Below are 57671 nucleotides of genomic sequence, written 5' to 3'. Positions count from 1 at the left end.
GCAATCTCGGAGAGGTAAACGGAAACACCACCAACCTCAACGCCGGCAGAAAAGCCCTGCAACAGCCGTCCGAACAGCACGATCGCAGGTGCGGCAATGCCGATCGTCGCATAGCCCGGACAAAAGGCGATGATGATGGTGCCAATGGCCATGATCGAAAGCGTGATGATCAGGCCTTGCCGACGGCCAATCTGGTCAATATAGGCTCCAAGCACGATCGCACCAACAGGTCGCATCAAGGCACCCAGCCAGAACACACCGAAGGTGTTAAGCAGTGAAGCGGTTTCGCTTCCTGATGGAAAGAACGCGTTTCCGATGGCACTGGCGTAGAACCCGAACAAGAAGAAGTCGAACTGCTCGAGGAAGTTGCCGCTCGTGGCACGTAAGATGGCGCCAAGGCGCGATTTGGCATTTGAGGCGTGCGCAATGGGCGCTGGTGACATGGCGAGTTTCCTCTCGATTTTGAAATGGCCGCTTCCGGAGAAAATCTCACCGCAGCCGCGTGCAGTTTCATGGCCGCGAATCGGCCATCAGGGCACTACCGACCAAGCCGTAAGCGCCTGACGTTTCCGGCATATTTTCGGCAATTGCCGCAAACCCTCACAATTTTCGCTCGTTATTCCGCTCGTGCAGCAGGAGTGGCTCTCAAGCTACTGAACCCTCGGGCAATTCTCGGCGCCAAGGTCGGCGACAAGGTTGTTGTCTGTGGCGTGCCCGAAGTTCTCATCAAACGTACCGATATGCAGTGAAAGGGGAAGGGCGAAACCGGTGGCATACGAGCCGCAGCGAGGAGCTCCGTGAGATGTCGTGCTAGAACAGCTCGCGAGCCTGCGATTGGGGCCGAACTGCGCTATTATCTCGCCCGATCTCCAGCGATGTCGATATGCTCAAAGTTAACCGGAGGTTCGCCGGATAGGATTTTGTGAGCGCGCTGGCGATCAAGCGCGGCGCCGATGGCCATGCTTGGAAACAGCCACGTTGTCTTCGAGCGAGGCGCGCCTCGTACTTCGAGTGGCGCTCCGGTTCGTATGCGGTCCAAACCCGGCGTCTCCGTAAACAGGGCAAGAACAGGCACAAGCCTCGCGGTGGCATCGGGGCCTGGAACTGGGCGGCACATAGGGAGTCGATCTGACCGCGGCTTGCGCATTCGGAATCTGACCACGACAACCGAGGTCGCATCGCTTTGCCTTATTCGACGGTAACCGATTTCGCGAGATTTCGGGGTTGGTCGACGTCCGTGCCCATGAGGATGGCCGTGTGGTAGGCTAGGAGCTGCACCGGAATCGCATAGACAATCGAGGTGAATGTCGCACCCATCTCCGGCAGCACAATGGTCGCGAGTGAATCCATGGACACGTCTGCGGCTCCCCTAGCGTCCGTTATCAAGATAATCTTGCCACCGCGTGCAGCGACCTCCTGCATGTTCGAGATCGTCTTTTCGAACACCCGGTCGGAAGGAGCGATGACAATTACGGGAACACTCTCGTCGACCAAGGCGATCGGGCCGTGCTTGAGCTCCCCGGCCGCATAGCCCTCGGCGTGAATATAGGATATCTCCTTCAGCTTCAGTGCCCCTTCCATGGCCAGTGGAAACGACGTGCCGCGACCAAGATATAGCACGTCACGCGATTTGGTGATGTCGCGTGCGAGCTTCTCGATCTGCGGCTCGTTGGCCAGCGCCGCTGAAACGAGCCGAGGAATTTCGATCAGCTCGCGTACCAGATCGATGCTGTCGCCCTCCGACAATTCACCGCGGGCCTTGCCGGCAGCGACCGCAAGCGCCGCCAGGACGACGAGCTGGCATGTGAACGCCTTGGTCGAGGCAACGCCGATTTCGGGCCCCGCGAATGTCGGCAACACTGTCCCGCTTTCGCGCGCAATGGTCGAACTCAGTACGTTCACGATCGAGAGGGTATGCAGACCTTGCGATTTGGCGTAGCGGAGCGCGGCCAGCGTATCGGCGGTCTCGCCGGACTGCGAGATGAAGATAGCAAGATCTCCTTGGCGCATCGGTGCCTCACGATACCGAAATTCGGAGGCGACATCGAGCTCGACCGGAATACGAGCCAGCCGCTCGAACCAGTATTTGGCGATGTGGCCGGCGTAGCCTGCCGTACCGCAAGCCGTGACCGAGATATGTCCGATCTCATTGAAGTCGAACGGAAGCTCCTGCGGCAGTGCCACGCTCTCGCGGGCAATATCGACGTAATGCGCCAGCGTCTGCCCGATCGCCTCTGGCTGTTCGTGGATTTCCTTCGCCATGAAGTGGCGGTAGTGTGCTTTGCCGACGAGAACCGACGATGCGCCAGAGGTCACCGCCTCCCGGCGGACGACTGTGCCTTGTGCGTCGTAGACCACGCTGAAGTTCCGGTTGAGCACAGCCCAATCGCCATCCTCAAGATAGGTAATCAAGCCGGTAAGGGGAGCGAGCGCGATAGCATCCGATCCGAGATACATTTCGCCTTCGCCATGCCCGATCGCGAGTGGTGAGCCCTTGCGCGCACCGATCATGAGGTCGTGTCGGCCCTTGAACAGAATTGCAAGCGCAAACGCGCCCACTAGCCGCGGCAGCGACGCTTTTACTGCCTCCTGCGGCGAGCTGCCATTCTTCAGATAAGACTCGATGAGATGCGCCACCACCTCCGTGTCTGTTTCAGAGGCGAAACAGGCGCCATGCTGCTTCAGCTCCGCGCGCAGCTCCCGGAAATTCTCGATTATGCCGTTATGGACGACTGCAACATTGTCCGTTGCATGCGGATGAGCGTTGTGTTCGGTTGGCTTGCCATGAGTAGCCCAGCGCGTGTGCCCAATCCCGACATGGCCTGAAAGCGGATGGCAGCGAACACGTGTTTCAAGGTTTTTCAGCTTTCCCTCGGCGCGTCGAAGCTCGATATGATTTCCTTTGAGCGTTCCGATGCCAGCTGAGTCGTAGCCGCGATATTCCAGTCGTTTAAGTGAATCGATGAGGCGATCCGCGACCGGACCGCGCCCCAAGATGCCTACAATTCCGCACATGGCAACCAGTTTACCTCAACTTCAAAACAGAGCGTCTCGCAAGACGCGCCTGACCAATTCGCTCGCTATTTATCGACCGGTGTAGTTGCGCCGGCCTTCCATCGCGCACGCGTCACTCGGCGTGCGCGAGCTCAAAGCAACACCGGAAGCCCAATCGAAGTCGCCAGACGATCTGAAGCAACTTTCTGGGAATCGGACAATGAGCGCCGTCAGCAACTAACAGCTGCATGATTCTCTCCTTTTGTCCGATTTGGCCGATACCGCTAAGAAGTCCTGGTAGGTCTGCCGCATTCCATCTGTAAGCCATGTCCTCGCGCGCCAGCCGAGCTTTGCGAGGCGGCTGACGTCGAGCAGCTTGCGCGGCGTGCCGTCGGGGCGCGAGGTGTCGAAGGCGATCTCGCCGCTGTAGCCGACGATCTCTGCGACGACGCGCGCGAACTCGGCGATGGTGATGTCCTCGCCGGTGCCGATGTTGATCAGCTCTGCTCCCGAATAGGTCTTCATCAGGTACACGCAGGCGTCGGCCATGTCGTCGACATAGAGGAATTCGCGCCGTGGCGTGCCGGTGCCCCACACGGCAACGCTCTTGGCACCCGCGACCTTCGCCTCGTGGAAGCGCCGGATCAGCGCCGCGACGACATGGCTCAGTTCGGGATGATAATTGTCGCCGGGGCCGTAGAGATTGGTCGGCATCACGCTGATGAAGTCGCTGCCGAACTGGCTGCGATAGGCCTCCACCATCTTGATGCCGGCGATCTTGGCGATCGCATAGGGCTCGTTGGTCGGCTCCAGCGGACCTGATAGCACCGTGTCCTCGCGCAAGGGCTGCGGCGCCAGCTTCGGATAGATGCAGGAGGAGCCCAAAAACATCAGCTTCTCGGCGCCATTGAGATACGCGGCATGGATCACGTTCGCCGCGATCGCGATGTTGTCATAGATGAATTCGGCACGCAGCGTGTCGTTGGCGACAATGCCGCCGACTTTGGCGGCAGCAACGAAGATCACCTCTGGCCGCGTCTTGGCGAACCAGTCGAACACGGCGGCCTGGTTGCAGAGATCGACGTCGCGCCGGTCCACCGTGACGAGATTCACGTCCTCCCGCCCCAGCCGGCGCACCAGCGCACTGCCAACCATGCCGCGGTGGCCGGCGACGTAGACGCTTCTGCCCTTCAGCTCAAATGGTGCGTTTGCCACTGGCCACATCCCGTTTGGCATCCGCCAGGTCGCTCGCCATCATTTCCGCGACGAGTTGGGCAAACGTCCGCTTGGGCGTCCAGCCGAGTACCTTGCGCGCCTTGCTGGCATCGCCGACCAGGAGATCGACCTCGGTGGGGCGGAAATAGGTGCGATCGATCCGGAGTACGGTGTTGCCGCTCTTGGTATCGACGCCGGTCTCGTCGATGCCCTTGCCGCGCCATTCGATACGGCGGCCGACTTCGGCAAAGGCAAGCTCGACCATCTCTCGCACCGAGCGCATCTCACCGGTGGCGAGCACGAAATCGTCCGGCTTGTCGGCCTGGAGGATCTTGTGCATGCCTTCGACATAATCCTTGGCATGACCCCAGTCCCGCTTGGCCTCGAGGTTACCAAGATAGAGCGTCTGCTCCAGCCCGAGCTCGATGCGGGCGACGCCGCGGGTGATCTTGCGGGTGACGAAAGTCTCGCCGCGGATTGGGCTCTCATGATTAAACAGGATGCCGTTGCTGGCGAACATGCCGTAGGCTTCGCGGTAGTTCACCGTGATCCAGTAGCCGTAGAGCTTGGCCACGCCGTAAGGCGAGCGCGGATAGAACGGCGTGGTCTCCTTCTGTGGGACCTCCTGCACGAGGCCATAGAGCTCCGACGTCGAGGCCTGGTAGAACCGCGTCTCGTTCTCCATCCCGAGGATGCGGATCGCTTCCAACAGGCGCAACACGCCGATCGCGTCGGCATTGGCGGTGTATTCCGGGCTCTCGAAGCTGACGGCGACGTGGCTCTGGGCGGCGAGGTTGTAGATCTCGGTCGGCCGGATCTGCTGCACGAGACGGATCAGGTTGGTCGAATCCGTCATGTCGCCGTAATGCATCAGGAACGGCACATTGCCGAGATGCGGGTCCTGGTAGAGATGATCGATCCGTGCGGTGTTGAACGAGGACGAGCGCCGTTTTACGCCGTGCACGATGTAGCCGAGCGACAACAGGTATTCAGCAAGATAGGCGCCGTCCTGGCCGGTCACGCCGGTGATTAGAGCGACCCGCCGTTTGCTCTCTTGGTTTAACAAATGATTCCTCTGCGCAGGCTAATGTCATTCTCCAATCGACGAGGTCAATCGCGTCTGGCTCTTCAGATGTGGAAGCGTCACGCTCTCGAACTGCCGAAGTGTGGACCCTCTACAGGCATTGCGTCGATTGCTCAACTGTATGGAGGTAAATCCTCCGCGTCGAAAAGGTTTTGGAGGACTATACGAAAGTTTGTAGTTCGGCAGAGTTTGTTCGGCCTTCGTCAGGCGCTTCTCTATTGCTTGGGTGCGCCCAATGAATTGCGGGGCAGCTAAGAGGTGGCAGACCATTTGGCCGAGAAGCGTTCTACAGTCTCTCCGTGCTCAGCTTGGGCGTCGAGCCAGGGAGTGTCCCTCATTCCTTGTCCTTGCCTAGAAGTTTTCTAGTCTTGCTGTTCATCCAGTGCGACTGCGAGCAAGCCGGGCAAGCAAAGCCTTGAAAGTTGTTCTCTGTCGCGCAGTCCGTATCATCGATCAATTCCTGGACGATCGTGTTGGTGGTCGGACAAGCAAAGGTGAAGGCGCGCATATTGCAGCCCCACGGCAGAAACACGCGGGATGAGCTGATCGTGGAGGGAGCCGACTCGGGCTGTTCAAGCACGCGCCGCCTGCTCGAATGCGCCAAAAGGGGCGTGAGCTTAGAGGCGCGCCATCGAAATGGATCGCTGGCTTATCGGGTTTGAACGCCGCGTAGCGCTCAATCAAGGTGCCGAGATCAATCTTCGATCGCTCGCGTGTCTAAAGTTCCACATCATTTCCGTTCCAAGGCGATCACATGAGGTTTCCAATGCTCGTTCGTCGGGGTGTTAAAGGGCTCGTTGCCTGCATCGGCGTCGGCCCTGGGGCAATCGTCAGGCCTGCATCCCGAGCAGGCCAGCTCGCGGAGCTAGCGGCAGCTCTCTTGCTGCCGCAATCAGTGTCATCTAGTCTGCTTTCATTCAAGGACGGGCGCGTCCGTCCGACCATGGCATGACGTGCATTCGGACATGGTGATAAGCGCACCATGATGACGGCTTTTGGCGCAGTCCCGTCACAATTGGTTCCCCGCACATATACGCTCTTCCAGGATCGCCATTCTTGAAGCCAACAATTGCCCGACATTGGCCCTCACAATGGTCGACGAGCAACACCGTGTTGGATCCGTCGGGTCTTCTCACATCACCGCTCCAGGATAGCGCATCAATCTCGCAGCGGCTCGTTGGCACTTGGCGCTCGCAACCGTATTTCGAAGTCTCCAATGCTGGATTGGTCCTTCTTACATCTGGGGAATCGTGACCTCATGCGACTTGGCGATTTGCGTAGACAGAACAGGACCAGCGTCCCTTCGTACTCAGCGCGATTCCTCAGCCGCTTTGGCAGAACACCCCTCATCACACGCGATCGGCTTGCTCCGCTTTTGTCCACAGGAATTCGAGGGCGACTGAAGATTGGAGCCACTTAGCAGGGGCACTCTACAATCTGACGCTACGTACGTTTCAATCCCCTGCGCGGTTATTGCGGGAATATCTCACGCCAGGAGCCAGCCGCGACGGGAGGAGGGCGGGAGGCGCTGCGCCAAAGCGGCTGGCTTTCGCTATTCGTCCTCCGCGGAATTGCGCAGCCGGGTCTGCCCAACCCGGCATAGCCACGCCGCGGCGGTGAGGCTGCTGCTCGTGGCAACGAGCGAGCACGCGTGTCAATGAAGTTCTTGTGAGGTCCATGGAATAGGAGCGCGCTCGCCGGCCGAATCAAGCGTCCATGGCGAGGATGCTCTGTGGCATCTGTGCGAATTGGCGCCTCGTCTATCCGGCCGAGCTCTCCCGCTACACGGTCTGGGGTGGGGCTGTTTCCCGGGATTTCTCGGGGCTGGCGCGGCTGGGCAGAATGGGAAACGAGATCCATTGGCAGCGGTTATTCTGGTCAATGAGTGCAGTTCCCGTGAAGGCACTAAGCAGTGACTTTGCCGTTCCAGACAAACTTTGGACGATGGACCTCGAAAGGCGCCGTCAGGTGCAGGCCGCGTCAGGTCAACGATCATTGCGGTTTCGATCCATGTGGGGGTCGTCATGCGTCGGAAGACGGCGCCGATCGGCGCTCCTCCCCATTCATTTTGAGGCGCGAGCGACTGTTAGGCCGGCATTCTCCAGTGCATCCAAGATCCTATCAGCAACCACCCGGGGATCGCGCCGGTCCTCTATGCTCACGCTACAGGCCAAGGTAGCTGCCATGATCGCGTGAGCCGCTTTGCGCTGGAGGCTGTTGTACTCGGCATACTCGCCGCAAGTGTTGCAGGTGATCACTGGTCGGCCGGTCCAGGGATCGTGCATTGCGATCTCGCACCAGTTATCTCTGTGACATTTCTGGCAGAGCATAAATAGAGAGTTCCCTGTGGTTTGAGCTCGCGCTACATGGTCGTCAGTTGAGCGACTGCTTGGCATCCAAAGCTGCAGAAGCCACTGCACTCTGGAGGCGCTGTTGCCGTTCCGAAAAACACGATGGACGCGGGCTCGGAAGCAATCCGACAGAAAGGGCTGCGGCGTGAGCGAACACTCGATGCATCTCTGCCGAGAGCGGCGGCGATGACGCCGCCTCCGTGCTTTTCTAGAAACGCCGTTGAACGCAGAGCGCCGAGCATCTGCAGAGATCTGCCGCGGCCGTTCAATGTACCATTCGACATAGTGCCGCCCGTCAAAACCTCGCTACTCACTACGCGTGGATCATTGCCTCGATGGCTGAAAGTACGACAAGAAATCCGCCCCGCTGAACGAGGTTGCGAGCCCATCTCGTCGCCTATCACGATCGCCTCGCGCCTAAAAGTGTGGTGCCGTTGGTCGCGCCGCTTGCTCGCGTGATCCTGCATTCAGTTATCGTCCTTTGGAGCAGCGCAGCCCTTCGTGTCTTACGAGCGGTGTGCAGCCGTGTTCCGTTCGCTTCAAACCGCCGCATGACATGGTGTTCGTCGTCGGTCACCTAGCGCTGTCCAATTGCCGATAGCCGCAGCGGCTCGATGACAGATCGCCACTTCGGGCCACTTGGCTAACCCATTCGCCAAGTATGCGAACTCCTGCTCGGTGAAACGCGCAGTCCCGGTGAGGCGGCGCAGGACTTCCTCGGAGATCACGACTGCGACTTCGCGAGAGGTGACCTCTTTCGGCCAGTGACTGAACGCACGCATGAGCTGAGCAAGCTCCTGCTCGCTAAAATCACAAACCTGGAAAGTGCGGCGAAGAATCTCCTGCGCGATGGCTACCGTCGCATGGCGAGAGATCTCCTCTTGTCGCCATTTGCTGAAGCCGTTGGCGAGGATCGCCAGTGCTCGACGCGTAAAATGAGAAAGCCGGTCGGAACGGCAGGCCCGAGAAAGGACCTCGTGCGCGATCGCAGTCTTAGCTTCGCGCAGCGGAATTTCCGTTGGCCATTTGCTGAAGCCGTTCAACAGAATAGCCAGTCCTTGCTGCGTAAAATCACAGAGCTGACCGGCCCGTCGGGCACGGTAAACGACCTCCCGGGCGAGCGCAGCCGTCGCGTCGCGAAGAGACAGCTGTTGTGGCCACTTGCTGAACCCATTTACGAGGTTCGCCAGTGCCTGTTCAGTAATGCAGGAGACGCCGTCGGCGCGGTCACAGCGGGCGAGCACTTCACCGGCAATTTCAATTGTGGCTTGGCGGCAGCTCGGGTCCTGCCGCCATTTGCTGAAACCGTTTACCAGCACCCCGAGTTCCTGGTAACGAAAATAAGAGAGGCGCTCGGCACCGCGAGCGTGACGGATGACTTGATCCGCGATCGCGACGCTCGCCGCGAGACAGGCAACCTCCGCCGTCCATTTGCTGAAGCCGTTTACCAGACTCGCCAACTCATGGTGATCGACGGAAAGCCCGCGACGAAGGAGTTCTCCTGCAATCTTGGCGGTGGCTTGCCGAGGCGCGAGCTCGCCCGGCCACCTGCTGAACCCGTTTACGAGCTTAGCCAGACGCTGCTGACTGAAATCGGAGAGCTGATCGGAGCGGCGGAGAAGTTCGTTGCTGATCGCGATCGCTGCCTTGCGACAACTCGAATCTTCCGGCCGCTTGCTAAAGACGCTGATCAGATTCGCCAGCTGTTCCTGGGTAAAATCGGAGAGTCGATCGCTTCGGCGCACAAGCTCATCTGCGATGATCACAACTGCCGTGTGAAAGCGTTCCTCTCCTAGCCATTTTCCGACGCCGTTCACGAGCATTAATAGATGCCGCGGGGTGAGCGCTGAGAGGCGATCATCCGAACGCGTACGGCAAGAAATCTCAGTCGCGATCCTGAGAGCGGCTTCACGAACCGCCGGTTGATCCGGCCACTTGCTAAAGCCGCTTATCAGCAATGATAGGTGCTCGCCGGTTAGGTCCTGGAGCGGCTCGCTCTTGTCGCGGCAAACTTCAGCAATTCTGATCATGCCATCGCGGCAGTCGGAAGACGCAGGATGGCGGCCAAATGAACACGCAAAGAGCGAAAGTGATGTGAAGTCGACTTGCTCCATCTGTGCGTCATTGAGGCGGGAGAGCTGAGCCGCCAGAGCTTTGGAAAGATCGGTACCTGCCTGACCGCCAGACTGCCGGCTGAGCGCATCACATATTGTGGCGTATTTCGATGCTAGCTTGAGGCGGATGTCTTCCTCAAATCGTGGAACAAATGCGATCTTGAACGCAGTCGCGGCCTTTCGCAGGAAGCGTGCGCGATTTGATCTCGTGAGTTGCTTGGAATCGTCGAATAGTGAACCTGAGAATGCGCGCACGTCCTGACAACGGCAAGCGTGGCTGATCGTTGCGAGAAGCTCATCGAGTGTGGCCATCGTTCGATTTGGTGGCTCTGAGTGCTCCGCGCGAACGTGCTGCTCCAAGCGGAGCCGGTCGAGTGAGACTGCTTGTCCAGGGCGCGTCATCTGTCGACCCTTCCCTGGCCAGGATCTCGAACTGAAATCGGATCGCGACATTGCTCACGCAAGCTGACTGGAGTTCGGACAGGTAGCGCTGGCGCCCTCACGCCGTAATGTCTGCTGCACAAGCCAAGTGCGTCCCGTCTGCAAGCCGTCGCTCCCAAGCCATCGGCAGGCGATCGTGGACGCTCGCCCGCAAGAAGACCCTACAATCTGACGCTGCGTCCGATTCAAGCCATTTATGTCGAGAGCCGCGCATTTCGCGCAGAATTCTGCGTGAACGGCCGGTGAAGCCAAATCTCGTCCATCATGCTCCGGTCGCGTGGCCTTTCCAATCGGCCTTCTCAACCGAGGGATTGCAGTGAAGCTTACTCGCCGCGCTTACGTCTCTTGCCAGCGGCTTGTCGCATGTCGGACATTAACAAAGCGAGTGGCTGCGCTAACGGCAAATGAGGTGCTTTTGCGAAAGCCAGCCTACGGGATCTTACGTAGGGCCCGTGTCGCATTTTCTTGATCTAAACATTGCATCCTCTTTTGCATGAAGCAGAAAAATCTATTCTCAGACGCCAAACATTGGCGAGGCCGTGCGGAAGCGACCCGACTAAAAGCGGAGTCGATCGAGGACGACACATCTAGATGCAGGCTCCTCAAGGTCGCTGAGGAATATGACAAGCTGGCTCGCCTCGCGGAGGGGCGGCAAAGAAGCGAGCTTGACGGGCAGTTCTGATCGCTACCGGAGCGAACTGTGACTGCGGCCACCGAAGTCTCGCCGTGTTGGAGCTCGAGGCCCTCTAGGGCTGAACTGCGAAACTTCGTCACGCGTTCCCTGGCCGTGGATCCATTGTGACCGGCCACATAGATGACGCATTGACGGTGTCTCAGGCGGTAAGCCGGCTACCGCTCGACATGAAAAGGACTGAGATGAAAGCCCACCGTCAGATCGTCGCAAGAGCAAAGCCTCTCGTTGACGAGCTGTCGATACATTGGCATCGCTTTGCATTCTGAAGCCGATGACGTTTGTTTGGCGCCAAACTAGCCGGTTCGCCGGATCATGCCGCGCCAAATGGCCTCCGCCGCCATTGTTGCTCTGAGGCATTTTAGTCGGTTCTGGCATCAAGCACGGTTAGCCCAACGCCATACCTTGCGGACTTGTTTAGGCGAAGGGGCGGCAGCAGCTCCTGCAGGCCCGGCTTGCCGCGACAACCATCGTAGATGTCTGTGCCGATTGTCTGCATGAGGCAAGTTCGCAACGAAGGCACGAATCACGAGAAAATCCAAGGAAAGATCAGATGTCGAAAGATAAACTGCAGGAGAAACTCTCCGCTGGACGATCCGGACAAAGCCGATGTTCGTCTTCCAACTAAGTTCGGTGCAGATGGTCCGCAGTAGTTGGGATTGCCCATGCTGGCGCGGCGGCCGGTCGATGTATGAGTCGGACAACACGAGTGGTGCCGGATTTGGCCCTATCGGTCAAAAGAGGGAGGAGGTGTGAGGAAGCAAATTGTAGAAAGGCTCGAAGCGGGACGCGTGCGCGATGGCCAGTTCGCCACCGCACCCGGATCTGGTCCTTCGGGTCTCTTCTTCGTGCAGGGGCCTTGTGGCTGCCAGCTCAAGATCATCGGCTTCGTTCGTCCGGGCTGGGAGCATGTCTCTGTGTCGACGCCACGGCGATCTCCAAATTGGGAGGAGATGTGTCTCGCCAAAGATCTGTTTTGGCATCAGGAGGAATGCGTGATGCAGCTGCATCCTCCTCAGTCACAGTATGTGAACAACAGTCGCTATTGCCTGCATCTCTGGAGGCCGACCCGTCAGGTCATTCCGATGCCTCCGTCAGCCTTCGTGGGCATCGTCGGGCTGGGGCCGTCTGAAGCGGCAATTCTGTTTGCGCAGATGAGTGCCATGTCTTAACGGATCCGGCCGCATCGATGCCAAGTCGCGCGGCGGCACGTAATCGAGAGCGCAGTGGCGCTGGAGCCTAGGCGGCCACAGACCCGCCAAGGGCCCGCGGGCACCACCCTGCGCACCAAAGGCCGCTGCGCTTCTCAAAGCGGCAAGGCACGCCGCAGAATCGGCTCGTCTATTGTACGCAATGTGACGCGCATAACAACGCCAGCGAGGAATCGGCCAGGTGACGAATTAGAGCGGATCGGTCGATCCGGTACACATTGCGGGCGGCCAAATCCTCGCATCAGTAAAGGACCTACGGGGCGCAACTACGTACGCATCGGCTAGTGACCTGGGTGAGGCGCGTCGGGCAGCGTTGTTGCGCGTGCCTCGATGCTGCGATCAAATCCTGGAAGGCGGGCCGGCTATTAGCCTGATATGCGCGCGAGGCCCGCGCAACTCGGCGATGTTTCTCCTTCAATAGCGGGCAAGAGTGTAGTTTCCGGAGCTGCGCATGTGAGTGTTTGTATCCACTGGACTGAAGGCGGCTCGCTTGATGGATCGGTCTGACGTGGTCGCCGCCGCGCAACGGGCCAAGGCCGCCGGGGCGACCCGCTTCTGCGTGGCCGCGCCTGGCGCAATCCAAAGGACCCGACCTCGATCAGGTCTGCGATATGATTGCCGCCGTTAAAGATTGTGGCATGGAGACGTGCGTAATGCTCGGCATGCTCACGCCAAAGCACGCCGCACGGCTCGCCGACGCCGGCCCCGATTTCTACAATCACAACGTGGACACCTCGCCTGAGTTCTACCGCAGCATCATCACTACCCGGACCTTGCAAGAGCGAGTCGACACTCTTACGCCCGTGCGCCAGGCGGGCATCAAAATCTGCTGCGGCGGAATTATTGACATCGGTGACGACGCCGAGGACCGTTTCGGCATGCTGCTACTGCTCGCCAATCTTCCGAACCATCCGGAAAGCATCCGGATCAAGCTCTGGAACGAGGTGAATGGCGTGCCAGTGAGGTTCACGGCGGAGCGTCCGGATCCGATTGCACTGGTGCGCCTGGTGGCGACCGCGCGGAGCATGATGCCCAACGGCGTCATACGGTTGGCCGCCGGGCGTCAGTACATGACTGATGAACTCCAGGCCCTATGCTTCTTGGCCGGTGCGAATTCCATCTTTGTCGGCGATGTGTTGCTGACGACCAAAAACCCGCAAGTTGACCGGGTGCAAGTGTGCTAGCCCGGCTCGGTATTATGTCTGACCCGCTTAAGTCATCCAGAACAATGGGCGTGCCGCGCGCAAGCCATCAGCGTAGGTAAAGAAATGCAGATTGTCCTGATGAAGGGAACGATATCATTGCGCCTCGGTCACTGAATCCGACCTGCACTATGAAGGCTCGATCTCGATTGATCGCGCGCTGCTGGACGCGACCGGTATCGGATTAACGTTCGCGTCGAACTGTACAACCTCGAGACGGGAACACGCTTTGCAACGTTTGTGACAGAAGCGCCACAAGGTCCGGCACCGTAGACGTAAACGGTGCGGCGGCGCGACTGGCGATGCCCGCAGATAAGATAAGTATCGTTGCATACGCGTCACTTGACGAGGAGGATGCGAGCATCGTCAGGCCGCGCATTGTGCCGGTTGATCGAGAAAATCCCATCCTGCAAGTTTGAACCCAACAAGCCAACGCGGGAAGACCCTGTCCTGCCAGTTGGGAGTTTTGCGGCGTCCATCGTTGCTCAGCGAGTGATGAATGAATTCCGTCATTGGGGGTATGTTGCTGTGCTGACAAGGCTGTCGCAACAAGACGACCTGCTCGTCCTTGATTCGCTGGTTCACGCCAGTATTCATGAAGGAGCGCGAACGGGACGAGCAGCGTTTCGAATGAGTGCCCATAACAATCCGCAGGCTATCGAAAGCGCAATTTGCGACTGGCGCCTCGCCGCAGGAGCCGGGCGGGTCTGGATCGTAGTCGAGAGCCTCTACAGCATGGATGGCGAAGTCGCACCGCTTGGAGACCTGCTCGGGATCGCGCACCTGCACGATTCGCTCATGGTTGTCGACGAAGCTCATGCAATGGGCGTTTACGGCGAGCAAGGGGGAGGGCTCACGGCGGCCTATGAAGGACGCGAGAATCTCCTCGTTGTTCATACCTGCGGGAAGGCGCTGGGAGCTTCCGGCGCGCTTGTCACCGCCTCTGGCGTGCTGCGCACAATCAATCGCTGTCGCCCGTTCATCTTCGCGACCGCTCGGTCGCTGTTGGTGGCGGTGGCCGTACGGGAGTCTCTGTTGATCCTGCAGGACGAGCCGGAGCGAAGAACGGCTGACGAAGCTGGTCGCGTTCACGCATCGGGAGATCGCTGTGCGAGGCGAGAGAAGTCCTTCGAATTCGCAGATCCTGCCCTATATCGTTGGCGAGAATCGTTGGAAGGGGAGACCGATAGCCAGCTGGTTGCACGGCTGAGCGGTCTTCCGGCCGATCGGATCGTTCCGGAGCGTTACCGCCTTAAAATATCCGCTTCCCCGCATCATTCGGCCGAGATAGACGGAATTCGCATCGACCCCGGATTCGCTCACCGGGCCGCAGGCCGGGGAGCGACCGCTCGTCATCGAAGGCGCCGGCGGGCTGATGGTGCCGCTGAACCGTAGCCCACTCTACATCGACATCTTCGAGGGGTAGCGGCTTCCCGTCGTGCTCCGCGCCCGCACGCTACTCGGGACCATCAATCACTCCCTGCTGCCGAATGAGGCATTCGAAAGCGCCAGATCGACATTCTTGGGATCGCATTATCGGGGGAAAGAAATGCTGAAACTGAAAGCGCAATTTGTGACATCGCGCGGGTGCGTTGGTTAGGCCGGCTGCCCTGGATTTCTCCTCTGACGGCAGGCAGCCTACGGGTCGTCTTCAAAGACTCGTTCATTTCCAGCGACTTCCAGCCATGAAGCCAAACAACCGGTGGCCAATCTGGCATCCATTCGCGCAGCATGCGCTTCACAAGAGATGACCAAGGTTGTGCGTAGCGACGGTGCTTAACTCCACACTGCGGATGATTATCGAATCATAGATGCAGTCGCATCCTGGTGGGGTCGTCACTCACGGCCATTGCCATCCGGAGATCGTGAGCGCGATTCACGAGCAGGCCGGCAAATTGAAGCGAGTCATTTTCGCCGGCTACACGCATGATCCGGCCGAGGAGGTCGCTCGGCTCCTTTTGAAACTCATACCCCAAGGCTTGGACCATGTGTTCTACTCGGACAGTGGCTCAGCCGCTTGAAGTCGCCCTTGAACATAGGGATTTTCGATGCTCATTCCTCGAGAGACCGTACACGCACATTCCTTCACTCGAGTTCGTCCACGGCAAATCCGCTGGCCTGTACCGCCGCCAAGGCTAACCTGGAACTGTGGAAAGACAAGTCAGACGCATTGCTGCGCTCGCAACCATGCAAGAGCAGGCAATTGAACCATTCCGCGGCGATCCGCGCTTTGCAAACGTTCGCCGTAGCGGCACCGTCACAGTGCACTCGATCTGAAGACGAAGGATACCGGCCATTCGCAGGCGTCGGCCCGAAGCTTCACGCCTTCTTTAAAGTGCGCAATCTCTTGCTGCGCCCACTCGGTAATACGATCTATGTGATGCCGCCATATTGTGTAACACTAGGAGACCTGCACGAAATATATGCGGACGTCTATGACGCTGCCGATGCGCTGGCCTGAAGACGCGTGCGGCTCCGCAACACTAGGGAGTCTGAGTTGTCGTCGGCTTCCGGAACGAGTTGAGAGTGCCTTGCCATAAGGTGCCGAAATGGACGATGGTTACTCGCAAGTTAGGTTACTCTATGCCGACCGGCTCGGCCGGTGGACGCCGACGCGATCGGGCTTCGAACGCTATTCCGGCGGCAGCACAAGGCGATGCCATCGCAACAGTACTCGGACGATCAAATGCATACAGCTAGTTCATTGCGGGTTTGGCTCGCGGGAGACCTGACCGCGGTGGCATTCCAAGGACGAGCTGAGACAGATATGGAACGCCGCGAACAGTCGAGCGGACCACTAGCGCGATCGCAACAATTGCGGCCCCGAGCAGACCCGCGATGATCAACCGGGTCGTGAGATCCCAAAGTTCTCCGAGCTGTATGAAATCCATTAGACGGAACACGGTACCCTGGACAAGGTAGAGCAGCAGCGTGGTCTGGCCCAACTCCATAGCTATAAAGCGGGCGATTCGGGTTGAGTGACTAAAGCGCCAGCATTGCAGCAAGAGTTCGATGGCGATTCCTGAGGCAGCTGCAGCGCCAACAAACATCAGAAGCACGTTTTTGGCCGACCGAAAATCGTAAATCAGTCCAAGATTATTGTAGACATAAGTGTCCTTGCCCCAGGCTAGAAAACATACGCAAGTCAAGACCGAGAGAAATAAAATCAAGAGCGGCTTCTGACATCGCGATGTAGTCGTCCATCGTTCGTTCGATTGAGCAAACAAGAATCCCAAGCAGAAGAACGGGTAAGTGAACCTGATCAAGGGTGATATGGAGAACGTCAGAGGAGCGAGTGCAATCAGTATCGCTGAGCCAGATATGACCAACGATCGGCGGCTCAGCCTGGTGAGTATCTTGATGAGAAGGTAAGAAACAAACGTGGCCCAGATGAACCAGTATGTGCCAGCAAGATCGTCTACAAATTCCAAAAGTCCGGTAGTTAGGCTGGTCGCGCGCCACAATGCCGCTGACTTAGCTGTCTCCATGAGCGCCCACCAAAACAGCATGGGCAGTAAGAGCTGCGTCGCACGGGCGATGGCGGCCTGAGTGAACGACTTCTGCAGCAACGATCGAGAAGAAAGATAGCCGCTTATCGCCATAAAGAGTGGCATGTGAAACATATAGATTGCTTTGTAGTACGGCGAATACCAAAAGCCGCCGTCTCGATAGATGACATACTGGATCAGGTGCCCAACGATTACCAAGACAATGAGCGCACCTTTCGCGAAATCTAAGCTCAGATCTCGACCGCTTGCCTCGGTCGTGCGCGAGCTCGGGGCCATTATTCCAGTCACGCGTTGCAATCTACCAAACATCTAGATATGTGTTGTTGATGAGCCGGCGGCCCGTTGTCCGCTTCTTCTGCCTCATTTTTGGTTCAGATGAAAGGTGATGGTGGGAGTTTTTGGAAGGGCAATAAGCTCAACTGGTTAGGCCTTGAGGAACTAGCCGTGGGCCGAGCGTCTCTGTACGCCTCGGCAAACTGTGCGGCAGAGAGCCGATATTTGGTTTGAGATGCTGGGCTAGCAGTGCGGGCACGGCATGCTAGTTGCAGACGCGGCTCTGGGAGGAAGACTGTCGCACTCAGTCTCCCACTCAGCCCGACGCATCTCGGACCCGGCAGATGCGTCGGGCTTCTTCGGTTCACCCAGCATAGTTGACATTTGGTCCCGTCGACGCCGGGGTGATCAAGCTAACGGGGCGTCTGTTAGCTGAACTCGATCACGCCAACCGGGGGCTATGGCATCGGGCTGCGGGGCACACGGATATCGGTGCTCCGAGTTGTGGAGCAAAAGCCGAGGACCAACCCTTTTTGAATTGAGCTGCTCGTTCGGCTTCGTGCAACTCACGCCTGAGCCGGCTTGCCGTCACGACTTTTGTCGAAAGCCGTCGCCGCAGTGATTGCTGCCGCATTTATGGTGGAAACGGCTCGGCTGGACCGCAGCTGCGGAATGTCCCGCACCCGTGTGATGGACACGTGCTCATCAAGGCCAGGCGTGAAACGGGCTGCGCGTGTGGAGTACCATCTCTAGCTGAAGCTCGTCGCTTATGTGCATCCGGGGGAGGCCTGGTTGATCGTACTTGGGCGGATGACCAACTGCGTTCGAGCAACATGACCTAATGCTCCAAGGCGGCCAGATCTAACGCAGGAGTGCGTGAAAGAGCACGGTCAGATGCGCGTGCGCGACGTCGCCGAGGCAGGCTTCTCGACCAATATCAGCTGAGCTTGCCTGGGGATGAGGCGGTAGATCGCAGCGGCGGGCGGACTCTCCTCACTTGTGGACTGGCTCAGATGCGATCGTCATTCAATGACTCTTCGCGCAGCACTTTGAAGGCCTACTACACCATTCGACTCCGCTCTGCCAACGAGGTCGCCTTCGGCGGACCTAGGGGGCTCCACACTCACGTGTTGCGGACCAAGCAGGAAGCAAGGCGTTCTTCGCGCACCAGCGACTCAGCGGATCACAAACAGCGCTGGCGTTCAGGCGTTAGCTCCACATTATTGCCTCACAACCCCTGACCGTTTCGGCGCGAAGCAAGGACCCACGCCAGTGTCGTTGGCGGCGATGCTGTCGCTAGGACCAGTGTCTCTCGTGTGCCGGCAAGTTAGCTTGGTCGGGCCAACTTCAAGGTTTCAGTCAATGACTCCTCGAATATATCGAGCCCTTGTCCCAACGTTTCTTCGGCGATCGTAAGTGCAGGCAGGAACTTGACAACCTGATCCGTCGGTCCGCATCGCTCGATAATCAATCCCTTCACAAATGCTCTCCGTGACGTCGCCTCTGCGATCTCGCTCGTTTTGCAATCGAAGCCGCATACCATACCGCGTCCACGAACGGCAAACTCGTTTCCGTGCTGATGCGCGATAGCATCGAGTCGACGCCGCATAAGTGCACCCAAGCGTTGGATCTGTTGCGAGAACGTCTGGTTGCGCCAATACAGATCCAATGCCGCCTTGCCAGAAACGAGTGCAAGGTTGTTTCCGCGAAATGTTCCCGTATGCTCGCCTGGTTCCCATGCGTCGATCGCTTCCTTGATCAAGAGCATCGACAATGGCAAGCCGTAACCACTCAGCGATTTCGACATCACGACAATGTCTGGCGACAACGCAGCGAACTCGAAGCTGAAGAACTCACCTGTGCGACCACAGCCCATTTGGATATCGTCAACTATGAAAATAGCTCCGACCTCTTTTGCCAAAGCCTGCATTGACTGCAGCCATTCCTTGCCGGCGACGTTAATGCCTCCCTCTCCTTGCACGGTTTCGACGAGAATGGCGGCTGGGAGATCAGTACCACTGCTCTCGTCCATTAACACCTTTCGAACGTAATCCGCCGGACTGTACGAGGAGCCAAGATACCCATCATAGGGCATGAAAGTTGTGCCGGATAAGGGAACCCCGCTGGCTTTACGGTAAAAGCGGTTACCGCTCGCGGCTGTGGCTCCCAAGCTTTGGCCGTGATATCCGTTCGTGAAAGAAATGACGTTGTGACGCCCTGTGATTTTACGCGAGAGCTTTAGAGCTGCTTCAACGGCGTTAGCTCCTGTAGGCCCGGTGAATTGAAAGCGGTAGGAAAGATTCCGTTCCCGAAGAATAACAGAGCTAAAGGTCTCCATGAATCCGACTTTTGCTGGAGTGGCCATGTCCAAGCCGTGGACGACCCCGTCCGACTCCAGATAGTCGCTGATTGCTGCTTTGATCTGCTGATTGTTGTGGCCATAGTTTAGCGTTCCAGCGCCAGACAGAAAGTCTATGACCTTTCGGCCGCCCTCTGTGAACATAATTGAACCGCGCGCCCCATTGAAGACAGCAGGAAAGGAACGTGAGTACGCACGCACATTGGACTCTAGCGTTTCAATTGTCTTCATTCGGCTCCCCTGTGTACTCCAACCATGCGGTCGTCGCGTCGACCAGACAATCTGCCCGATGAAACAACGCGGGCCAACATCGTGCAGGACTGGCAGGCCATGACCGCGGGTTCCGCGCCTCTCGGCATCGTTTGGGTTGCGCGTAGCGCATCTAAAAATCAGCTCCAACGGGTTACCTGAGAACCAGGCGGAACAAAGCTATCATCTCTAGTAGCTTCGTCCCCATCCAGCGACGGCCCCCGTGTTAAGTCATCTTTCGCGAACAGGTTTACCTAGCCGCGCGTGAAGACGTTGCGCATGCGTGCGGTACCTTGCGTCAGGATACCGCGAGCCGGAAGCGACATGCTCAGGCCACGGTCTCAGGGACTAGAAGGACACGCCCGCCGCCCGACCGGTTTTGGCCTTGCGCTTGGTCGACACAATCGCCGGGCAGTCGTCGGCGTGGATGGATTCGGCAGCAAAGGCATGGCTTGAGATCGAATCTGCCAGCGGCACTTGTGTTGCCATTCCAACGGATGCGTAAGCTTCCGGTGCTTCAGTCCGAAGAGTTGCTGGGATCGAACCGAATTTAGCGGATCTGGCGGTGCAAACTGTTCGATCCGCCAACATTCGATCTGCCAACATACGTCTTTGCGGCTTCTCGGAATTCCGCAGCGAACGTCTTGACAAACTCCGTGATGTTGGCCGCGATCGCCGCCTCCTTTTCCCCCAAACTCGGCGGCCGGATCCGTGGCACTTTCGCGCCGAACTCAGCAATGGTTGTCGCACTCAAGATCGCGCGCTCCTGCGTTAACGCGACGAGCGCTTCGGCCTCGTCGGATTACGCGATCATACGGGAGGCATGTTGTCGGGGGCCCGAACTAGCAAGTGCTTCAACCAGACGTCGAAAGTGCGACAATAGCGACAGGAGTGCGGCTACATCAAAAGGTGATGGTCGCCACTGGCGCGGGGTAAGCACGAGCAATCGCGCGTTGATCGACATCGTGAGCGCCGCGCGGGCGCGGCTTGGTCCAGATTGCTTGCCCCGCTTTCAGGCGTTTGTTCCGGGACCGTGCTCGCGGAGTACTTCATCGACGCAGGCCATCAACTCCAGAGCGGGAAACGGTTTAGCGAAAAAGCCGGTCACGCCGGCGCTCAAAGCGCGGGCTCGCGTGCGATCATCCGCGAAGGCAGTAATCAAAATGAATGGCGCAGCGTGGCCTTGGGCCCGCATCTGTTCTAAAAGTTCAAAGCCGCTCATCGTGGGCATCTGCACGTCTGCAATTACACAGGACGTGCTGTTCAATTGAGACGACTCCAGGAATTCCTCGGCCGAAGCAAACGTATGAACGACGTGGCCCTGTGATTTCAAGAGGTTGTTCAGCGCGACACGAATTGAAGGATCATCGTCGACAACGGAAATAGTGTTAGACAAGACCACCCGTCCTGGTTGGGCGAAGGCACTGGCCGAAGCATGGCGGCCAGCTGAAGGGTGCGCGTGTACGAAGAAATTGTAAAATCATACTTAGGTTTGTACTCTGAAACGGTCGGTCCCAATTCCCAGCCTCTCCGCCATTCTAATCAAATCGGCTAGTGATCGAGCACCCATCTTCTTCATCACGTGCCCCCGGTAGATTTTGACTGTAATCTCGGCAAGCCCGAGTTCCGCGGCTACCTGTTTGTTCAAGAGGCCCGTGGCGACCAGTCTCAAGACATCCTGCTCTCGTGGACTTAGAGCCTCGAACAAGGACTGCAGCTTCGTGACAACCTTGTCTATAGCTCGTCTCTTGCGATCCTGTTCGATCGCTGCGACCACTCCATCGAGCAGTTCCTGATCGCGAAACGGCTTGCCGAGAAAATCGATTGCTCCATTCTTCATCGCTTTGACGGTCATCGGAATATCGCCATGAGCGGTGATGAAAATAATGGGAATGTGAACCCTCAGTTTGGCTAATTCAATCTGGAGCTCCAGCCCGCTCAAGCCCGGCAGTCTGATATCAAGCACAAGGCAGCTGGGAACATCAGGAAGCTCGCTCTGGAGCAGTTCTTGGGCCGATCCGAAAGCAACAACGTCTAGACCGATCGAACGAAACAGGTTGACGAGCGATTCGCGCATTGAGAGGTCGTCGTCGACGACCAACACGCTCGGTCTCACCTCCGGCCCTTCGACAGTTGCGGCTTGCTTCCGCGGTTCAGAGCGCTTGGTCACGATAAAAGCCTCACTTTTGCAATCGTGGTAGAAGTTCTGTGGAGCCACGACCAAAGGTTGCCCGTGGCGGCCTTCTCAGGAGCTTTCGCGCAGTGCAAATCTCTGAGATCTTCCAGGTATGCGAACGGCCAGCCGTTTGCGTGCGTAAGACATTATCACGAAAGTCTAGCAAAAAGGGCCCGAGTGGTCGAGAACTGGCTTCCGTCTGTCCGCCGTCCCGTTGGAACGGCCCGGCGGCATTGATCAAATCAATCAGCAGCCAAGTTGAGGCGCTCGCTCTAGCTGGCGGCGGATGCCGCTTGGCATCCCCGTTCAGGCGCATGAGGCGTCGGCGGACTCTCGTTAAGCGGCCGGATCAAAATGCCCGCCGCCTCGGTAGCTGCACGCGGGGGCGCGAGCTGAGCGAATTGGGGCCAATGTGCCTGTGCATGCGCCGATCCCGCCGGCGTTGTTGAGATCGGCATGAGGCGTAGACTATCGCACCCGCAGTAAAGAAAATGGACATCAGAACGAGTAGCAGCGGCATCAGCACATAAATTCGTTTTTGCGTCGTCAGAGCGCCTGTGAGTTGCGTCTTTAGCGAGCTTGGGAAAGCACCTTGCATCGGTTTCGTACAACCTGACGCATGGTGCGATTCAAGTCCTTTCGGTCGTGCTTTGTAGGAAATGTAATCATCTCGAGCTGCGGGGGCGCCCACGTTCGTGCGTCCTGCCGATTGCTTCGCTGCTCGTATCCGAAGATGATGTGTGTAATTCAAATGGAGAGGGCGCATTCGCGGGATTGGCGGGCACCATAGGTGCGTATCGAGCACGCTGATTCGAAGCTTAGCTCCTCAATGCCGCAGTATAGGGCTGAAACTGGCTCGAGCGGTCCGCTTGGAGCAGCCGCCAACCGCCCACTAGCTCATCAATCTTCCGACGCAACTCATTAAGGCGGCCCGGCGCACTCCTTTGAGAAGAAGTGTGCCGGGTTCGCCCCACATCGCCAGTACATCCGTGGTGATGGTGTCCCAGATGATGTGACCCGCGTGGCAAAACTGAGACTCGTTTAGCAGCCAAAGTAGATGGTGACTCCCTGCTACTTCACACAGACGGGAAAGGCTTGAATCGTACGTAGGGTCACGTTGTACATGTCTTGTAGATTGATCGAGTTAGCATCTCTCGAGCCGACTAGGTGGAGTTCGTAGTTGGCAAGTTAGATCTGTCGCAGCGCGACTGGGACGAGAAGGCGTTCCGCTGTTCTCCAGTGGCTGGGATCTCCAGTCGGAGGGTTTCGGAAGCTTCATGCGGTGTTTGGAGTCGTCCGTTGGCCTGCGTCCTGGCCCCGGGTGATCGAGCGTGAACGAGATCGTCTTAACGGCCCACTGTCATGCTGACATTGCGGGGTTGTTCGCCAATCCAAGGCTGGTGGCCGGCCTTGGTCAGGGCAAGGAACACGTCGTTCAGGATCGCAGCCGTCTCCGTTCGAAAGGGCTATCGAAGAAGGGCTCGCTGGAACCCAGCTTGTAAGGAGCGTCGCTGGGTTTTAGGCAGCGCACCCATCTTCGTCGAGGAGATGACGGATCAAAGTATGTGCCGATCCGAGATTGCCCACAAAGCGAACCTTGTGCTCTCCTCATCCGAAGCCGGTGAACGCGCATTGCAGAACACCATTCGTCGGCGCAATCGACTTCAGAGATCCGTCCTGGCTTGCCTGGGAGCATGCGCTGCCCGTGTCGCTATCTCTGCTCTGCGTGAGGGACCGCTATATCGGTGCCGCTGTCGTCGCCGTTTCCGACAATCTCCTGCCCGACAGCATGCCCATCCGCCATCGTATGGCGGAGCGAGTCCACGCTCAGGGCATCGACGCTTACGACCTACTCACTGGTGTCGGACGGGACTGCGTCGGCCCATTGCAATTCCTGCCGGACGGCATCGAACCCGGGCGCTGCCGGGGCTGTTGACGGCAGACCCGTTGACGACGAGAATCGCCCGGCTTCTCGGCGACCTTTGCATCGGCTCTCCTTGAGCTTGGTGAGGACGAGGACTTTCGGATCTCGATCGCCGGCGCCCAGGAAAAGACCGCGCTCTTGTTCTGGAAAGGGCGTTGGTACAAGCCGCTGGCGACTACAGCCACGACGCACATTCTCAAACCGCGGATTGACCGACTACCGAACGGCCTCAATCTTTCCTACAGCGTCGAGAATGAGTTCTTCTGCCAGCTGACAGCAGCTCTCGGACTTCCGAGCGCCGCCATCGCGATCGAGGAGTTTGAAGGCAACCGTGTGCTCGTGGTTGAGAGGTTCGATCGCCGCTGGACCGGCGACAACCGCCCCCTACATTTGCCTCAAGAGGATTGCTGCCAGGCTTTGTCCGTGCCGCCGCCTTGAAATACGAATCAGAGGGCGGCCCAGTATTCCAGCTATCTTTAACCTTTTCGTGGCAACCCAGCGGCACCACGTAGTTTCGGGCGCTCCAGCCGGGCGAGTTGTTCCTCTTCAAAGTAGACGTGCCAAACAACTTCATTGTTAGTGGCGGCATTTCGTCAATCGAGCCGCTGTCCTTGGCGTGGGAAGCCTTCGGCTTGAGTCGCTCTATCGCGAAGGACTCCTTCCGCGCCGGCGCGCTGCGTAGTCCGGAGCCGCCGCCCGGGCTCGAGCTGCGCGCAGGGCTGCGCTCGATCGACACGATCGGGCTCTAACATACAGCGTGCGTCCGTTATATTGTGCTTGCTGCGGGCTCTCTTTGGCGGCCATGATCCGGACCCTGCAGTGAATTTTGTGAAGTTCCTTCACAAATGGCGCCTCTTATATGTCAGATTTGGCGCGCGTCTTCTTAGTCTGGTCAGGCAAATGCCGCGCGCCCCTCCCAGCCGAAATGTGTTCGGCTCAAATCTCGACAACGACATCCAGCCCCTGTGGAGGGACGGAGGTCGTGTGTTCTGCCGTGCGTGGCGGCAAATCAACGGCAGCAAGGCTGTCGTGCTTCTCGTGCGTCCCACCGGGGAACACCCCGCCACGATCGAGTGCCTCGCCCACGAGTATGAGCTGAGAGAGGAGCTAGATGAGGCATGGGCGGTGCGGCCTCTGGAACTCATCCGGGAAGCTGGTCGTACCATGCTGGTCCTGGAGGATCCATGCGGCGAGCCGCTGCTAAACTTAGTTGGAGTCGGCATGGAGCCTCAGCGCTTCCTGCGCCTTGCTATTGGTGTCACGAGGTCCGTGGGCAAGCTCCACCGCCGCGGCTTAATCCACAAGGACCTGAAACCCGGTCACATTCTGGTCAATTGTCCTGACGAACAAGTGCGACTCACCGGATTCGGGCTGGCGTCCCGGCTTTCCCGCGAGCGGGTGCCGCTTGAGCCTGCCGAGTTCATCGCCGGCTCGCTGCCCTACATGGCGCCCGAGCAGACCGGACGAATGAATCGCTCGGTCGACTCTCGCAGTGATCTCTATTCACTTGGGGTGATATTCTACCAGATGCTGACCGGCGCGCTGCCGTTCACGGGCTCAGACCCGTTGGAGTGGATTCATTGTCATATTGCAAGAAAAGCAACACCGCCCCTCGAGAAATCGCAAAATGTCCCGGAGCCAATCTCTCACATTGCGATGAAACTCCTCGCGAAAACCGCCGAGGAACGCTACCAGACTGCCGCTGGCCTTGAACACGATCTGCAACACTGTCTGGCAGCATGGGCCAACCATGGTCGCATCGAGCCTTTTTGAACTTGGCGCAGACGACACACCTGATCGGTTGATCGTCCCCGAGAAGCTCTATGGGAGAGCCCGCGAGATCGAGACCTTGCTTGGCTCTTTCGATCGAGCGGTGAAGAGCGGCGCGCCGAGGTTGGTGCTGGTTGCCGGTTATTCCGGCATCGGTAAGTCTTCGCTCGTCCAGGAGCTACACAAAGTACTCGTGCCCTATCGCGGGCTCTTGGCATCAGGCAAATTCGACCAAGTGAAGCGCGATGTGCCATATGCGACACTAGTGCAGACCTTTCAGAGCCTTGTGCGTCCTCTTCTCAGCAAAAGTGAGGGCGAACTCGCGACTTGGCGGCAGGCGTTCCGGGAGGCGCTCGGTGGGAATGGACGGCTGATGGTCGAATTGATCCCCGATTTGAGCCTTGTTATCGGCGAGCAGCCCGCGGTTGCTGGACTTCCAGCCCGCCAAGCGCAAATCCGTTTCCAGCTCGTGTTTCGTCGCTTTATTGGCGTGTTCGCCCGGCGAACCCATCCATTGGTGCTCTTCCTCGATGATTTGCAGTGGTATGACGCCGCAACACTCGACCTGATCGAGGATCTGCTGACCCAGCCGGATCTGCACCTGCTGCTTATTGGAGCTTACCGCAGCAACGAAGTTGATGCAGATCATCCGCTCAAACGCAAGCTCGAGTCCATCGGGAGAGCCGGCCTAAATCTACAGGAGATCACGCTATCGCCGCTCAGCGCAGACGACGTCGGGCAGTTGGTCGCGCATACCCTTCGCTGCGGACCAAAACGCGCTGCCCCGCTTGCGAAGTTGGTGCATCAGAAGACGATGGGCAATCCGTTCTTCGCCGTTCAATTCTTGTCTGAACTAGCGGGAGAGCAGCTGTTGACGTTCGATCACGTGTCGGCGCGCTGGCGTTGGGATCTGCAGCGAATTCACGCAAAAGCGTACACCGAGAACGTCGTCGATCTGATGCTCGGCAAGCTCATCCGGCTGCCCAAGGAAACGCAGGAAGCGCTGCAACAGCTGGCCTGTTTCGGCAACATCGCCGGGACGGCGGAGCTTGCGATTGTGCTCGAAATTCCAGAGGAGCAAGTGCACGCGACCGTGTGGCCGGCAATCCGGCAGGAACTGATCGTGCGGCATGGGACAGCCTACCGCTTTGTCCACGATCGCGTTCAAGAGGCGGCCTACTTGCTGATGCCGGAATCCTCGCGCGCTCCTTCCCATCTGCGGATCGGTCGGATGCTCGCGGCACACATCCCTGCGCACAAACGCGAAGAGGCCATCTTCGACATTGTCAGTCAGCTCAATCGAGGCGTCGCGCTCATCGCTTCCGGTCAGGAGCGAGAGCAGCTCGCCGAGTTGAACTTGATCGCAGGGCAGCGTGCCAAGGCCTCGGCGGCCTACGCCTCGGCGCTAACATATTTCACCGTCGGTGCTGCGCTGCTCGCGCCCAATTTTTGGCAAAGGCGCCGCGAGCTCGCGTTCGCACTCGAGACCAGCCGGGCCGAATGCGAATTCTTGGTAGGCCAGCTGGAGATTGCAGAGCGTCTCTTGTCCGCACTGTCGAAGCGAGCTTTGAACGGGCCACAACGAGCAACGGTCGCATGTTTGCGGGTCGATCTTTACTTGACGCTGGGTCAGCACGGCCGGGCAGTGCTCATAGGTCTCGAATATCTTCGCGACGTCGGGATCGAGTGGTCGCAGCGTCCGACGGACCATGAAATGCTGGCCGAATATCAGCGGATGTGGTCACAGCTGCCCGACGCAATCGAGGATGTTGCTGGTTTGCCTCGAATGACAGACCAGGCCAAGCTTGCCACGCTCGCCGTGTTGACGCGGATTCTTCCGGCTGCAGGTTTCACAGACGCCAATTTATCCGCTTTAGTGATCTGCCGAGCGGTCAGCATCAGCCTCGAATACGGCAACACTGATGCTTCCTGCGCCCATTACGCATGGTTAGGCCGAATCTCGGCCGGACGCTTCGGTGACTACCAAGCGGCCGATAAATTTGGTCGTCTTGCTTGCGATCTGGCTGATCGCGGCGAGTTCTCTCGTTTTCGGGCTCACGTCTATTTGGCCGTCGGAGCCACCGTGATCCCGTGGACGAAGCCGCTTAGAGACGGCCGAGTTTTGATCCGGCGAGCCCTCGAAGCCGCGGTAAGTAGCGGTGATGTCATCTATGAGGCGTACAGTTCGGTCCATCTAACCGGAAGTATGATGATGGCCGGAGATCACCTGAAAGAGGTACAGAACGAGTTAGAGAAAAGCGCTGCTACGATCCGGAACAGAAAGGTACAATTTGCTGCTGAGGCGGTAGCCGCTCAGCTCGCAATCGTCAGAACCATGCGCGGCCTCACGCGCTCGCTCGGTTGCTTCGACGACCAACAATTTGACGAGCTAGACGTTGAACGATCGTTGGCAGGAAGTCCGGAGTCACCTAGCGAAACCGTTTACTGGATCCGCAAACTTCAGGCGCGCTTCCTATCCGGCGATTATGCTGCGGCTGTTGAGGCTCGCTCGAAGGCCGAGCCCAAATTATGGACCATACCAACAGAGCCCTTGACCGCGGAGTTTCACTTTTATGGTGCGCTGTCTCACTCGTGTTATTGCGACAGGCTGGGCGAAGGCGAACAACAGCCACACCGAGATGTCATTGATGCTCATTACAGGCAACTGCAGACATGGGCGACGAATTGCCCCGACAACTTCGAGAATCGGGCTGCCTTGGTCGGCGCTGAAATTGCGAGGTTAGAATGCCGGGATGCAGACGCAATGCGACTGTACGAACACTCAATCCAAACCGCAGGACGTAACGGTTTCCCCCACCACGAGGGGATCGCTTGTGAACTTGCAGCGCGCTTTTATGCTGCACGCGGTTTTGCCAGGATCTCCCGGGTTTACCTGCAGGACGCGCGGCGCGGCTACCTTCGTTGGGGAGCGGATGGTAAGGTGCGTCAACTCGAGGAGCTGCATCCGCATCTCATGCATCAGGAGCCCCCGCTTGCCGTGAATGGCATGACGATCGGAGCTCCGGTTGAGCAACTTGATCTGGCGACGGTGATCAAAGTGTCGCAGGCGATTTCCGGCGAGATTGTGCTTCAGAAGCTAATTGACAAGCTTATGCGGACTACCATTGAGCAGGCCGGCGCCGAAAGAGGTGTGTTGATTCTGCTGCATGGCGACGAGCCACGGATCGAAGCGGAAGGCAAAACGGTAGCAGATGCGCTCGTTATAAAGGTGGATGAACAGCCCGTAACTCCGATGGCTCTTCCCGAATCCGTGCTGCATTTCGTGCTACGTGTCCGCGAAAACGTGGTTCTCGAAGACGCTGTCGTCCAGCCTTCATTTGCCGAAGATCCTTATATCCGCGAGCGCAAAGCGCGTTCTATTCTTTGCCTGCCACTCATCACGCAGGGCAAGCTGATCGGCGTACTTTATCTGGAGAATAATCTCGCCCCGCGCATATTCTCGGCTGCCCGAACATCAATGCAGAAAATGCTTGCCTCTCAAGCTGCAACAGCGCTCGAAAACAGCCGGTTGTACAGCGAAGTTCAGCAACGGGAGGCGAAAATCCGGCGCTTGCTCGACGCTAACATCATCGGAATCTTTATCATTCACGAAGGGGGCGAGATCATCGAAGCAAATCAAGCCTTCCTCACGATGGTTGGATACGAGCAAGAAGATCTCCTCGCAGGCCGAGTGAACGGTCTCGATCTGACGCCTCCAGAATGGCACGAGCGCACAATGGATGCTCACACAGAAGCAAAAAGGACCGGAGCTGTTCAGCAGTTCGAGAAAGAGTATGTTCGGAAGGATGGCAGTCGCGTGCCAGTGCTCATTGGCCTCGCCGTGTTCGATGCGCGAGAGGACCAAGGTGTTGGCTTCGTCCTGGACCTGACAGAACGAAAGAGAGCGGAAGCGGAGGCCCGCGAAAGCGAACGGCGCTATCGCGAGACTCTGATGGGCCTTGCACATGCCAATCGGATCACGACAATGGGACATCTGGCCGCCTCGATCGCGCATGAGGTGAACCAGCCGATTGCCGCGATCAGCAGTAATGCGGGGGCGGGGCTAAATTGGCTCGGTGCTCAACCGCCAAATCTGGAAGAGGTTCGGCAGACCTTCGGTTTGATTGTTCGTGACAGTATGCGCGCAGGAAACGTGATCGGTCGGATCCGCGCTCTTATGAACAAAGCGCCCATGCAAACCGAGCTTCTTGCAATTGACGAATTGATCTTAGAGGTGTTGGCCCTAGTCCGCGCGGAACTTGCACAAAATGACGTGTGGGTGCAAACCCGACGGCCTGAGGCTTTGCCGCTCGTTAGGGCAGATCGCGTTCAGGTACGGCAGGTGATTCTCAATCTGATCACGAATGCCATCGAGGCTATGAGCGAGATCAACGAAGGCGAACGCGAATTACTGATCACGACGCGCACAGATGGCTCGAATAATGTATTGGTCAGCTTTCGGGATACAGGTCCAGGACTCGATCCAAACAGCGCAGACCGAATGTTCGAGGCGTTCTACACCACCAAGTCAGAAGGCATGGGCATGGGGCTGGCCATTTGCCATTCCATTATTGAGGCGCATGGGGGCCGGATGTGGGCGGGCGCCAATGATCCTCACGGGGCCGTCTTTCGGTTCAGTATTCCCGTTGCGCCGGAGGGCGTCGATCAGGCGAAACAAGTCTCTTGAACGTCTTACGCCGAATTCGAGGTCGAGCAGGGTGGTCCGGGAGCCCCTATCATTGTGACAGAAGTGAGCTGCGCGACCTTGCAAATGTAAGACATTCGCGTTTCTTGCTGCCCATCGGGAGTGTGCGCGACCGCAGATTGTCGTGAACTGTCAGAGAATCTGCAATCTGACCGCAATGTCAATTCCAGACGCCTGGAGGGCTCTTTGTAAATCTCTCGAGACTTGCACGCCATAAAAGCTGGAGTTGGCCTAGCGGCTTGGGCGTCCGCGGTTGCCGCTCGCGGACGCGGCGCGTTCTTGTGCTGTGTAAAGCACCTGCCGGGAGCAGAAGCGCGCCGCCCGCGCGTGGTTGTGCAAAAGGAGAGCAGCCGAGGAAGTGGAGGAAATCCACGTGACACCGGGTCGTTTACAATACGTCGATCGGGTTCGTCATCCTTTCGGAATGAGGTGAGCTGCACGACGGTCTTCCTCACGGTCGCTCTTGGATAAGCCCTCGATGACGCCGGCGCGATCCGCGGCATTGCTGTTCTGGCTCATCTTCCGTGTGCCATCTAGCCGTGTAATTTGCAATCGCAGGCCGATAATCCCCTCGAGCTCCGCTTTGATGAAATCGGCAGGTGCGTCGGAGACCGCCCAGCGGTCTTTGCTTGAGCGCTCATGTACATCAGTCAGCCGCGTGACTACCTCGCGGAGCCGATCGGAATCCTCGAAGAACTCAACTGGTCCGTAGGCATGCACAGCGACATAGTTCCACGTTGGTACGGCCTCGCCTCTCTCGTGTTTGGTCACGTACCATGAAGGGCTGATATAGGCCTCCGCCCCACCGAAAATTGCCATCGCCTCGCCGGTTGGTGTCAGCTTCCACTGCGGATTAGCACGCGCCACGTGCGCGTAAATCGTGCCCATCGAGCCTGCGCTCTCGTCGAGTACTACGGGCAGCATCGTTCCAACAAGCCCCTCGTGAGTGGCGGTGACCAGTGTCGCTGTCCGTGCCTCGCGCATTGTCCGTTGAAGGTCGGCGATATCGAGAAGTTGGAAGCAGGACGGCGTGTACATCAGTGAAGCTCCCAGGCAGCCCGACGGAGGCCGGACGACTCATGATTTGAACTGCGGTACGCCTCATTCGGGATCGCAGGAACAGCCAGGTTTGGTAGTTTCATTCCGGGGCGTGCTGGTCCCTGAGGGCAGCTAGCCCATCAAGCGTCGAAGGCGCAAATCAAAAAGCGCGGTTGCAAGCTGGTCCAGCCGTTGCTTTCGAGCCGTGCGCGTTACGGTGAAACGTGGGATAAGATCTTGCTTTCATTCTGACCGCGCTCGATCGGCCGTGAGCCGCTCAATGGCTACCCAGGTCGATTCCACCTGGCACACTGCCTGCGGCTGCACGCCTCGACTGTTGTTTAGCATGCTTCCGATGTTACCAGCCTGCCTTATTGACGACGATCTAATGGCGTTAACGCCGCATGCTGATGGCCCCGTCTAGTTCAGCATTTCGGCTCGAAAATTCAAGTTGTCGTGCGGAATTGCGAAGGTAAGAGAGAGCATATGCCTATGAAACACACGGTGGAGCACATCAAGCGTTCGTTGCGCGTGCTCGGCAGACTTGCTGCCGTCCTCGGCGTCTTGTCCGTGCTCGGACCGAACGATGTGCGATGCGAGGCCACCAAGGGCTATGGCTCTGCAGCGACGGGCGGGCTGGGAGGCGAGATAGTTCAGGTCAGATCAACCAAAGCTCTGAATTATGAGTTATGTCGGTCGTACAGCTTCGGCCAGTGCAATGACCATACTCCGCGCGAGATCCAGGTAATTGGAACCATAGACTTTACCGGTACGGAGGGGCGAGGCGAAGGGCAGGGATGCCAACACGGCCGTGCCTGTTCGGCACCTTACAAGCGTGAGTCCCTTCTTCTGATCGATGGAAACGACGCGCATTGCGATGGCAAGGAGAAGACGTCGGTCGTCTTCGACAGGGCCGGCAAGCGCCCGCTGGAAATTGGCTCAAACAAAACGGTGATCGGCATTCGCTCGACCGCTACAATCAAAGGGAAGGGGCTGCGCCTGAATGGGGTCGCAACGTCGTTATTCGCAACCTGACCATCAGTGATATCAATGAAGGCGTGATATTTGCCGGCGATGCTATTGCAATTGCACGAGCCGACCTGGTGTGGATCGATCACAACCGATTTCACAATATCGGGCGTCAGATGATTGCCGGCGGCTTTGGCCCCACGACGAATATTAGGGTATCCTGGAACGACTTCGATAGCAGCGATATCTATTCCTCTTATTGTAACGGGGAGCACAATTGGAACCTCCTGTTTCTTGGTGTCCCGCAGACGATCACTATCGCAAATAACTATTTTCATGAGATCTCGGGGCGGGGGCCGCACATTGACGGTGCGCAGGCCATTATCCATCTCGTTAACAATTACTTCCACAACACGAATGCGCAACACAGCGGCGGATTTGTCCATGCAGTGGATGCTGGATCGTCTGTGCAAGCACTCGTCGAGGGTAATTACTTCGACAACATTGAAACACCTATAACGGTCGGTAGTGGGCATATCTTTGCCGTCTTAGGCAAAGACACCGGGACAATGCCGAGCATCTGCCTCACTGCCCTCGGACGTCGGTGCATCGAGAACATCGCGATCCCAGTGCCGCGGATCAATGGCTTTCGCCTAGATGAAACCGTAAATTCAATCGTTTGGGGCTCTTCCAAGGTCATCTATTCCTCTTCCATTTCCGGCGGATGAAGTTCCGGCAGTGATCGCGGCCAGGGCAGGTCCCGGACACCTTCAGAGCCGGTGATGGCTCGTTCGCAGACGCGGCCCGTGTTTGGTTGATTGTGCAAACGGTTGGGAAGGTGCCATACTGGACGAGAACGGCACGCACGGCTCGCTGCTCAAAGTTGCACGAAGGCCGTCTGGCGCGTTTCTGTTCGGGTGCCGAGCGGTACAATTCCTCTCGGTGTTGCGTGCCTTTCGCCCGGACCGGGGCGCTTGCCTCAGAGTTTTCACCTCTGGTCTTTTTGCGGGTTCGGATTGCAAGAGGATCGGAGGTGCCATCGCGCTCCTGGCAAACTGTTCGGATCATCAACCCGACGTTCACAGCTCGTGTCCGACTGGCATGGCGCTTGCTCAAGAGTACCCGCAGCGCGAGGTTCGTCATCGAAAGCGAGTGAGATGTGCCCTCGACTGCTCGAACAATCCGCAAAACCTGGACAAAATTGCAATGAAAGAAACAGCTTCGACCGAGCGTGTCATTCCAGCGACCGACGTCGTCAAGCGCGCCGCGCGCATCGGTGTTGAAATCAGAAATATCAAACTTTCGGGTGATTTGCCGAGCCAAACCGTCGCTGCAATCAATAGCCTGCTGCTCAAACATAAAGTGATCTTCTTCCGCGATCAGGGGCATCTTGATGACGCGGAGCAGGAGCGCTTTGCCGCTTGTTTGGGAAAGCTGGTACCGCATCCGACACTCGGTACGATCAATGGAACGACCTCGATCATCGAGCTTGATTCCGCGCGTGGAGGTAGCCGAGCCGATGTATGGCACACCGATGGAACCTTTCTAGCGGCGTATCCCAAAGCTGCGGTGCTGCGAGCTATTGTGACCCCATCGTCCGGCGGCGATACGATTTGGTCGAATGCTGTGGCGGCGTACCTGGATCTGCCGCGGCCGCTCCAACGGCTTGCCGACGAACTCTGGACCGTTCACAGCAACGCCTTCGACTACGCCGGGACCTGCCGTGTTCGCGAAATCGATCAGAAGCATTTTGATGAGGTCTTTACCAAAACAATCTATGAGACGGAGCATCCGGTGGTCCGTGTACATCCCGAGACCGGCGAGCGCGCGCTGGTGCTCGGCGATCTGGTGCAAAGGTTTATTGATATCCCAAAACGCGACAGCCAGAAGCTGTTTCAACTATTCCAGTCCTATATCACGGCGCCCGAAAATACCGTGCGCTGGACCTGGAAAGAAGGCGATGTCGCGATTTGGGACAACCGCGCAACACAGCATTATGCCGTTAACGATTACGGTGACCAGCATCGCGTCGTTCATCGTGCCACACTCGATGGCGACGCGCCCGTCAGTGTCGATGGTCGATGCAGTGTGACGCGCCTCAAGATGACGAAGCACCCGTCCACGAAAGTTGCCTAGAAGTGCGCGGCAAATTCACATAGTTGCACTGGCTTGTCGCATGTTCGCCCGAGGAGGAGCTAACGCGCGCGCAGACCCGGGAGGCGACCTCCTTGCTGAAGTAAGATGCTCAAGCTTATCTCGTCCGGCCGAAAATGATTCAGCGCCGAGTGGCGCAAGTCATCCGGCCGCGTCCGGTTGACTTTCCCACGGACGGGGGTGCGTTTCCGCCAACCTTGCGCATCGCCCTTCGGACCACGGCACGACCGTCGGACAGACAGAGCGCGATTGCCGGAGCTGGCTGAATTTTGGCATCTGTGTCGCGGTTCCACTTCCAAGTCTCTTCGCGGGAATCTCCGAGGGCACGATTTCGGCGTTGTCATGGGCTCGGACGCGAGTATGACGATTTGCAGGAGCAGCTAACGAGAAGCACTGTCACTGCCGCAAGAGGATACGACTTTTGCGCGATACGGCGCCGGTCTATCGCTCTAGCCCGAACCAGCAAAGGCTCCAAGCTACCCTTCCCAACAGCAGGCTACCTTGGACATGCCTAAATTCACGCGGTACCCGGCCTCGCGCCAGGAGCACAGAGATAGCAAAACGCCGCGATGACCGGCCCAAGCCGTTGAAAGGGAACGATTGTAATTTCGACGACATGCCGGTGAATTCACGCCCAGTCCTGAGCCTTTAGAAGAATACCGACGTAGATACTAATATATTCAGGGCGTGTCCGGTTTGCGGTGTGTAGGTAATGCTTGTTGGGTGATTGATGTAGGTCAGTCCTACGGTTGTATATATCCCGGGCGCCAGATGCGCCGTGTACAGTCCCGAAATTGCTGTACTGTCGCGGTGCGCCAGCTGCTCTTTTGCCAGTGCAGCGTCCACCGCGACATGGCTCCAGATGGTATTGCTGACAACAAGACTCATCTGATCTGTGGGCCGGCTGTCCAATAGGCCCTTCGCATAAAGGCGAATCTCGTAGTATTGACTAGCTCTATTTAGGTCAGGCGGAGCATACATTGCAGAGAGCCCGCCATAGACTCCGCGAGATGCCGAGCCGTGGACGGCAGACTGCCAGAATTGCCTGTCCGCACCTACATAGTAGACGCTGTTGGCCTTGGTCGTCGCTTCTGTCGGATGCTGCAGGTCCGTGTAGCTGCTGTTGTTGAAGCCCGCGCCAGCCCGCAGCCAAGTCTCCATTACACCCGGAGTAGGCTTGTTCCTGTAGGAAAGCTCATCAAGCAAAAGAATGCCTGCGTCGCGCGTGCTCCAGTTCAAGCCAGTGGGATTCTCGCTTACATGCGCATATTGTCCTGCTGGACTGACCGAGCGCTGGATTGAGAATTTGTTATATAGGCGATCATCAAAATTATACTTCAGATTAAGAGCCGGCGTTGGCGCCCAATTGTTGCTCATGCCGGCTTGGAACAGCATTCTCGATGAGGGTCCAAACACTTTGTCTCCAGCGCCCGCAAACTCATGTTGGTTCCTGAGGTAGCCCAGTTTGAGTTCGATCCTTCTGTCGAATAGCGTTTGATAGTAAGAAACTGCATTGAGGCCCAGCCGATCTGGCCCAGCGCTCTGCCATGTCCAGTGTTGATGCTCGGCTCCGACCACGATCTGACCATCGGGAATTCCAAACCGAGCGAGGTCATAAGTCACGATCATAGAGTTGATCGTACTAAATGTCGGATTCTGGCCGACATATTGCTGATTGGCGATGGTGCTTCTGGCGGCGTTGCCGAATTCATTGTCGACAAGCGTGTTTAGCGTCCAGCCAGCAAATCCAATCCCGAGATCCGAAAATTGGGATCTGACAGAAGCTGTATCGTGATCTATCGTGTCCGCAGGACCAGGAGGAGTGAAAGCGCCACCTCTTTCGCGAAGCTTCTCGAATTTTGCGAATGGGTCGATCTGATTTTCAATTCTGATCTTGGCCGTCGCCATGGCAACGTCTCGCTTTATTGTGGTCGTAGCTGTTTTTGGCAAGGAGCTCCTAGGAAGGCGGGCTGCTCCCTTGGGCCGCCCGCTTCGGAATGTCATGGCCGAATCCGAAATTGTTCTGCTTGTTGCCTCATCGAGCTCATCGGGGCTGGGGCTTCTTGGGCCAGAGATCTCGCGACTCGGCGCCGCCGAACTGCTGGCGAGACTAGCTATCAGACAAAGGACAATACGACCTCGTGGCTTCGCAGTTGGTCCAGACATGAAAGCAACGACGCCAGTCAGATATGCTTGCGTGGATAGCGGCGTTATAACGCAACGATGCATGGTGATTTTCGCGCCCGTCGATTTGAATAAAGTGCACTTCCACCTGACGGACTAGAGCGGATGTCAAATCTTGTCCCTCAATGCGGTGGGAGACGCTTGACACAAGGCGGCCTCTCTATGTCAGCGAGACCGCTCAACCTTGCGCGCTCTCACCACAGCGGCGCCGCTTGGCCTACGTGTGGGTACACAGCGCAAACAACCTAGTCGCTCGATCGCTAATCAAGGCGAGCTTCTGCTGGAAGGTGTCGACATTAGCGGGCTGCGCGGTGTGCGCGTTCGCTAGCAAGAGATTGGTGGCCGATACACGGAGGCCAGGGACCTTGCGACAAACCCTCTGCCAAAACGAAGGAAAATTGCTTTCAACAGAGAGCAGCGGCAATAGCGGAGCTCGCAGAACAACACGCCCGATCCAAGAAACGCCGCTCGCAGCTCGGTCGATGGGATGAAGCACAGGCAGGCAGAAGGCGCTAACATCCTTGGCGGCCCGTAAGCTCGCCGCCACAAACCCTCGAGTGGCTCTCATGTGAAGATGGAAGGCACGATTGGAGACGGTTTGATACCTGGGGACGACGAGGCAAAACATCCATCAGCTCCATTGATCGATGAAATCTATATCGCGCGGCGACTTCCTATGTGGCCCGAGCGAATTTCACAGCCACTGACTGGCATGTGTCCATCGTCTCCATCAATTGCTAGGTTTGGTAGTTGACTGAGCGGGAGGTCGGCTGTCGCTGCGTGAATCGTAGCTAATGTGTCGCTCGACTCCACAACCCCGGCGTTCACGGCCGATCGGTATCGCAGCGTCGGCGGGTGAATTCTAGGCGTTCGCTTCGATCCACGTCGCGCGAAGCTCTTACAGGGAACGGTCTTTTCGAAGACCGAGATCCCGCCGGATCTGGTTGTAATTGTGACGCTCGAATATCCTTTGCGCCGTATCACGCATGATTTCCGCGGCCACCGCCGGAGCCAAGGGTCAGATGTCCTTGTCCACCCGGACGGGCTCGATCAGGGGTTTCGATACGGAAGTCCCTAAACGTCAAGATGTCATCATCTCCGACGACATAAGATGATCCGTTCTCGATCTCCAGTTGGTTGGCGGCGTCGCGCACCCAATCGTCGTCCCTATCGAGGTCCGTGGCTATGAAACTTGTCGAGATGTATGGTCATGCTGCTTTTGAGCGAGGAGCGTTGTTGTCGGGGTGTCCATTTCCCGGCGGTAGTGCGTCCAGCTTGTCTTCGCGGCGCGGTCAGGGCGGCTCTCCGCCTCACAGCTTCGCACGTCGTCGTTGATCGGTTTGGAGCTGGTTGTGAGTGTGCCAGGTGAGCGACCACATTCCTCAGGCTTCCTGGCGCGTGCAGCAAAACGAGATTCATTTCATCCAATCATTGCGTTGGCTGGTCTGAACAGAGGGGGTGCGAAGAAACAATCGAATGCGGCTGCCACGGCCCGGGTGAGAAAACGATGCTCCGGCCTCACGCGGAGGAATCCCTTTTCCATTTCGACGATCCCATCGTCAGCGAGCATTGCCAAGCGTTCGCCTGAACCGAGCAAACCGACCGGGTCAAATCCATGAGCAACGCAAATTGCCGGCACGTCCACCTCGAAATCGCACATTAGCCGCTCAATGATCGCGGCCCGGACGCGGTCTTCAAGGCTGAGACAGTAGCCCTTTGACGTCGCCAGACGGCCGGCGTTGATTTGGCCGCTGTAGGAACCCGCCGTAACTTCGTTCTGGACGTAGCCCTCGCCAAGCCGGCCGATCGCCGACGGTCCGAAGCCGATCACTTTATGGCAGGTGTCGGCCGAGTAACCGAGTGAATTCCGCCGCAGGCGACCGGCTTTCTGCGCCAGCGCGAGCTCATCGTGCGGCAAGGCGAAATGGTCGAGTCCGATCTGGCGGTAGCCCGCTGCAGTCAGTGTATTGGCCATCGCGGCTGCTTGTTCTGCACGGGCATGGCTGTCTGGCAGCGCTGCCTCGTCGATCAGGCGCTGATTCTTCTTGAAGAAAGGAACGTGCGCGTAGCCGAACACCGCAAGCCGGTCTGGTCGCATTGCCAGCGCCGTTGTCGCGGTCTGAACGCAGGACTGCACCGTCTGATTTGGTAGCCCGTAGATGAGGTCGAAGTTGACGCGCATTATTCCATGCTGCCGCAGCGACTGGACAACGCGCTCTGTTTGTGCCTCACTCTGGACCCGGTTGATGGCTTTTTGGACAATTGGATCGAAGCTCTGGACGCCGAGGCTCGCGCGGTTCACGCCGGCAGCCGCCAATCCTTCGCATGTGGCGAGCGTGAACGTGCGCGGGTCGATCTCAACAGCAATGGCGGCCGTGTTCGAAATCGCAAAGCGGCGGCGCAGAAGCTCCATCAACCGCCGGAATTCCGTTGGCTCGATGAGGGTCGGCGTTCCACCGCCGAAGTGGACGTCGCTCACAGGCAGCGGTTGCGCAACCTGCGCCGCGACCAAATCGATCTCCCTACGAAGAACCCCCAAAAAGTCGAGGATAGGAGAATGCCGGCGAGTGATGCTTCGAGCGAAGCCACAATACCAGCATATCGATCGACAGAACGGAATGTGGAAATAGAGCGACACCGATTGATCAAGCGGCAGCTGCTGCAGCCATCTCTCACAGGCGTCGCCGCCGACTGCTTTGGAGAACTGGGCTACAGTTGGATAGATGGTGTACCAAGGAAGGCGAGCATCGTAATACGTGCTTAAGATCGAGGTCTGCAAGGATTCTTATCCCATGTTTACGAAGTTTTCCGTCGCAAGCGAATTGTCTTGCATCCCTTTGCTTGCCAAGGGCGATCGAGACTGTCGCTAGGCAATTGGGAGCTTGCGTGACGGCCGATCTGCCGAAGAACGCGCTGTCGGATAACAATCCGCTCCCCTCGGACACAGAGAACAAGTTCTGCAAGCGAGATACTCGAATTAACACGGCCACGGCGGGGTCCCCAATTCGTCCGCCTCGATAATCTTTGATCTTCGGCAACGAGATGCCCACCAGGGCCGTTTAAGCTGCTAGAGCTCGAACTGCTCCACGATTTGACTCGTGCGAGGTTCAATGACCAACATTGATACGGTCCCGTATTCTCCATCAACTGACAAGGTTGGTAGTTGATTCTGCGTAGCGTATTCCCCATCGGTCCAGGAATAATGGGTCCGCTTGGCTCCGTCCCGGTATGTAGTGAAATTCGCCAATGAAGGGATTGTCGGTGGGCGTCTTCGTGGATCCCTCGCAGAAGAAGTCCTTTCATGCGTCCGTTACTCGGCGGCAATATTGCTACGAGCGAAACGTTTCCTATCGGCGGCTCTCGCGCAGCTGGCGTGAGGAAATGAGCCGGGTGGGTGAGCGAGAACGGATGGGTGCAATTGAACAGCCGGCCGCCTCAGAGGCGCCGCCAGTTTTGCACAGACGTCAAGGCACCTACGTTGGGGGTAGCCGTTTTCGTGTGTCTGCGCACCGCAGGAGCCGACCTTTTAAGCGACGTCAGGCAATATCTCGCGAGGGCAGCTCGTCAAGCCGCTCCAACGCTAAGCATGGCGCCGCCCGACGACAGGCGATTCTATCGGAGGTTCTTTCGGGAGAACAGGCGAGCGATCGAATAGTGGAGCTATCTGGTACTCACCGCTTCACCTTCTTCCGTTTCATCTCCGCCGTCAGCTCAAACCTATCGAAGCCGGCGAGGAAACTCGCGCCTTCGTCTAACCCAGAAGGTCCGATCACAGTCGGAGCACCACCGCGCTCACCCCCTGACACGTCGTACCTCGATGATTTGCCGAGTGTTCAGTCCCAGTCCAGCTCTCCACACGTCGGTCGCAGATATCGAAAGTGGTTGAGGATCAAGCGGCTTCACCCGGGCTCGTGTAGTTCGTTGGGCGCGGCGTTGTGCCGAAAGTTCCAAACACCGGCGCAAACGAGGACGCCGGGCGCTTCCCAAAAACGCATACCCGAAAAACGAGGCTCAATAAGCAGAACGCTCTCTTCTCTCCAATTCAGCGCATCCGGCCTCTTGAGATTGGATGACTTGATGTACGATCGAGCCCTCCTGCCGCGAACGTTCTACTGGACGCCACTGTTCGTCGGATAGGCTCAAATCGCGCGAAACCAAATAGCCCCAATGAGCCGACTACGGCGGCCTAGACCCGGGAGATCGCGGCGCCGATAGCTCTAGACGGTATTCCTGACCGCCTCAGCTAGGATTGCGTAAAGATGCCGCTTGCTCATTTCCTGAGGCCGCGTTTCTAGCGCCTTTTGCGGCAGCTTCTTTCGGACGCGATCGCGGCGGGCAGCCATCGACGTCGGCCCTCGCTTGGGGACCGATCTAATCTTGAGTTTTGCTGTTGGTGGCTTGTGACCTCGAGTGAGACCCAACCGAGTCAGCCTGCCGCAGACGGCTTGCGACTGCACTCGAGATGACCCGCGATCTGCGCGGCACTCTGTTCCTCGGACCAGAGCTGTTTCAGGTGTGCCAATTCTCTTCTATTCCAACGCATGGAAGATACTTTGTTGCCAGTTCGGACATCCGTCGCTTCGCGCAATGTAAGTGGTCGAGTGGCAAAGGGCTGCCTGCCCGAGAAAATGACGATAAGCGGCTGGGTGCCACAGCTGCGAGTGCTTGCGGCTTGATGTTGACTACCACAAAGGGCACGTTCGCGCCCTCCCAATCCTGATAGGGGAGCTTCGCTCGCCTTTCGATTATCTTTGTCGACAGGGACCGAACCAAAGTCCGTAACATGATTTCAGATTTCGGAGCTCGCGCGAAGTCCAGCCATGAACATGCGTGACAGATCATTAGTGCACCGCCCAAGCTCGTCGTGTTCGAGCAAGCTTCCCCCGCGAACTCTAGACAGCGCACTCAGCTGATCCAGCAAAATTGCAGGCCAATGTCAGCGAGACAATTATGACAGCGTTATCGACAGAAAGCGCCTGCGAGAGCACTGATATCCCGCTGAGTCGCCTTGATGTAAGCGAGCCCAAGCGCTTCGAGGATGATACAGTTTGGCCTTATTTCGAGCGGCTGCGAAGGGAAGATCCCGTCCATTATTGCGAAAACAGCCCATACGGACCATATTGGTCGATAACAAAATACCGCGACATCATAGCCGTGGACTCAAATCACACAACATTCTCATCAGAGCGAAGCGTCACAATAGTCGACCCGCCGGAGGAGTATTGGACCCCCAGTTTTATCAAAATGAATCCTCCTCTCCACGCTCAGCAGCGTAAGACTATCAGTCCGATAGCGGCATCGGAGAACTTGGCAAATCTTGAAGGCTTGATCCGCTCGCGGGTTCAGAAGATTTTGGACGGTTTGCCGCGCAACGATACCTTCAACTGGGTCGACAGGGTCTCGATCGAGTTGACGACCCAAATGCTGGCCACGCTGTTCGATTTTCCATTTCAGGATCGGTGGTTGCTGACCTACTGGTCGGACGTAGCTGCCTTGACTCCACAAATGGGCGACCAGATCGACAGCTGGGAAAAGCGAAAGGTGGTGCTGTCGGAGTGCCTGGACTATTTTACGCGGCTTTGGAGCGAACGGGTCAATTGTGAGCCGCGCGGTGACCTGATCTCGATGATGGCGCATTCACCGGCGACCCGAAACATGGAGCCCCGCGAGTTCCTGGGCAACCTCATTCTGCTGATTGTTGGAGGTAACGATACTACGCGCAACTCAATTACCGGGGGCGTCTTGTTCATGAGCCAAAATCCATCCGAAATGCGAAAACTCCGGGATGATGCTTCGCTGGTGTCCGGTGCGGTATCCGAGATTATACGATACCAAACCCCCATTGCACACATGCGCCGGACCGCTGTGGACGATTTCACGATAGGCCACAAGCGAATCAGGCGAGGCGAGAAAGTTGTGATGTGGTACATCTCTGGCAACCGAGATGACGAGGTCATTGCGAGAGCCAACAGCTTCATCATCGATCGGGAAAATGTACGGCAACATCTCTCTTTCGGATTTGGGATTCATCGCTGCGTGGGTAGGCGCCTTGCGGAGCTGCAGCTGAAAATCCTGTGGGAGGAGATGCTGAATCGATGTTTGGAGGTAAATGTGGTCGGCGAACCGGAGCGAGTTCAATCGAATTTTGTGCACGGTTATTCCGCACTGCCGGTGCAGATCCCAGGTTAGTCTCGGCTGCGGCCGACCTTCAACACTGTCATGCCGTTCAGGCCCGGCGGTTGGGACAACGACTTTCTGGAGTAAGTTCACCGGCGTTGCGTGACGGGCTTACGGTTGTTTCGAAGGTTGCGGGCAGGGGCCGCTATCGCGTCGAGGATTTCGGCCGGGCGGCTACGATACTCATCACGGCCTGCTGGAGCCGTGCCAGCCTTTCAAAGTGTAGGAAGCAGTCCGTCCAGTCGATGAACTGACTGACCAGACGGGCCATACGAGGGGGGCTCACTTCATGTGAAGACGAGGACAAGCAGGCTCGAGCAGAGTAGCGCAAATCCGGCTGCGGTCAGCCCGAGGAAGCTGCTGGAGACAAGATCATGACTGCCCATGAACGACCTCTGCGGCGAGGAATAGAGATCGGCAATCGCCGCTCCGCTTCCCTTTCTGGCCAATCTCGGCATTGTTATTCAAATGAGCCGGATAATTCCTGCTGGTCTCGGGGCAGAGCGCACTTTTCCAGCAAGATCGAGCGACAGTTCGCCGCCTTCCGGCGGGCATCCGCGTTTTGTGCTCTCGTGGTTGCAAACGGATCGCTCCGCCAGAAGCTGAGTAGACCAGAGCATCTTGACAGCACAACTCACTCAAATCGTGCCGTCAGCGTTTGAGCGCTTGCAGGATTGAGCGCCCATCTGAACCGCCGCCGCAGGTTTGGCGGAGGCTCCAAGTCTTGAGAAGGTGGAGCCAAGACAAGCAAAGACGACGCAAATGTTCACCCGACGCCCGAGCCCGAGCGGTTCGTATAGCTCTGTATCAGGCCAACGAGCACAGGTCGCGCTGGACGACGGTGACTTCCATTGCGGCCAAGATTGGCTGCACGCGCAGACCTTGCATGACTGAGTCAAGAAGGTCGAGATCGACAGTGGGCAGCGGGCCGGCGTTCCGACCGAGCTGGCCGAGAAGCCCAAGGCTCTGGACCGGAAGAACCGCGAGCGTCGGCAGCCAACGAGATCCTGCGTAAGGCAAGCGCTTATTTTGCGACGGCGGAGCTCGACCGCTGGTCCAAGCCATGATCGCGTTGACGATGATCGTGCGGCGCGTGGGGTTGAGCCGATCTGAAAGATGCTGCCGATCGCCCCCTCGACCTACCGCGGAAGCAGATTATTCCGAAAGGCGGGCGACATGCCACCAGGATGTTCAGATCTTCGGCAAAGGCTGTCTCGGGGCAATAGCTCTCATTGGTAGAGCGCGAAGAGATCGGCCTCTCAAGGTGCAGGGCCAATCGATCCAACAGATTGGACGTCGCCTGGGGCGGGCTGATTCGACAGTCTCGCGTGAACTGCGGCGCAACGGCCGCCCGCGCCGAACCAGAGGGCCATGGCCGCCCATGTGAGGACCATAGCGCCCGCGTGAGGCTCGCTCAGGGAAATGCGGTTGGCGAGAGCCCGGAAATCCGAGCCGTACGGGACGATTCCGTCCTCCTCGCAATGAGACGATCTGAACGCGGCGCGATCGTTTCGAACGCAGGCGCCGCGCGAATTGCGAGGATACCAAGCCGCGTCAAACCATGAATTCACTTCTGCACGCGAGAGGCTTTTAACCGCTCGACAAGTGTGCGCTATACCGAGTGCAAAGAGGGCACTAGCCTTATCGCATTATCCCTCGAAAGGAGAGATGGAGCGTGAGCGAATTTACGGGAGAGGTTCAAGCGAATATGGGCCTGGTCTTGGATCAGGTCTGTGCGGGACTGCCAAATGGCGGTGACCACGAGAGCCGTCGATATGTCGCTGAGCAACTGATCCAAGCGGTGCGGGCGGGAAAAACGACTGTGGGGAGCTGACCTCTGCGGGACGTCGCGCTGTCGTCTATCTGAAGAATGCGCCGAAATCAGCCTAGCAGTCCCTTGTTGCCGGCCCGATCTGCCCTGCGTTCGCTCGCAGGCAGCCGCGTACCCGACAGACCTCGTGTTGTTAGGGCACATTGACGGGTGGCATGGGCGCCGTCGGGCGCGGCATGAACGCGCTTCGGTGGTGGCCGCGTGCCGCCAACATGATCGCGAAAGCCGTGAGAACGATCAGGAGTCCACGCATATCGACAGATTACTCGGAGAGCTGTATCGCAATTATGAAACGGCTCATAGCCGGTGGGCCGAATCAAGAAGAAAATGAAGCTGTTGTATCATTCGATGAGGCGAACGCGTTTGGACTGCAAAGCGCCAAAGTCATAGCGCTTGTTCTTGCGGCAAGACGGCAAAGCCATGCCTTTTGTGCCGAAAACGTGCGTACGGGCCTCGTTGGAAGCAGAAATCTGCGGCGGATTTCAATCATAGGGTCAATCGCTGGATGCCTTAGTTCTTGGCCTTCTCTTGGGCTTTCGTCCTCGTCACGAGTTCACCGAACGGGCCGCGGATCATGAGCGTCTAGGCCTCCAAGCTTCTCCTGACCACTTGCGATAGAGACTGACCCACGAGCTGTTCGTAAGCGCCAGGATCCGTCGCGCCCTCGGTATTGATGAGGAAGACCCGTGCGTCCGGTTCAAGACCAATCAAGCGCGCAAGGTCGAATCGGCAGCAACTTTCAGCAACCCTGCCAGACCAACCCCACACTTTCGGCTGCAACGACAGCCGGATCACCGTCCCGGGGATTGGCCAAACGGTTCATAACCCCGACGGCGTCCTCGTCATCGACAATCATAAAAGCGTCGGCTGCGCGCGAAAGAATGCGCCAGGCGACGAGCGAAGGTTCGTAGCACTCGAGCATCGCCATCACTGTCGGCTGCCCATGAGCTACCTTGTGTTTCGGCATGGAATAAGGGCTCTGACTCATATGTGGAACGGCCCGGGCTGCAAGATCTTTCTCTGGTTGAACAAGGGATGACGGTGCGGTCATATGTTCGGCCTGTGAACGCGGCGCCTGGCCGCTGGCCACGATGATATCCGCGGAAGCAATCGCCCAATCAATTTCTCGCGCTCGAAGCGCAGTGAGTCAGGCGGTCTGATTGCTACCGGGAATGACGTCATTCGGGGTTCATCCAGATTTGCACCTTGCCTCCTCGGCAGCGTTCTTCTTCCGCCGGAGAGCTCTTGAGATTAGGATTTCAGCATTGCGGCCGGCGCCTGATAGTTGCCGCCTCTGACCAGCAAGGCCCAGATCGTGCGCGCAATCTTATTAGCGAGCGCGACCGATACGACCTTGACCGGCCGTCTTTGCAGCATGGTCCGAATCCAGAGTGGGACTTTCAAGCCTCGTTTAGCAAGCTTGATGATAGAGGTCGCACCAACGATCAGGAGCGTCCGTAGTTGCCGATTTCCGCGCTTTGATATCGCGCCGAGCCTTTCTTTCCCGCCGCTCGACTGTGCCCTCGGTGTGAGCCCCGTCCAAGCCGCAAAATCTCGTGCAGTCGCAAAATCGCGAGCATCCACGACGGATGTCCGAACGGTAGCGGCGATGAGAGGACCGCCCGGAATGCTCATCAGACGCCTTGCATCAGGGTCCTTTCTGACGGCAACCAAAATCTCTCTGTCGAGCTTCTCTATGCGGGTTGTAAGCAGCTCAATCTGTTCAGCGAATAGGATCAGGGCAAAGCGGGCGGCGCCGGGAATCCTATTGTCTTTTTCGTCCCGGAGAAGCACCAGGAGTTTTGCGATGCTTGCCATGCCTGTGCCAGCGATAATGCCCAATTCGGCCATATGGGCACGCAGGGCATTTGCAGTCTGGCTGCGCTGCTTCATCAGCATCTCTCGCGTTCGCAAAATCATGCTGGCTGCTTGTTGTTCGGCAGTCTTCACGGGCACGAACCGCATTGTCGGGCGGTTGACCGCCTCACAAATGGCTTCAGCATCCGCCGCGTCGGTCTTGTTTCGTTTGACGTAAGGCTTCACGTAGGCTGGCGGCATCATGCGGACAGAGTGGCCCAACGCCGCTATCTCGCGTGCCCAGTGATGGGCACTCGCACAGGCCTCCATACCTACCACGCAAGCTGGAAGGCTCCGAAAGAAGGGCAGAACCTGCGATCGCCGCAATGTGCGACGAACCAAGACTTTCCCGTTTTCGGCGATGCCGTGAACTTGAAAGATCGACTTGGCCAAATCCAAACCCACTGTGATAATCTTCTCCATGGAACGGTCCTTCCTTTGTGGCGCCTCTCTACGCGAGCACGTTAGGCACTTTTGATGCCGGTTCGAAGGGCCGTTCCACACCATCACTTTTGATGAAGTTCAAGCGTCGGCTCGCGTTGGTTTCACAAAGGAATCAATACCATGCAGCGAGCCCTACGTCCGTCGGCCTTGGTCCCTCGCGGGTTTAACGTGGAGAGCGCCGTCTGTGACGGCGCCGCGACCGTGATCACCATCCGTCCCACGAGCGGGACGAGCCTCTGTCCTGGATGCGGAGCCAGTTCTGGGCGGATCCATAGCCGATATCAGCGACGCCTCACCGATCTGCCGCTGGCGGGGCGGCCGGTTCGCCTGGTGATCGTGGCGCGCCGCTTCCGCTGCGTTACTGTTATGTGCGGTCGACGTATTTTCACCGAGCGTTTCGATGACGGCGCTCTGGCGCCGTGGGCGCGGCGAACGGCCCGGCTCGATCTGGTCGTCCATCACCTTGGGCTTGCCTTGGGTGGCCGCGAGTTTTGCCCGTGCTGCCCGTGAGCAACGATACGTTACTTCGGGTGGTTCGAAGGCGGGGCTGTCCCCCTATTGCTGCGCCGAGCGTGATCGGTATCGACGACTGGGCCTGGCGGCGCAATCAGCGGTACCGAACAATCATCTGCGACCTCGAGCGGCGACGACCGATCACTCTCTTACCCGACAGAGAGCCAGCCACTGCGCAGGCCTGGCTCGCGGGGCAGCCACAGATCGCTGTGGTCGCGCGCGACCGGGGCGGCGGTTACGCCCTTGCTGCGGCCAAGGCACTCCCGCACGCTACCCAGCTCGCCGACCGTTGGCACCTCATGGAGAACGCCAGCCACGCCTTCCTGGATGCGGTTCGCAAATCCATGCGCCAGGTCCGCATCGCGGTCGGCTCCGCCACCATAAATCCCGACTTGCTGACCGCCGCCGAGCGCATCCAGTATGAGGGCTATCTTCGGCGTGAGGACACCAACGCGGCAATCCTCAAACAGGCTGAGACGGGCGTCTCCATAAAGGAGAGTCGTACGGCTCACTGGACATAGTCGGGGTCTCGTCCGCAGGGTATTGCGAGGTCAGCGATCCGATGTGTTCAGGGTGCGCGAGAGCTCGTTCGAGCACTACCTGCCATGGCTGGATGTTCAGTGGGCCGCTGGCCATTGTAATGGCGCCGACCTTTGGCGTCGCCTCAAGGCGCAGGGATTTAGAGGCTCGGTGCGAGTCGTTGCCGAATGGGCGACACGCCGTCGGCGTGCCGAAATGCCCGATGCTCAGAGCCTGCAGCGCGTACCGTCCGCGAGAACTATCGCCCGCCTGATGACCAATGGCCGCGATACACTATCAAGGTCAGAGACCGTCACCATTGCGGCGATTGAGCAGGGCGTTCCTCTTCTGGTGGAAGCTCGAGAGATCATAGCCGCTTTCCATGCGATGATCCGCAAGAAGGCTCACGGAGAGCTTGAACCATGGTTGGAACGGGCACGCGCAAGCCTCGTCATGTCTTTCGCCAACGGCGTCATCCAGGACAAGGCCGCCGTCAGCGCAGCGATCACAACGTCTTGGTCCAACGGACAGACCGAGGGCCAGATCACCAAGCTCAAACTGGTCAAGCGCCAAATGTACGGACGCGCCAAGCTCGACTTGCTGCAGGCTCGGCTAATCGGTGCCACATGACCCGTGTTGCACCAAAATTGCGTCAGAGCCCCTTTTGGATGCCGATAGGGGGTCCCAGTCGAACGCCGATTGACACTAGCTCGCCCTGGTCAGTGCTCTGGAGCGGGACATCGCTGACGGCCGGCTGTCCGATCGCGACCACCTGAGGCGCTGAAAAAGCCTGCCGGCGTCCCAGCGCGAGTGCTCTATTGCCTGCCGACGTTGCAGAGCCCCACGGCTCGCACGATGAGTCTTGACCGCGGCCGCGCATCGGTGAATTCGCGGAGGAGCTCGATATCGCCATCATAGAGGATGACGTTTACGGCTTTTTCTTCCCCGAGCGTCCTGTGCCGATCGCCTCATTGGTGCCGGCCCACTCCTTCTAAATCACGTCCTACTCCAAATGCCTTGCGCCAGCCTTCAGGCTCGGGACAGTAACAGTCCCGCCGGCCTACATCGCTCAAACTGAGCTCCTCCTGCACGCCTGTGCCTGGTTTGTTGCTCCGAGGCTGTGATGCGGTTGATTGAGAGCGGAAAGCTGGAAGAACTTCTGCGTGAGCGGCGCGTCCAGGCGCGCGAGCGTTACGGGGTGTTCGTACGGCTGCCATCAAGCCGGTGCTGCCGAGCTAAAGAAAATCACCAATGGAAATTCTCGGCCAGGTCTTTGTCCGCCGAGCGGCTTTGATCTTCACCGACCAAGCGTCGATGAGACTGCCGAGGACCAATCGCCCGTTGCCGCGAATGTCCGGCCATTTCATCGTTGGTGTTCCCAGTGGCAACGAGATCACCCCATGCGCCGCCGATAGCAGGGCGGTCGCTAGGCGCTCCGTCAGCCCTGGCGTCGCCTCCACGCCCAATTCGGAAAGATACTCCGCGATCGAGGTCACAAAGAGCCCGTATCCCTTTCGCGCGATCTCAGTTTGCCCGAAATAAACCCCGTCGGGAAAACGCCTGTCCTCGACCGTGCCGGCCATCGAATAGAGCGATCGAAAATGATCGGGATTGTCGACCCAATAATCGATATAGGCCTGCATGACGCGCCGCAGCCGGGCCTCGCCGCTGGAATGGAGGGCGCGGACTTGTTCGAGCCGATCCGCCATTTCCTCGAGATTCCTCTCCTTCACTGCCATCAGTAGCAGGATCTTGGTCGGAAAGTATTTGAGAACCGTGCCCTTCGAGTAACCGAGCGCATCGGCAATCTTCTGGATCGAAACCGTTTCGAGTGTGCCGCTCGCGAATTGCTTTCGCGCTGTTTCAAGGATCTCGAGCCTGCAACGCTCGCTTGTCAGCTTGTTGGCGCGCGCGCTTCTGAAAGCGCCGCATCGCCTTAGGGTTTCCTGATCTCTCGACCGACATCCGAATCTCCGCCCGGGGTCTCCTGCAGCTACATGGCAAAAAAACGCCCTTCGATTCGTGGGCTTGCCAACTCTCATTATAAATGACTATAGTCAATTAACTACACGAAACGACAGTGGGAGGGAAGCGGTGGCAGCATCGGCACTGGAGTACGCCTGCAGCGATTTTGATCCGTTCGCCTGGGACACTCGCATCGACCCCTATCCGGCCTATGCCGCGCTTCGCGCGAAGGCGCCCATCGTCCGCCTTGAGAAGTACGGCATCTTCGCCGTGCCGCGTTTTGCCGAGATCAAGGCGGTCTTTGCGGACCATCTGAACTTCAGTAATGCCGGTGGTGCCGGCATCGTCAATTATTTCAAGGAGAAGCCGTGGCGTCCGCCGAGCATTGTCCTTGAAGCTGACCCGCCGCTACATACACGCACCCGAAAGGTGCTGGCGCGGATCATGTCGCCGGGTGCGATGCGGGGCCTCGAGAACGGCTTCAAGGCCAAGGCTGTCGCGCTGGTCAATGAATTGATCGAAAAGAGATCGTTCGACGCAGTCCGCGATCTTGCCGAAGTATTTCCGGTGACCGTATTTCCGGACGCCCTGGGCATCGACAACGAAGGCCGCGAAAATTTTCTGACCTACGGCGCAATGGTCTTTGCCGGCATGGGGCCCGAGAACGACTACTTTCGAACTCTCATGGCCCAGGCACCTCAAGTCTTGCCCTGGGTCGCCGCAAAATGCCAACGGGAGGCATTGGCTCCCGGCAGTTTTGGCGCGCAGGTCTACGAGGCTGCCGATAGCGGCGAAGTCACCCAGGACGAAGCGCCTCTGCTCGTTCGGTCCTTTCTCTCGGCGGGGCTGGATACGACAATCAGTGCCATAGGCATGGCTCTCTTTAGTTTGACCCGTCATCCGGAGCAGTGGGCCGTACTGGCTGCCAATCCTTCGCTGGCGCGCGCGGCATTCGATGAGAGCCTGCGCTATGATTCCGCCGCACCTTACGTCTTCCGGACCACACCGCATGAAACCGAGATCGCAGGGGTGCCGATCGGTAAGCACGAGAAACTATTACTGCTGATTGGTTCGGCAAATCGCGACGAAACGCGGTGGGAACGGCCCGACCAGTTCGACATCACCCGGCGCGTTTCAGGGCATATCGGCTTCGGCACCGGGATCCACGGCTGCGTGGGGCAGATGATCGCGCGGCTCGAAGGCGAAGCCGTTCTGGCGGCCTTGGCGGCGAGCGTCGCATCAATCGAGACAACGGGCGAGCCGGTATACCGCGACAGCAGCGGCTTGCGGGCCCTCAGCTCACTGCCGGTACGCGTTACGACGAAATAGCGCCAGCCCGGGCTCTTTGCAGCGGCTGTCATTGCGCGTCAGGACGGCTGAAGGACCTGCTTCCTTTGCGAGCTTATTGTCCCGAAAGGGTTGTGTTGTGACGCCGTGCAAGCCCCGCTGCTTCCTCGACGTAGTTGCTATAGTTCAGCACGCCTTTCGCATGGAAGTTCGTTGAGCCGAGAAGGGATCTTGTTCTTGTAAACGAGCTTCCCCAAGGGCCCGAAGGATCAACGATCGCCTTGCTGACGTTTGCATCGAAAATCGCGGGCCCTCTATCAAGTCTCGCGAAATGCGCCATCTTCGTCGTCGTGGCGAACCCCAGGCCGGTCACCAGATCAACGCCGGCGGCGAGCAGCGCATCGCGCTGCGAGTCCGTGCTCTGGCGCTCGGAGTCCGACGACACGCGCATGTAGCCAACCAACATAGGCGGATACGCATCGGAAATAGGTTTCCGTATTGCAGCGCGTGGAGACAGAGTTTTCCGCATGTTTTTTGCGCCACCAGGCGTTTAGTTTAGGACGCCACTACAAGATTCGGTAGTTGGCTAAAGACACTTTGAGGCCCTAGGGTCCGGCCGCCTTCCCCGCCGATTATCATCGACGAACAGAAGTGAACGCAAGCGCACGTGAAGCCCGCAGCGCCTGCCGGTCACCTTCCGCCCTTCCATCGCGTAGAGACTGAAGTGTCACCATGTCCGAACAACCCTTGCCGACGCTGCCGATGTGGCGCGTCGATCACATCGAGCCCTCGCCCAAGATGTTGGCGCTACGCGCCAACGGTCCGATCCACCGCGTGCGCTTCCCGTCCGGGCACGAAGGCTGGTGGGTGACAGGCTACGACGAGGCCAAGGCGGTGCTGTCCGACGCGGCGTTCCGGCCCGCGGGAATGCCGCCGGCGGCATTCACCCCGGATTCGGTAATTCTCGGTTCGCCGGGGTGGCTGGTCTCGCACGAGGGGGGCGAGCATGCCCGGTTACGCACGATCGTGGCGCCGGCCTTCAGCGACCGCAGGGTGAAGCTGCTCGCGCAGCAGGTCGAGGCGATCGCCGCGCAGTTGTTCGAGACGCTGGCGGCCCAGCCCCAGCCCGCCGACCTGCGGCGCCACCTCTCCTTTCCGCTTCCGGCCATGGTCATCAGCGCGTTGATGGGCGTGCTCTACGAGGATCACGCGTTTTTCGCCGGGCTCTCCGACGAGGTAATGACGCACCAGCATGAAAGCGGCCCGCGCAGCGCGTCGCGCCTGGCCTGGGAAGAACTGCGCGCCTACATTCGCGGAAAGATGCGGGACAAGCGCCAGGATCCGGGCGACAACCTGCTGACGGATTTGCTCGCGGCGGTCGACCAGGGCAAGGCGACCGAGGAAGAGGCGATCGGCCTGGCCGCGGGCATGCTGGTGGCGGGGCACGAGAGCACCGTCGCGCAGATCGAATTCGGCCTGCTGGCCATGTTCCGCCATCCGCAACAGCGCGAACGCCTGGTCGGCGATCCATCCCTGGTGGACACGGCGGTGGAGGAAATCCTGCGCATGTACCCGGTGGGCGTGGGCTGGGACGGCATCATGCGCTATCCGAGGACCGACGTGACCATCGCGGGCGTGCATATTCCCGCGGAGAGCAAGGTGCTGGTCGGACTGCCGGCGACGTCGTTCGATCCGCGCCATTTCGACGATCCGGAAATCTTCGATATCGGGCGCGACGAAAATCCGCACCTAGCGTTCTCCTACGGTCCGCACTACTGCCTCGGCATGGCGCTGGCCAGGCTGGAACTCAAAGTGGTGTTCGGTTCGATCTTCCAGCGCTTTCCCGCGCTGCGCCTGGCCGTGGCGCCCGAAGAACTGCAGTTGCGCAAGGAGATCATCACTGGCGGGTTCGAAGAGTTGCCGGTGCTCTGGTGATGCGCGGACGCCCCCGGGAATCGCGATCTTCTCCGCAATTTGCCGGCGCGCCTGGCGCGCGCCGTTCAGATCAGCCAGCCAACAGTTAAGCAAGATGGACGTGCAAGAAACCACAGCAGCATGCCGGGACGCCTTCGCCGAACTGGCTTCGCCAGCGTGCATCGACGACCCGTATCCGTTCCTGCGATGGTTGCGCGAGCACGATCCGGTGCATCGCGCGGCGTCGGGCCTCTTTCTGTTGAGCCGCCACGCCGACATCTACTGGGCGCTCAAGGCCACGGGGGATGCGTTTCGGGGACCGGCGCCCGGCGAACTGGCGCGCTATTTCCCGCGCGCGGCGACCAGCCTGTCGCTCAATCTGCTGGCGTCCACGCTGGCGATGAAGGACCCACCGACGCATACGCGTCTGCGCCGGCTGATCTCGCGCGATTTCACCATGCGCCAGATCGACGACCTGCGGCCGAGCATCGCGCGCATCGTCGCAGCGCGCCTGGACGGCATGGCGCCCGCGCTGGAGCGCGGGGAGGCGGTGGACCTGCATCGGGAATTCGCGCTGGCCTTGCCCATGCTAATCTTCGCCGAACTGTTCGGCATGCCCCGAGACGACATGTTCGGGCTCGCCGCCGACATCGGCGCCATTCTGGAAGGCCTAAGCCCGCACGCCAGCGATCCCCAGCTCGCCGCGGCGGACGCGGCCAGCGCCAGCGTGCAGGCCTACTTCGGCGACCTCATAGAGCGCAAGCGCACCGATCCCCGCCACGACATAGTGTCGATGCTGGTCGGCGCACACGAGCACGATGCCGACACGCTGTCGGATGCGGAGTTGATCAGCATGCTGTGGGGCATGCTGCTGGGCGGCTTCGCCACCACTGCCGCGACCATCGACCATGCGGTCCTGGCGATGCTGGCGTATCCCGAACAGCGGCACTGGCTGCAGGGAGACGCCGCGGGGGTGAAGGCATTCGTCGAAGAAGTCCTGCGCTGCGACGCGCCCGCCATGTTCAGCTCCATTCCGCGTATCGCCCAGCGCGACATCGAACTAGGCGGCGTGGTGATCCCGAAGAACGCGGACGTGCGGGTGCTGATCGCGGCCGGCAATCGCGACCCGGACGCCTTCGCCGACCCCGACCGCTTCGATCCCGCGCGGTTCTACGGCACCGGTCCTGGCATGTCGACCGACGGGAAGATCATGCTGAGCTTCGGCCACGGCATCCACTTCTGCCTCGGTGCGCAACTGGCCCGGGTGCAGTTGGCCGAGAGCCTGCCGCGGATCCAGGCGCGCTTCCCCACGCTGGCATTGGCCGAGCAGCCCACCCGGGAGCCCTCCGCGTTCCTTAGGACATTCCGCGCGCTGCCGGTGCGGCTGCATGAGCACGGTGGCTGAGATGCGCGTCGTGGTCGACCAGGATCTGTGCGGAACCACCGGACAGTGCGTGCTGACGCTGCCGGGCACCTTTCGCCAGCGCGAACCGGACGGCGTGGCCGAAGTGTGCGTGGCGACGGTCCCGCAGGTGCTGCACGCCGCCGTGCGGCTCGCGGCCAGCCAGTGCCCGGTCGCCGCCATTCGGGTCATCGAAAGCGACGCTGGCGATGACGAGCGCGCCACCGCCGACCCCGCGCCTTCTCCGGCGAGGCCGAGCGGCAGGCCGCGAAAGACCAACGCAATCCACGAGGACACGATCGGACGGTTTGAAGGCAAGGTGGCCGTGGTGACCGGCGCCGGCGCCGGCATCGGCAAGGCATGCGCCCTAGCCATCGCGCGCGAGGGCGGCAGAGTGGTGGTGGCCGACATTGACGGCTCGGCGGCCATCGCCTGCACCGCGCAGATCGCGGCCGAAGCGGGCCACGCGCTGGCGCTGGCGATGGACATCGCCGATGCGCAGGCGGTGGCAGCGCTGTTCGAGACGGCGGAGCGGCACTTCGGTGGGGTCGACCTGCTGGTGAACAACGCGAGCGCCACGCATCTGACCCCGCGCGACCGAGCGATCCTCGACCTGGACCTGGCGGTCTGGGATCAGACCATGGCGATCAATCTGCGCGGTAGCCTGCTCTGCTGCCGGCAGGCCATCCCACGGATGATCGCCCGCGGCGGCGGCGCCATCGTCAACATGTCGTCGTGCCAGGGGCTCAGCGGTGACACCGCGCAGACGTCCTACGCCGCGTCGAAGGCGGCGATGAACATGCTATCGGCCTCGCTCGCCACCCAGTACGGTCATGCGCAGATCCGCTGCAACGCGGTTGCGCCGGGTCTCATCATGACCGAGCGTCTCCTCGCCAAGCTGGACGAGCGCATGCAGCGGCATCTGCGCCGGCACCAGCTCCTGCCGCGCGTCGGCCGTCCCGAGGACGTGGCCGCGCTGGTGGCGTTCCTGCTTTCCGAGGATGCTGCGTTCATCACCGGCCAGGTCGTGTGCATTGACGGCGGCATGCTGGCGCATGTGCCGACGTACGCCGACGGTGGCAACAGCCGCGCCGCGCGGCCTCCCGGCAACACCGCCGAAGCGCCTGCGGCGCCGCGCTGCTGAGGGACATGCTGCTCAACCCCTGGCTCGTCGGCACCGGCTGCGGTACGACATCCCGGTCGTGCCCGGCGCTTTCCCCTGGTCGGGCATCTTCCCGCCATCGTCTGCGACCTGCCGCGCCTGCTGGGGCGCGCGGAACGGATGCTGGGCAGCCACTTCTGGCTGGATTTCGGCCCTGCCGGACACCTGATGACGTGCGTGGATCCGGATGCGTTCGCACTGCTCCGGCACAAGGACGTGTCCTCGGCGCTGATCGAAGAGATCGCGCCCGAATTACTTGGCGGAACGTTGGTCGCCCAGGACGGCGGCGCGCACCGGCAGGCGCGCGATGCGATCAAGGCGGCGTTCCTGCCCAAAGGGCTGACTCAGGCCGGCATCGGCGACCTGTTCGCGCCCGTCATCTGGGCGCGGGTGCAGGCGTGGCGTGATCGCGGCGACGTAACCATCCTGCGCGAAACCGGCGACCTGATGCTCAAGCTCATCTTCAGCCTCATGGGTATCCCCGCGCAGGACTTGCCGGGATGGCATCGCAAGTACCGGCAACTGCTGCAGTTGATCGTCGCGCCCCCGGTCGACCTGCCCGGTCTGCCCTTGCGGCGCGGCCGCGCCGCCCGCGACTGGATCGACGCGCAGTTGCGCCAGTTCGTCCGCGACGCGCGCGCGCATGCCGCGCGCACCGGGTTGATCGACGAGATGGTGAGCGCCTTCGATCGCAGCGACGATGCGCTCTCCGATGACGTCCTGGTCGCCAATATCCGATTGCTGCTGCTTGCCGGTCACGACACCACCGCCTCGACGATGGCCTGGATGGTGATCGAGCTGGCGCGGCAGCCTGTGCTGTGGGACGCCCTGGTCGAGGAGGCGCAACGCGTGGGCGCGGTGCCGACCCGGCACGCGGACCTGGCGCAGTGTCCAGTCGCCGAGGCCCTGTTCCGCGAGACGCTACGCGTGCATCCGACGACCACGCTCCTGCCGCGGCGGGCGCTGCAGGAACTGCAACTCGGCCAACGGCGCATTCCCGCGGGCACCCATCTGTGCATCCCGCTGCTGCATTTCTCGACCTCGGCGCTGCTGCACGAGACGCCTGATCAGTTCCGCCTGGCGCGGTGGCTGCAACGCACGGAGCCGATCCGGCCGGTGGACATGCTGCAGTTCGGTACCGGCCCACACGTCTGCATCGGCTACCACCTGGTATGGCTCGAACTGGTGCAGTTCTGCATCGCCTTGGCGCTGACCATGCACAAGGCCGAGGTGCGGCCGCGGTTGTTGAGCAGCGCCGAAAAAGGCCGGCGCTATTACCCGACCGCACATCCGTCCATGAAGATCCGCATCGGATTCTCATGAGCTGGCATCGCTTGCGCCCGTATGGCGAGGCAGCGACGCCGGCAACACCGCGGCGGCCCGCCGCTCGCCGTGGCCGTCTCCTGTCAGGTACAAGGACATGAACAGCATGCAGATCGGTTCCACGCTACACGACGACCGAACTGGCGTTTCCGCGCTCGGCGGATTGGGCGCGCAGACGCGCGGCGCTTCCGGCAGGCTGCTGCCGGAGATCTGGATGCACGACGGCGCAAAGCGGGTCGAACAAGCGCTCGCGCGCCTTCTCTGCGCCGAAGACAACGGTGACACGGAGCTGATGGCAGCGATGCGCTACGCCACCTTGCATGGCGGGAAGCGCACCCGCGCCTTGCTCTGTCTGGCCGCCGGCGCACTGGCCGACACGCCGGCGCACATGCTCGACGACGTCGGGGCCGCCATCGAGATGATGCACGCCTGTACCCTGGTCCACGACGACCTGCCCGCGATGGACAATGACGTGCTTCGCCGCGGCCTTCCGACCGTGCACGTCAAGTTCGGCGAAGCCACCGCGATCCTGGTCGGCGACGCGCTGCAGGCGCACGCCTTCCTGGCCCTGGCGAGCCTGGATGCGCCGGGCGACAATCCTATCGCGCTCGTGCGCGAACTGGCGCGGGCGGTGTCCGCCGAGGGTGCCGCAGGCGGGCAGGCC

General features: G+C 59.1%; 32 protein-coding genes, 13 pseudogenes and 1 other annotated feature (2 of these 46 only partly in view). Of the genes and pseudogenes, 25 read left to right on the top strand and 20 right to left on the bottom strand.

Going from position 1 to position 57671, the window contains the following annotated elements; translation table 11 throughout:
• Positions 1 to 443 carry the 5' end (the start) of an MFS transporter gene (locus AB3L03_RS11520; RefSeq protein ID WP_368508615.1) on the bottom strand. 874 nt of this gene lie to the left of the window's left edge, so 443 of the gene's 1317 nt are visible here — the first part of the coding sequence; it begins with the start codon at positions 441 to 443; its stop codon lies beyond the left edge, outside the window.
• 24 nt (positions 444 to 467) lie between these two features.
• Between AB3L03_RS11520 and AB3L03_RS11515 the strand changes: the two genes are divergently transcribed.
• Positions 468 to 749, top strand: coding sequence for a hypothetical protein (locus AB3L03_RS11515; RefSeq protein ID WP_368508614.1), 282 nt, complete (start codon positions 468 to 470; stop codon positions 747 to 749).
• A 439-nt stretch (positions 750 to 1188) separates the two neighbouring features.
• Here AB3L03_RS11515 and glmS read toward each other — a convergent pair whose 3' ends face one another.
• The 5 genes from glmS to AB3L03_RS11490 all read right to left on the bottom strand — a co-directional run bounded on the left by glmS (position 1189) and on the right by AB3L03_RS11490 (position 10070).
• On the bottom strand, positions 1189 to 3015 hold the full coding sequence (glmS, locus tag AB3L03_RS11510; protein ID WP_368508613.1) for a glutamine--fructose-6-phosphate transaminase (isomerizing): 1827 nt from the start codon (positions 3013 to 3015) through the stop codon (positions 1189 to 1191).
• A gap of 216 nt (positions 3016 to 3231) precedes the next feature.
• The gene (locus tag AB3L03_RS11505; RefSeq protein ID WP_368508612.1) at positions 3232 to 4209 is read right to left on the bottom strand and encodes a GDP-L-fucose synthase family protein; all 978 of its coding nucleotides are present in this window, start codon (positions 4207 to 4209) and stop codon (positions 3232 to 3234) included.
• Complete coding sequence (gene gmd / locus AB3L03_RS11500) at positions 4190 to 5275, bottom strand: GDP-mannose 4,6-dehydratase (RefSeq protein WP_368508611.1); 1086 nt, start codon at positions 5273 to 5275, stop codon at positions 4190 to 4192. Before gmd ends, AB3L03_RS11505 begins: the two co-directional genes overlap by 20 nt.
• A gap of 352 nt (positions 5276 to 5627) precedes the next feature.
• Positions 5628 to 5873: a hypothetical protein gene (locus AB3L03_RS11495; RefSeq protein WP_143274169.1), complete on the bottom strand. Its 246-nt coding sequence runs from the start codon at positions 5871 to 5873 to the stop codon at positions 5628 to 5630.
• A gap of 2310 nt (positions 5874 to 8183) precedes the next feature.
• Complete coding sequence (locus tag AB3L03_RS11490; protein WP_368508610.1) at positions 8184 to 10070, bottom strand: hypothetical protein; 1887 nt, start codon at positions 10068 to 10070, stop codon at positions 8184 to 8186.
• A 1572-nt stretch (positions 10071 to 11642) separates the two neighbouring features.
• Here AB3L03_RS11490 and AB3L03_RS11485 point away from each other — a divergent pair.
• From AB3L03_RS11485 to AB3L03_RS11460, 6 genes and pseudogenes are all read left to right on the top strand, one after another.
• Positions 11643 to 12062 carry a hypothetical protein gene (locus tag AB3L03_RS11485; RefSeq protein WP_368508609.1) on the top strand — a complete coding sequence of 140 codons (420 nt, stop codon included), beginning with the start codon at positions 11643 to 11645 and terminating at the stop codon, positions 12060 to 12062.
• 503 nt (positions 12063 to 12565) lie between these two features.
• Positions 12566 to 13365 (top strand): annotated as a pseudogene (gene bioB, locus AB3L03_RS11480) (biotin synthase BioB); the annotation flags it as partial.
• A 4-nt stretch (positions 13366 to 13369) separates the two neighbouring features.
• Positions 13370 to 13722, top strand: a pseudogene (panD, locus tag AB3L03_RS11475) (aspartate 1-decarboxylase).
• 97 nt (positions 13723 to 13819) lie between these two features.
• Positions 13820 to 14471, top strand: a pseudogene (locus tag AB3L03_RS11470) (aminotransferase class I/II-fold pyridoxal phosphate-dependent enzyme); the annotation flags it as partial.
• A gap of 14 nt (positions 14472 to 14485) precedes the next feature.
• Positions 14486 to 14992 (top strand): annotated as a pseudogene (gene bioD, locus AB3L03_RS11465) (ATP-dependent dethiobiotin synthetase BioD); the annotation flags it as partial.
• Positions 14989 to 15764, top strand: a pseudogene (locus tag AB3L03_RS11460) (aminotransferase class III-fold pyridoxal phosphate-dependent enzyme). The pseudogenes bioD and AB3L03_RS11460, both read left to right, overlap by 4 nt.
• Positions 15765 to 15999: 235 nt before the next feature.
• Here the strand turns inward: AB3L03_RS11460 and nolL are convergent.
• The 6 genes from nolL to AB3L03_RS11430 form a co-directional block, all read right to left on the bottom strand.
• Positions 16000 to 17121, bottom strand: coding sequence for a nodulation factor fucose acetyltransferase NolL (nolL, locus tag AB3L03_RS11455; protein ID WP_368508608.1), 1122 nt, complete (start codon positions 17119 to 17121; stop codon positions 16000 to 16002).
• 1291 nt (positions 17122 to 18412) lie between these two features.
• On the bottom strand, positions 18413 to 19675 hold the full coding sequence (ectB, locus tag AB3L03_RS11450; RefSeq protein WP_368508607.1) for a diaminobutyrate--2-oxoglutarate transaminase: 1263 nt from the start codon (positions 19673 to 19675) through the stop codon (positions 18413 to 18415).
• Positions 19676 to 20041: 366 nt separating this feature from the next.
• Positions 20042 to 20182, bottom strand: a complete 141-nt coding sequence (locus tag AB3L03_RS11445) for a hypothetical protein (protein ID WP_231189053.1) — start codon at positions 20180 to 20182, stop codon at positions 20042 to 20044.
• Positions 20183 to 20243: 61 nt separating this feature from the next.
• Positions 20244 to 20447: a hypothetical protein gene (locus AB3L03_RS11440; protein ID WP_368508606.1), complete on the bottom strand. Its 204-nt coding sequence runs from the start codon at positions 20445 to 20447 to the stop codon at positions 20244 to 20246.
• 258 nt (positions 20448 to 20705) lie between these two features.
• Positions 20706 to 21095 carry a response regulator transcription factor gene (locus AB3L03_RS11435; protein WP_368508605.1) on the bottom strand — a complete coding sequence of 130 codons (390 nt, stop codon included), beginning with the start codon at positions 21093 to 21095 and terminating at the stop codon, positions 20706 to 20708.
• Positions 21096 to 21179: 84 nt separating this feature from the next.
• Entirely contained in the window at positions 21180 to 21770 is a 591-nt protein-coding gene (locus AB3L03_RS11430) for a response regulator transcription factor (protein WP_368509035.1), read from the bottom strand.
• Between the two features lie 1430 nt (positions 21771 to 23200).
• Between AB3L03_RS11430 and AB3L03_RS11425 the strand changes: the two genes are divergently transcribed.
• The 4 genes and pseudogenes from AB3L03_RS11425 to AB3L03_RS11410 all read left to right on the top strand — a co-directional run bounded on the left by AB3L03_RS11425 (position 23201) and on the right by AB3L03_RS11410 (position 30250).
• Complete coding sequence (locus AB3L03_RS11425) at positions 23201 to 23371, top strand: hypothetical protein (RefSeq protein ID WP_219682624.1); 171 nt, start codon at positions 23201 to 23203, stop codon at positions 23369 to 23371.
• 119 nt (positions 23372 to 23490) lie between these two features.
• Positions 23491 to 23805: a HipA N-terminal domain-containing protein gene (locus AB3L03_RS11420; RefSeq protein WP_368509034.1), complete on the top strand. Its 315-nt coding sequence runs from the start codon at positions 23491 to 23493 to the stop codon at positions 23803 to 23805.
• A 126-nt stretch (positions 23806 to 23931) separates the two neighbouring features.
• Entirely contained in the window at positions 23932 to 24231 is a 300-nt protein-coding gene (locus AB3L03_RS11415) for a HipA domain-containing protein (RefSeq protein ID WP_246648954.1), read from the top strand.
• A gap of 462 nt (positions 24232 to 24693) precedes the next feature.
• Positions 24694 to 30250: pseudogene (locus AB3L03_RS11410) on the top strand (AAA family ATPase).
• A 429-nt stretch (positions 30251 to 30679) separates the two neighbouring features.
• On the opposite strand, the gene AB3L03_RS11405 reads toward AB3L03_RS11410, so the two are convergent.
• Entirely contained in the window at positions 30680 to 31306 is a 627-nt protein-coding gene (locus AB3L03_RS11405; protein WP_368508604.1) for an FMN-binding negative transcriptional regulator, read from the bottom strand.
• A gap of 492 nt (positions 31307 to 31798) precedes the next feature.
• On the opposite strand from AB3L03_RS11405, the gene AB3L03_RS11400 reads away from it, so the two are divergent.
• The 3 genes from AB3L03_RS11400 to AB3L03_RS11390 all read left to right on the top strand — a co-directional run bounded on the left by AB3L03_RS11400 (position 31799) and on the right by AB3L03_RS11390 (position 34411).
• Positions 31799 to 32341 carry a hypothetical protein gene (locus tag AB3L03_RS11400; protein ID WP_368508603.1) on the top strand — a complete coding sequence of 181 codons (543 nt, stop codon included), beginning with the start codon at positions 31799 to 31801 and terminating at the stop codon, positions 32339 to 32341.
• 23 nt (positions 32342 to 32364) lie between these two features.
• Positions 32365 to 33003: a hypothetical protein gene (locus tag AB3L03_RS11395; RefSeq protein ID WP_368508602.1), complete on the top strand. Its 639-nt coding sequence runs from the start codon at positions 32365 to 32367 to the stop codon at positions 33001 to 33003.
• Positions 33004 to 33481: 478 nt separating this feature from the next.
• Complete coding sequence (locus tag AB3L03_RS11390) at positions 33482 to 34411, top strand: TauD/TfdA dioxygenase family protein (protein WP_368508601.1); 930 nt, start codon at positions 33482 to 33484, stop codon at positions 34409 to 34411.
• A gap of 666 nt (positions 34412 to 35077) precedes the next feature.
• On the opposite strand, the gene AB3L03_RS11385 is transcribed toward AB3L03_RS11390, so the two are convergent.
• Both AB3L03_RS11385 and hemN read right to left on the bottom strand, forming a co-directional pair.
• Positions 35078 to 36337, bottom strand: a complete 1260-nt coding sequence (locus AB3L03_RS11385; RefSeq protein ID WP_368508600.1) for a carbohydrate porin — start codon at positions 36335 to 36337, stop codon at positions 35078 to 35080.
• A gap of 1696 nt (positions 36338 to 38033) precedes the next feature.
• The gene (gene hemN / locus AB3L03_RS11380; RefSeq protein WP_368508599.1) at positions 38034 to 39392 is read right to left on the bottom strand and encodes an oxygen-independent coproporphyrinogen III oxidase; all 1359 of its coding nucleotides are present in this window, start codon (positions 39390 to 39392) and stop codon (positions 38034 to 38036) included.
• A 2171-nt stretch (positions 39393 to 41563) separates the two neighbouring features.
• On the opposite strand from hemN, the gene AB3L03_RS11375 reads away from it, so the two are divergent.
• The 3 genes and pseudogenes from AB3L03_RS11375 (at position 41564) to AB3L03_RS11365 (ending at position 44177) form a co-directional block, all read left to right on the top strand.
• Positions 41564 to 42802 (top strand): cytochrome P450, encoded by a 1239-nt coding sequence (locus tag AB3L03_RS11375; RefSeq protein ID WP_085348739.1) that lies wholly within the window; start codon positions 41564 to 41566, stop codon positions 42800 to 42802.
• A gap of 712 nt (positions 42803 to 43514) precedes the next feature.
• A pseudogene (locus AB3L03_RS11370) lies at positions 43515 to 43900 on the top strand (transposase); the annotation flags it as partial.
• Positions 43812 to 43924 (top strand) — a sequence feature (AL1L pseudoknot). (Overlaps the previous pseudogene by 89 nt.)
• Positions 43869 to 44177, top strand: coding sequence for a helix-turn-helix domain-containing protein (locus tag AB3L03_RS11365; protein ID WP_368509033.1), 309 nt, complete (start codon positions 43869 to 43871; stop codon positions 44175 to 44177). It overlaps the preceding feature by 56 nt. The pseudogene AB3L03_RS11370 and the gene AB3L03_RS11365, both read left to right, overlap by 32 nt.
• Before the next feature lie 1026 nt (positions 44178 to 45203).
• Here the strand turns inward: AB3L03_RS11365 and AB3L03_RS11360 are convergent.
• Together AB3L03_RS11360 and AB3L03_RS11355 are read right to left on the bottom strand one after the other, a co-directional pair.
• Positions 45204 to 45573: pseudogene (locus tag AB3L03_RS11360) on the bottom strand (diaminopropionate ammonia-lyase); the annotation flags it as partial.
• A gap of 299 nt (positions 45574 to 45872) precedes the next feature.
• A complete protein-coding gene (locus AB3L03_RS11355) occupies positions 45873 to 46901 on the bottom strand; it encodes an IS110 family transposase (protein WP_368508598.1) in 1029 nt (342 codons plus the stop codon).
• A gap of 141 nt (positions 46902 to 47042) precedes the next feature.
• Here AB3L03_RS11355 and AB3L03_RS11350 point away from each other — a divergent pair.
• Positions 47043 to 48584 (top strand): annotated as a pseudogene (locus tag AB3L03_RS11350) (ISL3 family transposase).
• 605 nt (positions 48585 to 49189) lie between these two features.
• On the opposite strand, the gene AB3L03_RS11345 reads toward AB3L03_RS11350, so the two are convergent.
• Both AB3L03_RS11345 and AB3L03_RS11340 read right to left on the bottom strand, forming a co-directional pair.
• Complete coding sequence (locus AB3L03_RS11345; RefSeq protein ID WP_368509140.1) at positions 49190 to 49693, bottom strand: TetR-like C-terminal domain-containing protein; 504 nt, start codon at positions 49691 to 49693, stop codon at positions 49190 to 49192.
• Positions 49694 to 49756: 63 nt separating this feature from the next.
• Positions 49757 to 49996, bottom strand: a pseudogene (locus AB3L03_RS11340) (hypothetical protein); the annotation flags it as partial.
• Positions 49997 to 50048: 52 nt separating this feature from the next.
• On the opposite strand from AB3L03_RS11340, the gene AB3L03_RS11335 reads away from it, so the two are divergent.
• The gene (locus AB3L03_RS11335) at positions 50049 to 51248 is read left to right on the top strand and encodes a cytochrome P450 (protein ID WP_368508597.1); all 1200 of its coding nucleotides are present in this window, start codon (positions 50049 to 50051) and stop codon (positions 51246 to 51248) included.
• Positions 51249 to 51582: 334 nt separating this feature from the next.
• On the opposite strand, the pseudogene AB3L03_RS11330 reads toward AB3L03_RS11335, so the two are convergent.
• Positions 51583 to 51672, bottom strand: a pseudogene (locus tag AB3L03_RS11330) (recombinase family protein); the annotation flags it as partial.
• A 266-nt stretch (positions 51673 to 51938) separates the two neighbouring features.
• Between AB3L03_RS11330 and AB3L03_RS11325 the strand changes: the two are divergent.
• The 6 genes and pseudogenes from AB3L03_RS11325 to AB3L03_RS11300 form a co-directional block, all read left to right on the top strand.
• Positions 51939 to 53141 carry a cytochrome P450 gene (locus AB3L03_RS11325; RefSeq protein ID WP_368508596.1) on the top strand — a complete coding sequence of 401 codons (1203 nt, stop codon included), beginning with the start codon at positions 51939 to 51941 and terminating at the stop codon, positions 53139 to 53141.
• Between the two features lie 94 nt (positions 53142 to 53235).
• Positions 53236 to 54525: a cytochrome P450 gene (locus AB3L03_RS11320; protein ID WP_368508595.1), complete on the top strand. Its 1290-nt coding sequence runs from the start codon at positions 53236 to 53238 to the stop codon at positions 54523 to 54525.
• A 1-nt stretch (position 54526) separates the two neighbouring features.
• A pseudogene (locus AB3L03_RS11315) lies at positions 54527 to 54834 on the top strand (ferredoxin).
• Entirely contained in the window at positions 54821 to 55666 is an 846-nt protein-coding gene (locus AB3L03_RS11310) for an SDR family oxidoreductase (protein ID WP_368509032.1), read from the top strand. The pseudogene AB3L03_RS11315 and the gene AB3L03_RS11310 overlap by 14 nt, the downstream one beginning before the upstream one ends.
• Positions 55647 to 57007: pseudogene (locus tag AB3L03_RS11305) on the top strand (cytochrome P450). Before AB3L03_RS11310 ends, AB3L03_RS11305 begins: the two are co-directional and overlap by 20 nt.
• Before the next feature lie 106 nt (positions 57008 to 57113).
• A protein-coding gene (locus tag AB3L03_RS11300) for a polyprenyl synthetase family protein (RefSeq protein WP_368509031.1) crosses the window boundary here: on the top strand, positions 57114 to 57671 show its 5' portion. It continues 441 nt past the right edge of the window; 558 of the gene's 999 nt are visible here — the first part of the coding sequence; it begins with the start codon at positions 57114 to 57116; its stop codon lies beyond the right edge, outside the window.

It is taken from the genome of Bradyrhizobium lupini (genome assembly GCF_040939785.1).
In the GTDB taxonomy this organism is placed as follows: Bacteria; Pseudomonadota; Alphaproteobacteria; order Rhizobiales; family Xanthobacteraceae; genus Bradyrhizobium; species Bradyrhizobium canariense_D.
Note: the sequence above shows the minus strand (reverse complement) of the source record. Positions and strands in the feature narration are given on the sequence as shown.

Coding starts and splice junctions, on each gene's coding strand:
- AB3L03_RS11405 (WP_368508604.1), bottom strand. CDS start 31,306: ATGTACACGCCGTCCTGCTTCCAACTTCTCGATATCGCCGACCTTCAA.
- AB3L03_RS11490 (WP_368508610.1), bottom strand. CDS start 10,070: ATGGCCACACTCGATGAGCTTCTCGCAACGATCAGCCACGCTTGCCGT.
- AB3L03_RS11515 (WP_368508614.1), top strand. CDS start 468: ATGGCCGCTTCCGGAGAAAATCTCACCGCAGCCGCGTGCAGTTTCATG.
- AB3L03_RS11445 (WP_231189053.1), bottom strand. CDS start 20,182: ATGGCAACACAAGTGCCGCTGGCAGATTCGATCTCAAGCCATGCCTTT.
- AB3L03_RS11375 (WP_085348739.1), top strand. CDS start 41,564: ATGACAGCGTTATCGACAGAAAGCGCCTGCGAGAGCACTGATATCCCG.
- AB3L03_RS11355 (WP_368508598.1), bottom strand. CDS start 46,901: ATGGAGAAGATTATCACAGTGGGTTTGGATTTGGCCAAGTCGATCTTT.
- AB3L03_RS11365 (WP_368509033.1), top strand. CDS start 43,869: ATGATCGTGCGGCGCGTGGGGTTGAGCCGATCTGAAAGATGCTGCCGA.
- ectB (WP_368508607.1), bottom strand. CDS start 19,675: ATGAAGACAATTGAAACGCTAGAGTCCAATGTGCGTGCGTACTCACGT.
- AB3L03_RS11390 (WP_368508601.1), top strand. CDS start 33,482: ATGAAAGAAACAGCTTCGACCGAGCGTGTCATTCCAGCGACCGACGTC.
- nolL (WP_368508608.1), bottom strand. CDS start 17,121: ATGTTTGGTAGATTGCAACGCGTGACTGGAATAATGGCCCCGAGCTCG.
- AB3L03_RS11430 (WP_368509035.1), bottom strand. CDS start 21,770: ATGCGCGAATCGCTCGTCAACCTGTTTCGTTCGATCGGTCTAGACGTT.
- AB3L03_RS11345 (WP_368509140.1), bottom strand. CDS start 49,693: ATGGCAGTGAAGGAGAGGAATCTCGAGGAAATGGCGGATCGGCTCGAA.
- AB3L03_RS11385 (WP_368508600.1), bottom strand. CDS start 36,337: ATGGCGACGGCCAAGATCAGAATTGAAAATCAGATCGACCCATTCGCA.
- glmS (WP_368508613.1), bottom strand. CDS start 3,015: ATGTGCGGAATTGTAGGCATCTTGGGGCGCGGTCCGGTCGCGGATCGC.
- AB3L03_RS11325 (WP_368508596.1), top strand. CDS start 51,939: ATGTCCGAACAACCCTTGCCGACGCTGCCGATGTGGCGCGTCGATCAC.
- AB3L03_RS11400 (WP_368508603.1), top strand. CDS start 31,799: ATGAAACACACGGTGGAGCACATCAAGCGTTCGTTGCGCGTGCTCGGC.
- AB3L03_RS11320 (WP_368508595.1), top strand. CDS start 53,236: ATGGACGTGCAAGAAACCACAGCAGCATGCCGGGACGCCTTCGCCGAA.